General features: G+C 72.8%; 70 protein-coding genes, 1 tRNA gene and 2 pseudogenes (1 of these 73 only partly in view). 57 read left to right on the top strand and 16 right to left on the bottom strand.

The genetic code is table 11. The annotated features are described in order from the left end of the window. On the bottom strand, positions 1-81 hold the start of the coding sequence (locus tag ACN261_RS31730; RefSeq protein ID WP_204924671.1) for an ABC transporter ATP-binding protein. It extends 1011 nt beyond the left edge of the window; the window shows 81 of its 1092 coding nt (coding positions 1-81); the start codon lies at positions 79-81; its stop codon lies beyond the left edge, outside the window. A gap of 365 nt (positions 82-446) precedes the next feature. Here ACN261_RS31730 and ACN261_RS31725 point away from each other — a divergent pair. Then, a tRNA-Thr gene (locus ACN261_RS31725) sits at positions 447-523 on the top strand. Between the two features lie 173 nt (positions 524-696). Further along, complete coding sequence (locus tag ACN261_RS31720) at positions 697-1194, top strand: hypothetical protein (RefSeq protein WP_425853736.1); 498 nt, start codon at positions 697-699, stop codon at positions 1192-1194. Here the strand turns inward: ACN261_RS31720 and ACN261_RS31715 are convergent. Beyond that, the gene (locus ACN261_RS31715) at positions 1170-1427 is read right to left on the bottom strand and encodes a helix-turn-helix domain-containing protein (protein WP_425853735.1); all 258 of its coding nucleotides are present in this window, start codon (positions 1425-1427) and stop codon (positions 1170-1172) included. The two genes, ACN261_RS31720 and ACN261_RS31715, sit on opposite strands and share 25 nt — an antisense overlap. A 124-nt stretch (positions 1428-1551) precedes the next feature. On the opposite strand from ACN261_RS31715, the gene ACN261_RS31710 reads away from it, so the two are divergent. The 45 genes from ACN261_RS31710 (at position 1552) to ACN261_RS31490 (ending at position 34678) form a co-directional block, all read left to right on the top strand. Continuing rightward, entirely contained in the window at positions 1552-1806 is a 255-nt protein-coding gene (locus ACN261_RS31710) for a helix-turn-helix domain-containing protein (RefSeq protein WP_425853734.1), read from the top strand. A gap of 220 nt (positions 1807-2026) precedes the next feature. Beyond that, a complete protein-coding gene (locus ACN261_RS31705; RefSeq protein ID WP_425853732.1) occupies positions 2027-2773 on the top strand; it encodes a hypothetical protein in 747 nt (248 codons plus the stop codon). Continuing rightward, the gene (locus ACN261_RS31700; protein WP_425853731.1) at positions 2773-3486 is read left to right on the top strand and encodes a hypothetical protein; all 714 of its coding nucleotides are present in this window, start codon (positions 2773-2775) and stop codon (positions 3484-3486) included. Before ACN261_RS31705 ends, ACN261_RS31700 begins: the two co-directional genes overlap by 1 nt. Beyond that, positions 3483-3917, top strand: a complete 435-nt coding sequence (locus ACN261_RS31695; RefSeq protein WP_425853730.1) for a hypothetical protein — start codon at positions 3483-3485, stop codon at positions 3915-3917. The genes ACN261_RS31700 and ACN261_RS31695 overlap by 4 nt, the downstream gene beginning before the upstream one ends. Then, positions 3910-4119 carry a hypothetical protein gene (locus ACN261_RS31690; protein WP_425853729.1) on the top strand — a complete coding sequence of 70 codons (210 nt, stop codon included), beginning with the start codon at positions 3910-3912 and terminating at the stop codon, positions 4117-4119. Before ACN261_RS31695 ends, ACN261_RS31690 begins: the two co-directional genes overlap by 8 nt. Next, the gene (locus ACN261_RS31685) at positions 4116-4400 is read left to right on the top strand and encodes a hypothetical protein (protein WP_425853728.1); all 285 of its coding nucleotides are present in this window, start codon (positions 4116-4118) and stop codon (positions 4398-4400) included. Before ACN261_RS31690 ends, ACN261_RS31685 begins: the two co-directional genes overlap by 4 nt. Further along, on the top strand, positions 4397-4633 hold the full coding sequence (locus tag ACN261_RS31680) for a DUF6011 domain-containing protein (RefSeq protein WP_425853727.1): 237 nt from the start codon (positions 4397-4399) through the stop codon (positions 4631-4633). Before ACN261_RS31685 ends, ACN261_RS31680 begins: the two co-directional genes overlap by 4 nt. Further along, positions 4630-4869: a hypothetical protein gene (locus tag ACN261_RS31675; protein WP_425853726.1), complete on the top strand. Its 240-nt coding sequence runs from the start codon at positions 4630-4632 to the stop codon at positions 4867-4869. The genes ACN261_RS31680 and ACN261_RS31675 overlap by 4 nt, the downstream gene beginning before the upstream one ends. Before the next feature lie 4 nt (positions 4870-4873). Next, complete coding sequence (locus ACN261_RS31670) at positions 4874-5287, top strand: hypothetical protein (RefSeq protein ID WP_204958763.1); 414 nt, start codon at positions 4874-4876, stop codon at positions 5285-5287. After that, positions 5284-6651: a hypothetical protein gene (locus ACN261_RS31665; protein ID WP_425853725.1), complete on the top strand. Its 1368-nt coding sequence runs from the start codon at positions 5284-5286 to the stop codon at positions 6649-6651. Before ACN261_RS31670 ends, ACN261_RS31665 begins: the two co-directional genes overlap by 4 nt. Then, positions 6644-7555 (top strand): hypothetical protein, encoded by a 912-nt coding sequence (locus tag ACN261_RS31660; protein WP_425853724.1) that lies wholly within the window; start codon positions 6644-6646, stop codon positions 7553-7555. The genes ACN261_RS31665 and ACN261_RS31660 overlap by 8 nt, the downstream gene beginning before the upstream one ends. Continuing rightward, positions 7552-7836, top strand: coding sequence for a WhiB family transcriptional regulator (locus ACN261_RS31655; RefSeq protein ID WP_425853723.1), 285 nt, complete (start codon positions 7552-7554; stop codon positions 7834-7836). The genes ACN261_RS31660 and ACN261_RS31655 overlap by 4 nt, the downstream gene beginning before the upstream one ends. Continuing rightward, positions 7833-8054 carry a hypothetical protein gene (locus tag ACN261_RS31650; RefSeq protein ID WP_425853722.1) on the top strand — a complete coding sequence of 74 codons (222 nt, stop codon included), beginning with the start codon at positions 7833-7835 and terminating at the stop codon, positions 8052-8054. Before ACN261_RS31655 ends, ACN261_RS31650 begins: the two co-directional genes overlap by 4 nt. Before the next feature lie 97 nt (positions 8055-8151). After that, positions 8152-8535: a hypothetical protein gene (locus ACN261_RS31645; RefSeq protein WP_425853721.1), complete on the top strand. Its 384-nt coding sequence runs from the start codon at positions 8152-8154 to the stop codon at positions 8533-8535. Beyond that, positions 8535-8714: a hypothetical protein gene (locus tag ACN261_RS31640; RefSeq protein ID WP_425853720.1), complete on the top strand. Its 180-nt coding sequence runs from the start codon at positions 8535-8537 to the stop codon at positions 8712-8714. Before ACN261_RS31645 ends, ACN261_RS31640 begins: the two co-directional genes overlap by 1 nt. Before the next feature lie 146 nt (positions 8715-8860). Next, a complete protein-coding gene (locus ACN261_RS31635) occupies positions 8861-9949 on the top strand; it encodes an HNH endonuclease (RefSeq protein ID WP_425853719.1) in 1089 nt (362 codons plus the stop codon). Next, entirely contained in the window at positions 9946-10818 is an 873-nt protein-coding gene (locus ACN261_RS31630; RefSeq protein WP_425853718.1) for a hypothetical protein, read from the top strand. The genes ACN261_RS31635 and ACN261_RS31630 overlap by 4 nt, the downstream gene beginning before the upstream one ends. Continuing rightward, entirely contained in the window at positions 10815-11117 is a 303-nt protein-coding gene (locus ACN261_RS31625; RefSeq protein ID WP_425853717.1) for a hypothetical protein, read from the top strand. Before ACN261_RS31630 ends, ACN261_RS31625 begins: the two co-directional genes overlap by 4 nt. Positions 11118-11676: 559 nt before the next feature. Further along, positions 11677-12261 (top strand): helix-turn-helix domain-containing protein, encoded by a 585-nt coding sequence (locus tag ACN261_RS31620; protein ID WP_425853716.1) that lies wholly within the window; start codon positions 11677-11679, stop codon positions 12259-12261. Continuing rightward, positions 12245-13870, top strand: a complete 1626-nt coding sequence (locus ACN261_RS31615; RefSeq protein ID WP_425853715.1) for a hypothetical protein — start codon at positions 12245-12247, stop codon at positions 13868-13870. The genes ACN261_RS31620 and ACN261_RS31615 overlap by 17 nt, the downstream gene beginning before the upstream one ends. 9 nt (positions 13871-13879) lie before the next feature. Beyond that, positions 13880-14119 (top strand): hypothetical protein, encoded by a 240-nt coding sequence (locus ACN261_RS31610; RefSeq protein ID WP_425853714.1) that lies wholly within the window; start codon positions 13880-13882, stop codon positions 14117-14119. Then, positions 14116-16383, top strand: coding sequence for a hypothetical protein (locus ACN261_RS31605; protein ID WP_425853713.1), 2268 nt, complete (start codon positions 14116-14118; stop codon positions 16381-16383). The genes ACN261_RS31610 and ACN261_RS31605 overlap by 4 nt, the downstream gene beginning before the upstream one ends. Positions 16384-16388: 5 nt before the next feature. After that, positions 16389-16598 (top strand): hypothetical protein, encoded by a 210-nt coding sequence (locus tag ACN261_RS31600; RefSeq protein ID WP_425853712.1) that lies wholly within the window; start codon positions 16389-16391, stop codon positions 16596-16598. A gap of 108 nt (positions 16599-16706) precedes the next feature. Beyond that, entirely contained in the window at positions 16707-17153 is a 447-nt protein-coding gene (locus tag ACN261_RS31595; protein WP_425853711.1) for a hypothetical protein, read from the top strand. Then, positions 17153-19927, top strand: coding sequence for a 2'-5' RNA ligase family protein (locus tag ACN261_RS31590; RefSeq protein WP_425853710.1), 2775 nt, complete (start codon positions 17153-17155; stop codon positions 19925-19927). The genes ACN261_RS31595 and ACN261_RS31590 overlap by 1 nt, the downstream gene beginning before the upstream one ends. Positions 19928-19998: 71 nt before the next feature. Continuing rightward, positions 19999-20406, top strand: coding sequence for a hypothetical protein (locus ACN261_RS31585; RefSeq protein WP_425853709.1), 408 nt, complete (start codon positions 19999-20001; stop codon positions 20404-20406). Next, positions 20403-20684: a hypothetical protein gene (locus tag ACN261_RS31580; protein WP_425853708.1), complete on the top strand. Its 282-nt coding sequence runs from the start codon at positions 20403-20405 to the stop codon at positions 20682-20684. Before ACN261_RS31585 ends, ACN261_RS31580 begins: the two co-directional genes overlap by 4 nt. Continuing rightward, positions 20684-21679 (top strand): hypothetical protein, encoded by a 996-nt coding sequence (locus ACN261_RS31575; protein ID WP_425853707.1) that lies wholly within the window; start codon positions 20684-20686, stop codon positions 21677-21679. Before ACN261_RS31580 ends, ACN261_RS31575 begins: the two co-directional genes overlap by 1 nt. Continuing rightward, on the top strand, positions 21676-22125 hold the full coding sequence (locus ACN261_RS31570; RefSeq protein WP_425853706.1) for a hypothetical protein: 450 nt from the start codon (positions 21676-21678) through the stop codon (positions 22123-22125). Before ACN261_RS31575 ends, ACN261_RS31570 begins: the two co-directional genes overlap by 4 nt. A 13-nt stretch (positions 22126-22138) precedes the next feature. Beyond that, entirely contained in the window at positions 22139-22477 is a 339-nt protein-coding gene (locus tag ACN261_RS31565; RefSeq protein ID WP_425853705.1) for a hypothetical protein, read from the top strand. Continuing rightward, on the top strand, positions 22477-22887 hold the full coding sequence (locus ACN261_RS31560; protein ID WP_425853704.1) for a hypothetical protein: 411 nt from the start codon (positions 22477-22479) through the stop codon (positions 22885-22887). The genes ACN261_RS31565 and ACN261_RS31560 overlap by 1 nt, the downstream gene beginning before the upstream one ends. 4 nt (positions 22888-22891) lie before the next feature. Continuing rightward, positions 22892-23206 carry an HK97-gp10 family putative phage morphogenesis protein gene (locus tag ACN261_RS31555; protein ID WP_425853703.1) on the top strand — a complete coding sequence of 105 codons (315 nt, stop codon included), beginning with the start codon at positions 22892-22894 and terminating at the stop codon, positions 23204-23206. Positions 23207-23222: 16 nt separating this feature from the next. Beyond that, the gene (locus ACN261_RS31550) at positions 23223-23771 is read left to right on the top strand and encodes a hypothetical protein (RefSeq protein ID WP_425853702.1); all 549 of its coding nucleotides are present in this window, start codon (positions 23223-23225) and stop codon (positions 23769-23771) included. Then, the gene (locus tag ACN261_RS31545) at positions 23771-24433 is read left to right on the top strand and encodes a hypothetical protein (RefSeq protein ID WP_425853701.1); all 663 of its coding nucleotides are present in this window, start codon (positions 23771-23773) and stop codon (positions 24431-24433) included. Before ACN261_RS31550 ends, ACN261_RS31545 begins: the two co-directional genes overlap by 1 nt. After that, complete coding sequence (locus ACN261_RS31540) at positions 24430-24645, top strand: hypothetical protein (protein ID WP_425853700.1); 216 nt, start codon at positions 24430-24432, stop codon at positions 24643-24645. The genes ACN261_RS31545 and ACN261_RS31540 overlap by 4 nt, the downstream gene beginning before the upstream one ends. A gap of 17 nt (positions 24646-24662) precedes the next feature. After that, positions 24663-27542 (top strand): hypothetical protein, encoded by a 2880-nt coding sequence (locus ACN261_RS31535; protein ID WP_425853699.1) that lies wholly within the window; start codon positions 24663-24665, stop codon positions 27540-27542. Further along, positions 27542-28390 (top strand): hypothetical protein, encoded by an 849-nt coding sequence (locus ACN261_RS31530; RefSeq protein WP_425853698.1) that lies wholly within the window; start codon positions 27542-27544, stop codon positions 28388-28390. The genes ACN261_RS31535 and ACN261_RS31530 overlap by 1 nt, the downstream gene beginning before the upstream one ends. A 17-nt stretch (positions 28391-28407) precedes the next feature. Further along, positions 28408-29439 carry a hypothetical protein gene (locus tag ACN261_RS31525; protein ID WP_425853697.1) on the top strand — a complete coding sequence of 344 codons (1032 nt, stop codon included), beginning with the start codon at positions 28408-28410 and terminating at the stop codon, positions 29437-29439. 1 nt (position 29440) lies between these two features. Continuing rightward, positions 29441-30574 carry a hypothetical protein gene (locus ACN261_RS31520; protein ID WP_425853696.1) on the top strand — a complete coding sequence of 378 codons (1134 nt, stop codon included), beginning with the start codon at positions 29441-29443 and terminating at the stop codon, positions 30572-30574. After that, a complete protein-coding gene (locus tag ACN261_RS31515; protein ID WP_425853695.1) occupies positions 30571-31281 on the top strand; it encodes a hypothetical protein in 711 nt (236 codons plus the stop codon). Before ACN261_RS31520 ends, ACN261_RS31515 begins: the two co-directional genes overlap by 4 nt. Positions 31282-31895: 614 nt before the next feature. Beyond that, positions 31896-32888: a hypothetical protein gene (locus ACN261_RS31510; RefSeq protein ID WP_425853694.1), complete on the top strand. Its 993-nt coding sequence runs from the start codon at positions 31896-31898 to the stop codon at positions 32886-32888. Further along, positions 32888-33394: a hypothetical protein gene (locus tag ACN261_RS31505; RefSeq protein WP_425853693.1), complete on the top strand. Its 507-nt coding sequence runs from the start codon at positions 32888-32890 to the stop codon at positions 33392-33394. The genes ACN261_RS31510 and ACN261_RS31505 overlap by 1 nt, the downstream gene beginning before the upstream one ends. An 83-nt stretch (positions 33395-33477) precedes the next feature. Further along, positions 33478-33738 (top strand): hypothetical protein, encoded by a 261-nt coding sequence (locus ACN261_RS31500; RefSeq protein ID WP_425853692.1) that lies wholly within the window; start codon positions 33478-33480, stop codon positions 33736-33738. Between the two features lie 172 nt (positions 33739-33910). After that, the gene (locus ACN261_RS31495; RefSeq protein ID WP_363803220.1) at positions 33911-34111 is read left to right on the top strand and encodes a hypothetical protein; all 201 of its coding nucleotides are present in this window, start codon (positions 33911-33913) and stop codon (positions 34109-34111) included. Positions 34112-34192: 81 nt separating this feature from the next. After that, positions 34193-34678, top strand: coding sequence for a helix-turn-helix transcriptional regulator (locus tag ACN261_RS31490; RefSeq protein WP_425853691.1), 486 nt, complete (start codon positions 34193-34195; stop codon positions 34676-34678). Between the two features lie 186 nt (positions 34679-34864). On the opposite strand, the gene ACN261_RS31485 is transcribed toward ACN261_RS31490, so the two are convergent. Together ACN261_RS31485 and ACN261_RS31480 are read right to left on the bottom strand one after the other, a co-directional pair. Further along, positions 34865-35341: a hypothetical protein gene (locus ACN261_RS31485; RefSeq protein ID WP_425853690.1), complete on the bottom strand. Its 477-nt coding sequence runs from the start codon at positions 35339-35341 to the stop codon at positions 34865-34867. 131 nt (positions 35342-35472) lie between these two features. Continuing rightward, positions 35473-35727 carry a hypothetical protein gene (locus ACN261_RS31480; protein WP_425853689.1) on the bottom strand — a complete coding sequence of 85 codons (255 nt, stop codon included), beginning with the start codon at positions 35725-35727 and terminating at the stop codon, positions 35473-35475. A 58-nt stretch (positions 35728-35785) separates the two neighbouring features. On the opposite strand from ACN261_RS31480, the gene ACN261_RS31475 reads away from it, so the two are divergent. Then, complete coding sequence (locus ACN261_RS31475) at positions 35786-36088, top strand: hypothetical protein (protein ID WP_425853688.1); 303 nt, start codon at positions 35786-35788, stop codon at positions 36086-36088. A 162-nt stretch (positions 36089-36250) separates the two neighbouring features. Here ACN261_RS31475 and ACN261_RS31470 read toward each other — a convergent pair whose 3' ends face one another. The 6 genes from ACN261_RS31470 to ACN261_RS31445 all read right to left on the bottom strand — a co-directional run bounded on the left by ACN261_RS31470 (position 36251) and on the right by ACN261_RS31445 (position 39351). After that, positions 36251-36775, bottom strand: coding sequence for a hypothetical protein (locus tag ACN261_RS31470; protein WP_425853687.1), 525 nt, complete (start codon positions 36773-36775; stop codon positions 36251-36253). A 298-nt stretch (positions 36776-37073) separates the two neighbouring features. Next, complete coding sequence (locus ACN261_RS31465; protein WP_425853686.1) at positions 37074-37277, bottom strand: hypothetical protein; 204 nt, start codon at positions 37275-37277, stop codon at positions 37074-37076. Between the two features lie 28 nt (positions 37278-37305). Beyond that, positions 37306-37494 carry a DUF397 domain-containing protein gene (locus tag ACN261_RS31460; RefSeq protein WP_425853685.1) on the bottom strand — a complete coding sequence of 63 codons (189 nt, stop codon included), beginning with the start codon at positions 37492-37494 and terminating at the stop codon, positions 37306-37308. A 67-nt stretch (positions 37495-37561) separates the two neighbouring features. Further along, positions 37562-37777: a hypothetical protein gene (locus ACN261_RS31455; RefSeq protein ID WP_425853684.1), complete on the bottom strand. Its 216-nt coding sequence runs from the start codon at positions 37775-37777 to the stop codon at positions 37562-37564. A 32-nt stretch (positions 37778-37809) separates the two neighbouring features. Beyond that, the gene (locus ACN261_RS31450) at positions 37810-37992 is read right to left on the bottom strand and encodes a hypothetical protein (RefSeq protein WP_425853683.1); all 183 of its coding nucleotides are present in this window, start codon (positions 37990-37992) and stop codon (positions 37810-37812) included. Between the two features lie 147 nt (positions 37993-38139). After that, positions 38140-39351 (bottom strand): helix-turn-helix domain-containing protein, encoded by a 1212-nt coding sequence (locus ACN261_RS31445; RefSeq protein WP_425853682.1) that lies wholly within the window; start codon positions 39349-39351, stop codon positions 38140-38142. 136 nt (positions 39352-39487) lie between these two features. Here ACN261_RS31445 and ACN261_RS31440 point away from each other — a divergent pair, with 136 nt between their 5' ends. Continuing rightward, positions 39488-39913, top strand: coding sequence for a winged helix-turn-helix domain-containing protein (locus tag ACN261_RS31440; protein ID WP_425853681.1), 426 nt, complete (start codon positions 39488-39490; stop codon positions 39911-39913). 309 nt (positions 39914-40222) lie between these two features. On the opposite strand, the gene ACN261_RS31435 is transcribed toward ACN261_RS31440, so the two are convergent. The 3 genes from ACN261_RS31435 to ACN261_RS31425 all read right to left on the bottom strand — a co-directional run bounded on the left by ACN261_RS31435 (position 40223) and on the right by ACN261_RS31425 (position 43414). Then, entirely contained in the window at positions 40223-41206 is a 984-nt protein-coding gene (locus ACN261_RS31435) for a tyrosine-type recombinase/integrase (protein ID WP_425853680.1), read from the bottom strand. 227 nt (positions 41207-41433) lie between these two features. Then, positions 41434-42549, bottom strand: a complete 1116-nt coding sequence (locus ACN261_RS31430; RefSeq protein WP_421483427.1) for a terpene synthase family protein — start codon at positions 42547-42549, stop codon at positions 41434-41436. Positions 42550-42784: 235 nt separating this feature from the next. Next, positions 42785-43414 (bottom strand): TIGR03085 family metal-binding protein, encoded by a 630-nt coding sequence (locus tag ACN261_RS31425; protein ID WP_421483426.1) that lies wholly within the window; start codon positions 43412-43414, stop codon positions 42785-42787. A gap of 158 nt (positions 43415-43572) precedes the next feature. Between ACN261_RS31425 and ACN261_RS31420 the strand changes: the two genes are divergently transcribed. The 3 genes from ACN261_RS31420 to ACN261_RS31410 all read left to right on the top strand — a co-directional run bounded on the left by ACN261_RS31420 (position 43573) and on the right by ACN261_RS31410 (position 48169). Beyond that, positions 43573-45447 (top strand): ABC transporter ATP-binding protein, encoded by a 1875-nt coding sequence (locus tag ACN261_RS31420; protein WP_425847687.1) that lies wholly within the window; start codon positions 43573-43575, stop codon positions 45445-45447. A 56-nt stretch (positions 45448-45503) separates the two neighbouring features. Beyond that, complete coding sequence (locus ACN261_RS31415; RefSeq protein ID WP_421486876.1) at positions 45504-47294, top strand: ABC transporter ATP-binding protein; 1791 nt, start codon at positions 45504-45506, stop codon at positions 47292-47294. Positions 47295-47395: 101 nt separating this feature from the next. Beyond that, positions 47396-48169, top strand: a complete 774-nt coding sequence (locus tag ACN261_RS31410; protein WP_425853533.1) for a DUF2470 domain-containing protein — start codon at positions 47396-47398, stop codon at positions 48167-48169. A gap of 179 nt (positions 48170-48348) precedes the next feature. Here the strand turns inward: ACN261_RS31410 and ACN261_RS31405 are convergent, their stop codons facing one another. Genes ACN261_RS31405 through ACN261_RS31395 form a run of 3 tightly spaced genes read right to left on the bottom strand, consistent with a single transcriptional unit; the run spans position 48349 to position 50494 of the window. Beyond that, positions 48349-48996, bottom strand: a complete 648-nt coding sequence (locus ACN261_RS31405; RefSeq protein ID WP_425853532.1) for a TetR family transcriptional regulator — start codon at positions 48994-48996, stop codon at positions 48349-48351. 5 nt (positions 48997-49001) lie between these two features. Then, positions 49002-49757, bottom strand: coding sequence for an ABC transporter permease (locus tag ACN261_RS31400; RefSeq protein WP_088643074.1), 756 nt, complete (start codon positions 49755-49757; stop codon positions 49002-49004). Beyond that, positions 49754-50494, bottom strand: a complete 741-nt coding sequence (locus ACN261_RS31395) for an ABC transporter ATP-binding protein (RefSeq protein ID WP_421483422.1) — start codon at positions 50492-50494, stop codon at positions 49754-49756. Before ACN261_RS31395 ends, ACN261_RS31400 begins: the two co-directional genes overlap by 4 nt. Before the next feature lie 108 nt (positions 50495-50602). Between ACN261_RS31395 and ACN261_RS31390 the strand changes: the two genes are divergently transcribed. The 5 genes and pseudogenes from ACN261_RS31390 to ACN261_RS31370 form a co-directional block, all read left to right on the top strand. Beyond that, positions 50603-50989, top strand: a complete 387-nt coding sequence (locus ACN261_RS31390; RefSeq protein ID WP_421483421.1) for a MerR family transcriptional regulator — start codon at positions 50603-50605, stop codon at positions 50987-50989. Then, the gene (locus ACN261_RS31385) at positions 50986-51972 is read left to right on the top strand and encodes an aldo/keto reductase (RefSeq protein WP_421483420.1); all 987 of its coding nucleotides are present in this window, start codon (positions 50986-50988) and stop codon (positions 51970-51972) included. The genes ACN261_RS31390 and ACN261_RS31385 overlap by 4 nt, the downstream gene beginning before the upstream one ends. Positions 51973-52088: 116 nt before the next feature. After that, positions 52089-52979: pseudogene (locus ACN261_RS31380) on the top strand (hypothetical protein); the annotation flags it as partial. A gap of 126 nt (positions 52980-53105) precedes the next feature. Continuing rightward, positions 53106-53549 carry a phosphoribosyl-AMP cyclohydrolase gene (gene hisI, locus ACN261_RS31375; RefSeq protein WP_421486875.1) on the top strand — a complete coding sequence of 148 codons (444 nt, stop codon included), beginning with the start codon at positions 53106-53108 and terminating at the stop codon, positions 53547-53549. After that, positions 53546-54063, top strand: a pseudogene (locus tag ACN261_RS31370) (anthranilate synthase component I); the annotation flags it as partial. The gene hisI and the pseudogene ACN261_RS31370, both read left to right, overlap by 4 nt.

Genomic DNA, 54063 nt, shown 5'->3' with positions numbered 1-54063 from the left:
CTGGAGGTCGAGCTGGTTGACGGCGGGGCGTTCGGTGCCCGGGTAGATCCGGGACGCCTTCGCGTAGGTGACCGTAGCCATGGTGGTGCGCTTCCTTTCACCGGCAGGAACGTGCCGGACGATCCGAGTGAAGGAGCTGTCGGCACCCACGGTGCCGACCCGCGGACCCCGTCCGGGGTCAGCCTTCGCCGGCCCCGGGTGTCATCCGTGTCACTGCACGGTAAACGGGATTTCCAGCTGTGCCAAGACGGGATACACCGAGTGGGACGGACGGCATACGCATTTCGGTCAGGCGGGCACGGCCGGGCATCAATCCCCTCGCCTGACGGGGTCCCGGCGCGTCGATTCGTCGGTGGCGCGGGCACAAGATTGACGTTTTCCATGCTCGGGGACCCTGCCGGCCGGGATTTCCCGACGTCAGTCGCTATGCTGACGTCGCAACACGCGCCCCTGTAGCTCAGCTGGCCAGAGCACTCGCCTTGTAAGCGAGATGTCGCCGGTTCGATCCCGGCCGGGGGCTCCAATTCCACAGCACGGCCGCCACTGGCGTTGCCGCCTGTCGATCCGTCGATAGCGGCCGGGCGCACGCTCCGGTTGCCACCTCCGCGCTGCGTGACCGAATGGTCGCTTCCGGTGGATGCATCGAGCTGGTTGAGTGGGAGTACCCCCACCCCACCGGCTGAGACGGACTGCCTCATGATCCTTATCGCCCCGCGTCGGCTGCGCACCCTCCTCACCGCCGGTCTGCTGGCGGCGATGCTCGTCGCACCCGGCGTCGCGACGGCCGCGCCGAGGACTGACAGCGCCTCGGCCTGCATGATGCATCCGCTGCCCCTGCCGGCCGGCGCGAGCCTGGCCTGGGACGCGATGCTCGTCGACCCGGCCGGCCGGTTCATCGTCGGCACCGGCAGGCGGGCCACCGATCAGGGGCAGGAGTCGCTGCTGCTGCGGTGGGACGGCCCGCGCGTCACCGTGTTGACGAGGTCACCCGGACTGCTGGTGGCCGTCAACCGGCACGGCGTCCTGGTCGGCGACAGCTCCACCAGCACCGGCAACCGACCGTGGCGCTACCGGGACGGCCGGGTGGAATGGCTGCCCCTGCCGCCGAACGGGATCGGCGGCTATGTCACGGCCGTCAACAGCCGGGGGGACATCGTCGGCTACGGCGGTTACCTGGAGGTATTGGTGGTCTGAGCTGTCGGCAAGAGGTCGGCGACGGTGACGCCCAGGACGTCGGCGATGCGCTCCAGGTCGTCGAGGTCGAATGCGGTCTCCCCGGTCATGCGGCGACTGAGCGCCTGCTGGCGGATTCCGGTCTGCCTCGCCAGTTCGGCTGCGCTCATGCGGCGGCGGGCGAGCAGTACCCGGATCTCTTCGGCGGCCAGGTGCCGGAGGCGCATCCCAGTGCGCGCGTTGCTCTCGCTCATACGGAGATGATGACTCGCTTACCGGTATAAGGGCAAGCGTAGCCGTGTGACATTCCAACGAACTGTGTGGATGTACCGCTGAGCGTGTTGACAACCCTCGCGGCGGAGGCGTAAACATGTCCCCATGCAGGTAGACAACACGCTCAGCGGTACATCTACCGGCGGACTCCGCGACTCGGTGGTGGTCGCCGTGCGCGTCGAGATGGCGCGACAGCGAATGAGCCAGACCAAGCTCGCCGAGCTGACCGGATTCACCCAGGCATACATCAGCCGGCGGATGACCGGCGAGACGCCTTTCGACGTCGTCGACCTGGAGCGCATCGCCGGCGCGCTCAACGTTCCGCCATCCGCGTTCTTCCCGGCCCCGGTGGCCGCGTGAGCGCCGACTGGTTGAAGCCCGGCGGCGGATCGACGCGGCCCGCCGACACGCGGCCCCCGAACAGGTCGACGCCGCCGAAGCCCGCCCCCAAGCCGCCGAAGCCGCCCAAGGGCGGTGGGAAGCGGTGATCACGCGGGACAACGCGGGGCCACGGCTCGGACAAGCCGTGACCCCGGATTTCCCATCCGATCCAACCCCCAGCAGAGGAAGGACGGTCGAGATGACCAACGTACAGCAGCCCCCGTCGGAGGCGGCGCAGCAGCCGGCGACGCCCGGCACGCCGGCTGGGTTGCCGGTCCTGCCGGGCTGCGGTGGCGACGCTGCCGTCCGCTACGAGATCCAGCGTCCTACGGGTGGCGGTGCCTACGCCCTGGCGGGCGCGATCAACGTTTGCCAGGTGCACCGCGACGCCGCGCGGATCGCCGCCTCTGAGGCGGGTCTCCGCCTCTTCCCGCTCGACCAGGATGTGTCCTCCCGGCCCTGCGGCAGCGGGATGGACTTCACCGGTGTGCACCCCCGGGCGCTGTCCCGCCGCCAGGCCGGTCCCGCGCCGGCCCCGGTGGAGGGGCAGCCGGCGGGCCGGCGGATCGCCCGCGCGAACGTGCTGCGGGAGTTGTCGCGGCTCTGCTACGCCGTTGACCAGCCGGCGCTGCCGGCCCCGGCGCTGATCCGGTTCATGGACGAGGGGGCCGCCGATCGGGTGGTGATCGTGCGGTGTGACGCGATCGCGGAGGCCGAGGCATGGGCGGAGCGCTTCGACGTCCTTCGGGACGCGCAGGTCATGGACACGATCGCCGAGAACGGTCGCCGGGTGAGGGTGTTCACGGCGTGGACGCAGTGGCGGGGGCTGTCGCTGGTGATGTCGGCGGTGGTGGTGCCGCCGGACGGGTGCCCGGTCCCGGCCGGCCCGCGGCCGGCACCGGTGGACCTGTCGACGGGCGAGGCCCTGGCCGAGGTGTCGGTGTGATGGCCACGGTGATCGCGGGGCTGCGGGCTGCGGGCCCGGAGGTGGGGGGTCTGCTGCTGGCGGTGGTGCTGGTGGCGGGCGCGGTGTGGTGTGAGCGTTGGTGGGAGGCCCGCCGTGCCCGGGTGCAGCGGCAGCGGCGGGCGGAGCGGCTCGCGGCGTTCCGTGCCCGCCGGGAGGCGGCGGCCGCGCGTTCTGCTGCGGCCCGTGTGGGCGGGCCGGTGCGTCCTGTGGTGCCGGTCGGGCCGGTCCGGGCCCGGCCCGCGCCGGTGTTCGCCGCGGCCGCGGCTGCGGCGGTGCCGGTCGTCGAGTCGACGTTGCCTCGGGCCGGGGAGTCGGAGTTTCCGCGGGCGGTCGATCCGGCGTTGGTCGGCCGGCCCCCGCTGGCCGCCGAGCCTCCCGTGCGTCCGTCCCGGTCTCTGCCGCCGGCGGCCGGCCGGCGGTGGTCTCCGGCTGGCGGGTTGGCGGCCGCGCTGGGGGGTGTCGTGGTGGTCGTCGGGGTGGTGGTGGCGCTGCCCGGGTCGCCGGGCACGGGTGCGCTGGCGGGTGTCGCGGTGCTGGTCCTCGGCTGGCTCGGTGCGGTGGTGGTGGCGGTGGCGGTGGGGCAGCGGCGGGCCCGGGTGGCCCGGTACCGGGGTCTGCACTCGGCGTCGGTGCCGCTGCACGACCGGGGCCGGGGCAGCGACTACCTGACGATCCCGGAGGCCGGGCGATGAGCGGGCAGGGGTTGACGCCGCCGGGCACGGTGCTTCGGCTGGTGATTCCGGAGGCGGTGGTCGTCGCGCACGGCGATCTGCGGCTCCAGTTCACCATGCCGGGTCACCCGGGCGAGGTGATCCACCTGCCGCTCGTCGACGGCCACTACCGGCCGTTGGTGGAGGTGCACCCGTACGTGCCGCAGGTGCACGCCGGGCAGGTGTGGCGCACCGCCGGCGGTGTCCTGCTCTTCGGGGTCCTGTGGCGTGAGCAGCCCGACGACGTCGGGGTGGAGATGCTGATCGCCGCGGACGGCGGGGCCTATCACACGCCGGCGGCGGCGGTGGAGACGTACGGGCCGCTGGAGTTGGTCGTCGAGCACGCGCCGGTCGACAACTTCGCGGCCGGGACGGTGTACGGGCAGGCGCGGCCGGTGATCGCCGATGCGTGACCTGACGGTGCAAGACGTAATCACCCTGCTGCTCGGCCTCGCGGTGCTGGCGCTGGCCATCGCGGTGTGGCGTCTGACCGACTCCGGCCAGGCCGAGGCCCCGCCAGACGCCGTCGACGAGCTGTGGGTGGACTTCTACACCAGGCCGCCGCGTAGCCGCTGGCGCCGCTGGCGACACCTGGACCGCAGGGAGCTGCGGTGATCACGGCCGTCGTGGACATGCTGCTCGCGCACCCGGGGCTGACCGCCGTGGTGGTGCTCGCGGTGGCGTGCGCGGTGGTGCTGGCGTGGATCACGGTGCTGCTGGGTGCCGACCGGCACGACCGGGTGGTGCGGGTGGTCGGGGTCGCGCCCCGGCCCGCCCCGCCGCCGGCCCGGCCCACCCGGCCGGGGCCGCCGGTCAACCTGCTGCTCGCCGCGTACGTCGCCCAGCGGTCCGCCGAGTCGACGGCGGCCCTGCACGCCCGGGCCGGTCGACCGTGACGAGCACCAAGCCGCCGGTGCTGTGCCGGCTGTGTGACCGGCCGGTGCACACGCCCCTGTCCCGGGCCCGCCGGATCGGGGCCGGGTGCTGGCGCAAGCAGCGGGCCGAGCTGCGGGCCCAGTCGAAGCCGGTCGCCCTGCCCGGCATGTCCGGGCGGGGCGGCCCCGCCCAGACCGGCCCGGACCTGCTCGACGGCCAGGACCAGGGCCAGGACCAGGGGGTCACGCCGTGACCAACAAGCCTGGCCGGCGGATCTGCTCGCGGTGGGACCCGGACCCGGACATCGGCGTGGACCACCGCTTCCGGCAGACCTGCCGCACCTGCCTGCGTGTCGGCGAGGCCGGCGACCTCAACCACACCCCGCCCCCGCCGAACCCGCGCCGATCCCGTATCTCGCCCGCTCTCGCCGCCGCCGCCCAAGCGCGCGACGCCGCGATCCTCGGCGAGCGCGACCCTGATGAGGAGTAGGACGATGACCGACCAGACCGCCCCGCGTCTGCTCACCGACGAGCAGCTGCGCCGGGCCGCCGCCGGCCGGCCGGGCTACGCGACCTATCCGGAGTACGCGCCGGGCGGTCCGGAGCGCCTCGGCCAACTGCCCCGGATCACGGCCCGCCGCGCCGGCCGGCCGCCGGCCGCCGCCCCGTTCAGCGCGGTGACCGGCCCGGCCGAGCCGGTCCGGTCCGCCTGCCCGGAGCCGGCCCCCGCCGACGCCCGGGTGCTGTACGGCTTCCCGCCGTGCCTGATCGAGGACCGGCCGTGGTGGCGGCGGCGCTGGCACTGGGCCGTGATGGTCACGGGCGGCCGGCTGCGGCAGGGGTACGCGTGGACCCGGGCCGGTGCCCGCCGGCGGACCGCCCGGATGATGCGGCAGGCCCCCCGGTGAGCCCGGACGTCGTCGCCCTGACCGACCGGTCCACGGAGGAAGCTGCCCGGGCCCGCGCCGAACGGATCCGCCAGGGGCTGCGCGACTACCTGGAGACGGTGGCCGAGTTCGCGCTCGCCTTCGAGCGCGGCGACTGGCAGGTCCTCGGCTACCCGAGCTGGCAGGACTACCTGGACGGTGAGTACGGGGCGGACCGGCTCCGGGTACCGGAGGTGCACCGCACCCAGGCGGTGGCAACGCTGCGGCACGTCGGCATGTCCACCCGGGCGATCGGTGCCGCACTGAACATCAGTAAGGCCACGGCGGCCAGGGAGGTCGCGTCTGTCTCAGCTGAGGCAGACGACCTGCCGTCCACCGTCCGGTCGCTCGACGGCCGGCAGCGCCCCGCGACCCGACCAACCCCAACCTCGACCCCGGCCCCGGCTCCGGCTCCGGTGGTCATCGAGGAGCGCGGGCCGGCACCGGCCGAGCGGGTCTGGATCGCGACCGCCCGCAAGGGCATCGCCGCCCACGCGCTGCGGTCGGTGCTGCTCACGGTCTGCTCGCGGGCTACCCGCACCGGGCTGACGCTGACCGCCCAGCAGGCCGCCGACCGGTGGCAGGCGACCTGGTGTCGCACCTGCTGGCCGGATGAGGGGACCACCCGCGTCGCGGCGGGTGCGTCCGAGACCCACGACCCCCGGGCCTCGGACACGGCCGGGGCGGAGCTTCGCGGCTCCGCCCCGGCCAACGACACCGACACCGACCCGGCCCGCCGCATCGCCGCGGTGGCGCCGGAGTTCGTCCAGCCGGTCGCGGCCGGCACTCACACGGCCGCCGGGGCTGACACGGACCCGGCGGATGGAGCGGAAGGCCCCGACGCCGTGGACGCCGGTTCGCCGGTGGCGCTCGCGGCCGACCACGCCGCTCCAGCCCTTGCCCCGTCGGCGGCTTCCCCCGTCGACGGGGCAGGGGTAACCCCCGCCGCCCCCGGGCTGACCGTCGAGCAGGTGCGCCGACTGCGGGCCGCCCTCGCCCACCTCACGGCCTGCGGTGGCCGCCGGACCGAGGCCCGGGTGTACGAGGTGCCCTACTCGTCGACGTCCGCGGCGCTGAGCGGGTTGCAGCCGGTGACGCTGGCCACCGTTCAGTGGTGGGCCGATGACGACGGTGAGATCCACGTCCGGTTCCTCAAGGGCGGCGGGAACTACTGCCAGGCGTCGACGGAGTTCTACGCCGGCAGCGTCGACCAGGCCCTCGACATCCTGTGCGCGCTCGGCCTGCTGCCCGCGCACCTGTCCGGCCTGTACGCCGCCGGAGTCGCCGCCGGCCTGCGGGCCGGCGACGCGATCGACGGCGAAATCGTGGAGGTGCCGCGTGGCTGATCTGCCGGTGCACGAGGGCTGGCGGCGGGTGCCGAGCGGCTTGTACTCCCGGACGCAGCTGGCGGATCTGGACCTGCCCCGGCTGCCGGGCGGCCCGGTCCGCGCGTACGTCGACGCGCCGAACTGGCGCGGACGGCGGGAGGTCGTCGAGCTGTACTCCCTGGCCGAGGCGACGCCGTCGCCGGCGAGCATCTGGCACCTGGAGGCGGCCCGGGCGCGAGCCGGGGCGGGCCGGGTATGTGAGGGGTGCGGTGCCCGTCCGGACCGGCCGGTGCCGGTGCTGGGCCACGTGGCCGGGGCGGATCACCTGACCGATGGTGAGGCGGACGCGTCCCGTCACCTGTGCCTGGCGTGCGCCCGGGCGGTGCGCCTGCGCGCTGCGGTGGCCGCTGCTGCCGGGGCCCGGGCCGAGGCCGGCCGGTGGGCCGCCGAGGTGACCGGTGCCGGGCTGTCGGTGGTCCGCTGCACCGAGGTGCTCCGCCCGCCGGCACCGTCGGGCCGGCGGAACCTGGCCCCGGTGGCGCTGCGCGTCGACGCCGTCGACGCCGTCGGCACCGAGCTGCTCCGGGTGACCATCCGCCTCGCCGGTCCACGGGTGCGGGCGGTGCCCGCCGACGCGGTCGACCCGGCCACCGTCGACGAGCGGATCCGGTCCCTGCTGACCGCCCGTGCGGTGACGTGGCGGGCTGAGGAGCTGACGCCGCTGCTGTGCCGGTACTACCCCGACTGGCGCACCCGGCCCCGGGTGGTGCCGTACGCGCTGCGGGAGCGGGTCACCTGGTGGCGTGGCGAGGTCGACCCGGACAACCTGGCTGTCCGGACCGCGATCGACCCGGTGACCGCCGACCGGACGCTGCTGATCCTGCGCCGCATGGCCGCGGCCGCCACGGCAGGTGAGGCGTGACCGGCGGAATCATCACGGTCATCGCCGAAGTGGTGCCCGGCTTCCTGCGCGACCGGACCGTCCGTCCGGCGTGTGTCGACGCCGATCCGGGCGACTTCTTCCCCGAGCCGGAGTCCGTGGCCGCGGCGGCGGCCGTCCGGGTGCTGTACTGCCAGGGCTGCGCGGTCTACGGGCCGTGCCTCGACTGGGCGCTGAGCCAGCCGGTCGACAAGCTGCACGGCCTGTGGGCGGGCACCAACCAGGGCATGCGCCGCCGGATGCGTACGCAGAGGGCGCCGTGATCGCGCCGGCCGGCCGGTGGCTCGGCGCGAGCGTCGTGCTGGGCCGGCCGGTGCCGGTCGCCGCACCGTATCCGCACATCTGCCGAATGACGGTGACCGGCCTGATGACCGGCGTGGTCTACGTCGTCGAGCGCCGGCAGTGCGCCGCCTGCGCCCGACCCCTCCCGCTCCCGACGCCGCCGACGTCGGACCCCATCCACCCGATCGAGGAGACATGACCAGCAACACCGCCATGGGTGACGCCTGCTTCGCGCTGGCCCTCTACGACAAGATCATGACCGCTACCGCGGCGGACGCACCCGGGGCGCTGACCTGATGGGCGAGATCGTGTTGATCGCCACCCACGACCAGGCCGTGCACGCCATCCGGCAGCGTCTGGAGCGGCCAGGCACCGACCAGCTGCTGCGCGGTGTCGTGCTGCGCGTCCTCGACATTCACCAGCCGTACCATTCCAAGACCAACGCGCCGGACCCCGACTGCGGCGGCTGCGACGGTGGCGGATTCATCGACAGTGAACCCGAGGACGGTGGTCCGCCGGTCCGGCGTCACTGCCACTGCTCGTGCCCGTGGTGTACGGGATGCGAGGAGCCGCTGTGCCGGGGCGTCTGCCCAACCGTCGCGGCGATCGCCGAACGGCTCGACCTGACGTCCTCCGCCGCCGTGCCGAGCGAGGGCCGGCCGGCGGGCGGTGCCAGCTGATGCGGCCCGAGATCCTGCGCCTGGTCATCGGCCTGGCCGTGGCGGGCGCGCTGCTGCTGGCCTACGCGCGGATGGTCACCGGCCGGCTCTGGTCCGCTCTGGCCGGTTTCCTCGCTCTGCTCGTCGCGGTGGCCGCCGTGGCGGTCGTGGTCACGGAGGCGCTGGGGGTGCTCCCGTGACGGAGGACCCTCCCGAACCACCCCAGTGACGGCGCTTCCCGCCGCTCTGATCGTCCTGCTCAACCTTCGGCGCGGCCACCTTGGCAGGTGGCCGCGCTTTGCCGTATCAGGAGAACCATCGATGTTGATCTTTGGGGCGGTGGGTCGTGCCGTACTGGCTTGAGAGCGACACCTTCCACACCGAGCCGGTGTGGGAGGTGCTCGCCGGCGGGGTCGCGGACCTCGTCGACGCGTTGCAGTCAGCGCTGTGCCGCCTGAAATCGGTGGCGTCGTCAGTGCTGTCCGACGGCTACCTGACCGAGGGCATGGCGTTGCAGCAGTGCCGGGGACGGAAGAAGATCCTCGGTCTGCTGACCACCGGGGTACTCGACCAGCCGCCGCTGCTGCACCGCCAGGGCGACGAGTGCGAGTGCCTCGGCGACGGCTGGATCACCGGGTACGCCTACCGGATCCACGGCTTCTCCAAGCGGAACCCGTCCCGGCGGGAGTACAACCGCAACCGGGCGCAGAAGGCCGACCTGCGCGACGCCCGCCTCAAGGCCCTCGTCTACACCCGCGACGGCGGCTGCTGCCGGTACTGCGGCAGCGGGCCGCTGTCGCCGAAGTCCGGCCGGGCCAAGGACCCCCGCAAGCGGATCCACTACGACCACGTCGACCCCGACCAGCCCGCCGGCGCCAACGCCGAGAACTTCGTCTTGAGCTGCAAGCGCTGCAACGAGCACAAGGGCCACCGGCTGCCCCACGAGGCCGACATGGTGCTGCTGCCCATCCCCACCCCCGAGCAGGCCGCCCGGATGCGTGCCCGCGATCAGGTGCTCCACGACCTGCCCGCCGACGGAGATCACGCACCGATCACCGACGAGACGACGACCAATCACGATCACGAACAAAAACCGATCACCGAACGGACCGATGAACCCATCACCGACCACGAACGCGATCGAAACGCCGATCCGACACCACCAGTGCGCCTGAACCCCGACAACACCGCCACCACCACGACGACCAATCACCACCCCGAAGGGTCCGGGCTGGGTCGGGGCGGGAAACCCGAGGTGAAACCCCCACCACCCACCCCCTGGTCACACCAGCCAGCCCGCAGCCCCCAGCACCCCGACATCTACCACCGGCGCTCCCGACCAGCCCCCACCCAACCCGACCCGTACATCTGGCCCCCCGGCGCAGTCCCCGCACACCCCGCCCCGCCCGCACAGCCCGCACCGGAGGACCGATGACCACCATGTCCCCGCCGCCCCGGGTCGTCGACCTGCGCGACGCTGTCGAGCGACTTCGGGAGTCGTGCGCCTGGCTGTGGCTGCTGATGGCACCCGGCCGGGAGCGCCGGCCCGGCCGGCCCGTCGACGAGGACCAGGCCGAGATCCTCGAAGCGCGCGGGCACGCCGCCCGGACGTACCGGGAGTGGAACCTGCGGCACGGCATGGGCGCGCTGGCACCGTCGGCGGCGGCCGCGCGGCTCGACGTCGTCGACGCCCTCACCGTCGTCACCCGGATCCTGACCCGGCTGGCCCGCCTCGTCGCCGAGTACCGCGACTCGTCGTACGTCGGCGGCGGCCGGCCCGTCGACGTGCTGGACTGGTTGACCGCCGGCGGGCCCGGCCGGCGCTGGGTGGTCGACGCCGCCGGCGACGCGTGGCGGGCCGGCGTGCTCGACGACCTGCGCGACAACCGGGACGCGTACCTGGTGGGCAGGATCGCCGAGCACATCGCGTGGGCGGACGAGGTCGCCCGGGCGGCGGCCGGCGTGGTGGCCGAACCGGTGCGGCCGATCGAGCACCGCTGCCCGGCCTGCCGCCACCGATCCCTGCAACTGCGCCACGACGGCCACGACAAACGCCGCTGGACGGTGGAGTGCGTCCGCCGGACCTGCCTGTGCGCCGGGGCCGGCTGCGGCTGCCTCCGACGCGACCGACGGCCCGGCCTGCCCCACGTGTGGACACGGGGCGAGATGGAGGGACCGGGCGGGCTGGCCACCGCCGTGGCGATCGCCCGCCGCCTCGACGAGCAGGGCCGGCCCCGGCCCACCGTCCGCAGCACCACCACCGGACACGGCGGCTGGTCCGACCGGCGGACCGGTGCGGCGTGAGCGGCGTGGTCGTGGTCGATGGCGTGCAGTGGTGGACCACCGCGTACGCCGTGGCGCAGCTACGCGTCGACCGGAAGCTCATCAACCAGTGGGTGCTGCGGTCCCGCCGTGCTGGCCACGTCGCCGGTGCCAGCCCGCAGGACTGCCCACGCTGCCAGTCGAACCCTGAGAGCTTCCCCCATGTCGACCCACCGGTGCGACGATCCGGGATCTACGGCTACGTCGGCGAGCAGCTGCTCGCCGCCGAGGAGCGGACCTGGTCAGGATCGCGAGGTGGTGTGGTCCGGACAGACGTTTGACAAGATCATCACCGGCATATCACCATGGGCGCAGCGCCAGGAGTCTGTCCGGTGCCACGGTCTAACCTGCCAGCCACCCGGGATCGGCTCCGGGACGCAGCCCTCGCTCCGGCGGGGGCTGCGGCGTCTACAGCGCCAGGCAGCCAGGGCGTTGTGCCACGTCTGGGTGGGAGGCGGCAAGGTGGTCGCCCGGTCGGCGGGGCGTAAGGGCAGGCGGCACAGGGCGGCCAAGCGGGACCTGAGTAGCAAGAGCACCAGGTGCTGGCTGTGTGGCCATGAGGGTGCCTACGAGCTGGACCACGATCCGCCGCGCAAGGTGCTGCTGAGGCGGGGACTGGACCCCGACGATCGTCGCTGGCACAAGCCAGCGCACGGCACGTCGTGTCCTTGCCCGACTTGCGGTCAGCGGTGTAACCAGGTGCGTGGCGACCGGCCGGCGAGGCGACCGCGGATGATCCGCGAGTGGTGACCCCGGGGGTGAAGTCCGTGGGCGATGCGCGGGAGACCCCAGAAGTGCCAGCCCCCTTTTTCTCTCCCCGAAGGGGTGTGAGCTGCGGAAATGGTCAAGGCGACGCAAGATCAGACCCGGGTGATCGGGGCGGCGATCAGTGCCGTGATACGCGATCGGATCCGGGATCTGCGCGACCGGGCTGGCCTCGGTCGTAACGAACTCGCGGAGCGGGCACGGGAGTACGGGGCGCCCGAGTCGTTCACGGCGAACGTCGTTGGTTTCTTGGAGAGGGGACGCCGAGGGCTGACGCTGGAGGAGTTGCTGGCGCTGGCCGGTGCACTGGAGGTCACGCCGCTGGAGCTGCTCGGCGACCAGGCGGCGGTGCTCGTCGGCGGCGGCCAGGTCGACGCGCCGGTCTGCCCGAGCTGCGGCGGTGAGGCCGGCCAACTGGAGTCCACCGTCCGGGCCGACGTGGGCAAGCTCGGCGAGCTGGGCACGCTGGAGGAGACCCTCACTCGGACGGCGATCCGCGTGGCTGCCGAGATCGACGCACTCCACGGTGACGGCGTCAAGGAACTGCCGCGGTTGACGCGGGAGCTGCGCTCGACGGTGGAGCAGATCCTGACCGGCCGCCGCGCCGTGCCGGACCCGGACGACGAGGACGACCTTGACGACCTTGGCTCCCCCGATTGATCCGGAGTACGCGGAGCGCGTCCGGGAGGTCTACGGGCTGACGTGCCTGCCGAGGTGGGGGACCCGACGCAACTTCGACCGGCCGACCCTCGGCGGGAAAGCGGCGAAGGTCTCGAAGGCGCTCGGCTCGCCGTACATGCCGTGGCAGCGCTACACCGCGGACATCGGCCTGGAGATTGACCTCGACACCGGGCTGCTGGCGTACCGGGGTGTGGACCTGACGGTGCCCCGCCAGTCGGGCAAGACCACCACGGTCCTGTCGGTGGCAGTGCACCGGGCCAATGCGTGGCAGCGGCAGCGAATCCTCTACGGCGCGCAGACCGGCACCGCAGCCCGCGAGAAGTGGGAGGACGAGCACCTGCCGATCCTGGAGGCAGCCAAGGCGTTCCAGGGCAGGTACCGCGTCCGCAAGGCCAACGGCCGTGAGGCGATCCTTTGGACGCGCACCAGGTCGATCCACACGCTGACCACCAACAAGGAGCAGGCCGGCCACGGCAGGATCCTCGATCTGGCGTTGCTCGACGAGTACTTCGCCCAGGTCGACTACCGGTTGGACCAGGCCACCGGCCCGGCGATGATCACCCGGGCGAACGCGCAGAAGTGGCGGCTGTCGACGGCGGGGACCAGCCGGAGCGTGCCGTTCAACCAGATGCGCGCTCGTGGGCGCGCTGCCGTCGAGCAGGGTCGGCAGAGCAAGATCGCCTACCTCGATTGGTGCGCGCTGCCGGGCATGGACCGCACCGATCCGGCCGTGTGGCGGACCTGCATGCCGGCGTTGTGCCCGGCCCCGGTGCGCGGCGTGTGCCGCTGCTCGAAGGATTGGCGGCACACGGTCACCGATGACGCGATCTTCGGCGAGCTGGAGTCGATGGCCGACGATCTGAGCGACTTCGACCGTGCCTATCTCAACATCGCCCGCGAGGACGGCGAGGTCGACCGAGACCCGAACGTCCCCACCCCGGAGGAGTGGGGACTGCTCGCTGACCCGGAGAGTCTCGGCACCGGCGTCGTCGCGATCGCGATCGATATCACTCCCAAACGCGACCACGCAGTGATCGTGGGGGCTGGCTTCGATCCGCTCGGTCTGCCGCGGATCGTGGTGCTGGAGTACGGCGAGGGCACCGGCTGGCTGCGGGAGAGCATCGAGCGGTGGCACACCAAGCTGAAGCCGGTCGCCTGGGTGCTCGACGAGAAGTCGCCCGCGGCGACGATGGTCCTGCCGATGGACCGTGCGGGCATCCCTCGCATGAAGGAACGCAAGGAGGACTGGCACCGGGGCCACCTGTGGATCCCGACCGTCCCCCAGTTCGGCGCGGCCTGCGGCGACTTCACCGATGCTGTCCGGCAGGGCCAGCTGGTGCACCTCGACCAACCGGAACTCACTGTCGCGATCGACGGCGCGGCCAGCCGCCCGATCGGCGACGGACTGTGGGCGTGGGGTCGCAAGATCGCGTCGGTGGACATCTCCCCGCTGGTCGGCGCGTCGCTCGCCCTCGCCGCGCTGCTGCGCTTCCAGGACCTGGCGAACCCGCCGCAGGTGGCGGTGGCCGCCAGCACGCCGGCGACGACCGGTGACATGTACCGCCCTGCCGGGCGGCTGACGATCTGAGGAGGTTCGATGCGGATCACGGTGAGCGTCCCGAGCGTGCAGGCCCCGATGCTGGTGTCGAACCTGCTCGGGGTGGCCGGTCTGCTCGGCCTGGTCGTCGCGGTCGGTGCGCTGGCCGGCTCGTGGTGGTGGTCGGTGCTGGCCGGGTCGCTGATCGCGATCGCCCTGGCGTGGGTGGCCCACACCCACCACCAAGCGGCCGCTGCCCAGCGGGTTGGCGTTGACGTGCCGCGTGAGGCTTCGGCGTGAGGTCGTGGATCTTCCCCGCCACCGGTAGCCGGGTGGTGGAGGCGACGCCGCAGCAGGTGATCGCGACCGGTGCGGCCGGTGCCGCGTACAGCCAGGACCACGCCGACGGCGAGCGCGGATGGCGGCTGGCCGGGACCGGCGGCCATCGAGAGGTGCCGTGGTGGACCCTGGAGAAGGCCCGCATCTACTCGGTCGCCGCGTACCGGGTCAACCCCATGGCCCGGGCCATCATCGACACGTACACCAGTTTCTGCGTGGGCGACTCCGGGGTGTCCTACCAGGCGACCAACCCCCAGGTCGGCCAGATCGTCGACGAGTTCTGGCACGACCCGCGCGTGCAGCTGGGCACGCTGCAGGAACGGCTACTGCGCGACCACATGCTGATGGGCGAGACCGCGTTGCAGATGCTCGTCGGTGAGCTGTCCGGCGTCACCCGGATCTGCCCGACCCCGATCAGCCAGATCACCGATGTACGTCTCGCCGGCGGAAACCCGCTGTGGCCGGCCGAACTGGTGTTCGGCGACAGCACGGCCGGCGGGCTGGCGCTGCCGGTGGTCGCCGTCGACGACCTCACCAACCTGCGCACCGGCAAGGTCATGTGGTGGCGGTCCTGGATGGCGCTGATCGACGACCTGCGCGGCGAGCCGATGCTCGGACCGATCCTGGACCACCTCGACTCGTACGACCAGGTGATCTCCAACCTCATCGACCGAACGGCCCTGGCCCGATACCTCGTCTGGGACGTCACCGTCCAGGGTGAGCAGACCGACGTCGACAAGTTCGTCGCTGCACGGGGTGGCCTGCACACCCCGCCATCCGGGGCGGTCGAGGTCCACAACGAGAAGGTCACGTGGAAGCCGCAGAGCGCGCCGACCGGAGCGGAGGAAGACTCGATCGCCGGCCGGAACGTGCTGACCCTGATCGCTGGCGGCGCCGGTCTGTCCAAGACCTGGCTGGCCGAGCCGGACGGCGCGAACCGGGCTACCAGCCTCACGATGGCCGAGCCGGTGCGCCGCCGGGTCGGCGGAGTGCAGAAGATGTGGCTGGGCTACCAGACCGAGCTGCTGCGCTTCGTCGTCGACCAGGCGGTGCGTGCCCGGCGGCTCCCGCAGATGGTGACCGCCCAGGACCCCCGCACCGGCCGGCAGTGGGCGATCCCTGCCGCGCAGACCGTCACCGTCACCGGACCGTCCATCAGCGCCTCGGACGCGGAGTTCACGGCCAAGATCCTGCTCAACTTGAGCACGGGCCTGGAGAAGCTGGTCAGGGCCGGGGCGCTCTCCGCCGAGGCGGCGCGGATCGCCGCTCGCAAGGCGTGGGAGGACTACATGGGCGTGCCGTACACGGCCGACCTGGATTCCCCGACCGCGAACCCAGACGACGTCGCCCAGCTCGTCGACGACGCCCAGCGCGAGACGGCCGGCGGGAAGGGGCGTTTCAACCCGGGGCAGCCCCGTGACAAGCGCGGCCGGTGGAGCGACACCCCGGGCGGGGACATCGGGGGCCCGCACCCGCCGCTGCCACAACGACGGCAGCGCCCGGGTACCGGTGACCCGTTCGTCGCGCGTCCACCGGCGCGTCATCTGCTACGGACCGGCACCTCCGGCGATCGGGACCGGCTTGAGCGGGAGTGGGCGTCGGTGCTCGACGGCGAGTATGCCGGCCTGACCGTCCGGACCACCGGCGCGATGACCGACCAGTTTGACGACGGGCCCGGCGTAATGGCCGCCGCCGACATCTTCGACAGCACAGGGGAACGTGTGGGCGAGGTCGTCCGGGCCATCGTCGACGGCCCGGACGGCCCCTACGCCGTGCACGCGCTGATGGAGTTGGAGCCGCACGTGCAGGGCGGTGGGTTCGCCCGAGCCATGAACAGCGCCCTGGAGCGCTGGTACCGGCAGGCCGGGGTGACCCACATCGAGCTGAAGGCCAACATCCACATCGGCGGGTACGCCTGGGCGAAGGCCGGCTACGACTTCAAGGACCCCACGGACGCGGTCCGGATCATCGGCCGGCTGGAGGACTTCATCGCCCGCGCCGAGCGGGGCCTGCTGGCCATCCCGGCGGACCGGCTCGATGAGCAGATCGCGGCGGCCGAAGCACTCATCGAACGGGCCCGGACCGGCACGTTCGGCACGGCCGACTACCCCAGCGCGTACGAGGTCGCCATGCTCGGCTGGTGGCCCGGAGCCGGCCGCCGCGACGTGTGGATCGGCAAGGCTACCCTGTTGGGATCAGCATGGAACGGGGTGAAGCCACTGTGACCGCCATGGATCCCGAACGTCGCCGCCGCCTGGTCGCTCTCGGCGACTGGCACCGCGAGTGGGCCGACCGCACCGAGACCTCAACGCCGTTCACGCCGGACGACCAACCGGCCGGCAGCGACTACAACCAGCACCACGTCGACGTCGACGCCACCGCCGCGGCGCAGGGCGAGTTCGTTCGCCGCGCCGACCGCATCATGGGCATCGACAGGTAGCCCCAGCTACCCCCTCAACCTCCGAACGCCTCCCGGTACTACCGGGGGGCGTTCGCGCGTCCTGGCCCCGATCGGTGGCCGCTCCCCACCTCGTCCGTTGGAGGCACCATGTCCCTGAACCGCGACCAGGCCGCCCAGGCCCTGGGCATGAAGACCCGCGAGATCATCGCCGTCGACCGGGTCGACGGCGGATACACCGTCACCACCCACGACGGGCGGCGCACCCTCGTCAACGCGGCCGGCTCGGTGATCGCCACCGGCGACGTCCTCAACGCCACCGGCGCGACCCCCGCCCCGCCGGTCGACCCGGTCGGCTCCGTCCCGTCCCAGCCCGGCACGCCCGACCAGCCGCTGACGGAGTTGGAGGCGCAGGTGCCGGACAGGACCGTTCCCGACGTGCTGGCCTGGGTCGGCACCGAGCCGGACCGCGCCGCCGCCGCGGCCGCCGTGGAGCGGCGTCGCGACCGGCCGCGCACCGGACTGCTCGACGAACTCGACAAGCGCGCTGCGGCCACCCCGGGCACCGGCGGCGGCGGCGAGGGCACCGCCAGCTGATGACAGTCCAGCCCTCGCCGGTCGATCCGCTGCCCACCGTCGGGCCCGGACCCGGCGCGGCACGCAGCAGCGAGGTGACGACCTCGGACCGGGTGCGGGAGGTCGACGTCACGCCACCGACGCCGCAGCGGGTCACCGAGGCCACCGCGGACGTGCCGGCCGGATCGTGCATGGTGTGCCTGGACATCGCCGACGACATCGCCGCGGCGCTCGCGGTGCCCGGCGGTCTGCCGGCCGAGGAACTGCATGTCACCCTCGCCTACCTCGGCAAGACGCTGACCGGCGACCAGGTCGACCAGGTCGCCGAGATCACCGCGCAGGTCGCCGCCGCCCATCCTCCGCTGTCCGGGCAGATCGGCGGCCTCGGCCAGTTCCCACCCGGCGACGACGGGACACCGGTGTGGGCGCCGGTGGACGTGCCGGGGCTGGCGGAGCTGCGGCACGACCTGGCCGGCCGCCTAGCCGCCGCGGGCCTGCCGGTCGCCACCGAGCGGGGCTACACCCCGCACATGACCCTGACCTACCTGACCGACGGTGCATCACCACCGCCGCCGGTGCCAGCGACACCGGTGCGGTTCGAGTCGCTGACGTGGACCCGCGGCCCCGCCTGGACAGCGGTGCCGCTCGCCGCCGCGGCGGCGAACTCGAGGACGGAGACCGCAGCAGTGGAGAACACGCACCGGGACCGGGTCACCGGCCGGGTCATCGAGAGCCGGGGCACCGACGCCGCCGGCGGCCGGGTGTTCCGGGTCCGGATCATCCGCGCGGGGGAGTCCCGCAACCGGCGGCGCTACCCACAGCCGGTCCTGGCCGCTGCCGCCCGCCTCTACGAGGGCGCCAAGGCATACGACCACCACCGCACCGAGGACGAGCTGAGGACGTCGACGATCGCTGGCCTGGTCGGCTCCTACCGCAACGTCGCCGCCGAGGCCGACGGCCTGTACGCCGACCTGCACCTGCTGCCCGGCGCGACGCACGCCGCGCAGGCCCTCGACGCGGCGATCGCGGCGCAGGAAGCCGGCCTGGAGCCGCCGCTCGTGGGGATCTCCCACGACGTCATGGCCACCTGGAAGCCCGTTGCCGAGGGCGGGCAGCGGATGGAGGAGGCCACCGCCATCGTGAGCGTCTTCTCTGCCGATGTCGTCGCCGATCCCGCCGCCGGCGGGATGGCCACCCGCGCGGTGGCCGGTGGCCTCGACACCACCGATGAGACCGACCCGGCGGGCAACGCGCCCGACGGAGAGAGCAAGGAGTTGGACGTGACCGCACCACTGAACACGGACGCCGTGCTCGCCGCGCTCCAGACCGCAACCCCCGAGCAGCTCGCCGCGGTCGGTCTGAGCAAGGCGACCCCGGCCGACCCCGCGGCGGCCAGCGAGACGACGGCCGGCGGTGACACCGCCGCCGGCGCGGCCGCAGCGACGGAGAGCACGCAGCGCGCCACCGAGGCCGGCGCGGGGAAGAGCACGTTCCTCGGCCAGCTGATGATCCGCCACAAGATCGAGTCCGCCGGCCTGCCGATCGCCGTGGTGGAGTCGGTGACCGCCGCCCTGCCCGACCAGATCACGGAGAGCGTCGTCGACGGGCAGATCGCCGCGATCAAGGGCGGCCTGGCCATCGTCGAGCGTGCCGGCCTGGTCGGTGCCGCCCCGCTCGGCGGTGCCCAGGTCACCAAGGAGAGCGCCGAGAAGAAGGCCGCCGCGCTGGACCACTTCTTCGACGGGAACTACACCGAGGGGTACCGGTCGTTCCGCGAGGCGTGGGCCGATATCACCGGCTACCGCCCGCAGGCGTGGGGCGAGGACGTCAACCGGCGCATCCTGCGGGAGTGCTTCGGGGCCGGCTTCGACAGCGCGGTGCGCGGCTCCGAGTCGATGACCGCGGCGAGCTGGGCCCAGGTCCTCGGCGACTCGATCCACCGCAAGATGATCAAGCTCTACCAGCAGCCGTCGCTGCAGACCTGGCGCAAGATCGTCTCCGACGTCGTGCCCGTCGCCGACTTCCGCGACCAGAAGCGGACCCGCATCGGCGGGTACGGCACCCTGCCGGTCGTGGCCGAGGGTGCCCCCTACCAGCCGCTGCAGTCGCCCAACGACGAGGAGGCCGTGTACCGGATCATCAAGCGGGGTGGGACGGACGACCTCACCATGGAGATGATCGCCAACGACGACATGGGCGCGATCCGCAACATCCCGCGCCTGCTCGGCCTGGCCGCCGCGATCACCCTGCACCGGTTCGTGTGGGACCTGCTGATCAGCAACGCCGTGTGCACGTACGACTCGACGGCGCTGTTCCACGCCTCGCACAACAACACCGACAACCCGGCCGTGCTCAACTCCACCGGCCTGGGCGTCGGCCGCCGCCGGATGCGCAAGCAGGCCGCCTACGGGGACGCGACGAACATCCTGTCCCTGGCCCCGAAGCTGCTGATCGTGCCCAGCGAGCTGGAGGAGGTCGCCTTCCAGCTGACCACCTCGGCCGTGGCGGTCACGTCCAACGCGGACGCGACGATCCCGAACCTGCACCGCGGCATGGACTTCGAGGTCCTGGACCACTGGTCGGACGCCAACGACTGGTTCCTGGCCGCCGATCCGAACATGTGCCCGACCATCGAGGTCGGCTTCTACCAGGGGCGGCAGGAGCCGGAGGTGTTCACCCAGGCCGAGGCCAACACCGGCACGATGTTCAACGCGGACAAGTACACGTACAAGATCCGCCACGTCTACTCGGCGACGCCGCTGGAGCACCGCGGGTTCTACCGCGGAGCCAACTGATCGGGTGCCGGGCCGCCCGCCGGCCCGGCACCACCATCCCCGCACCCGACACCGTCGAGGAGACACACGCGATGAGCATCAAGTTCGACGAGTTGCGCGGCGATCTGACCTACGCCGCACAGATCCCGCCGACCGCCGCCGGCACGGCGGTGGAGGTCCCGATCGTGCGGCTGCCGTTCGCCGCGCAGATCACCGAGATCCTCTGGGTGCCGGGCGCGGCGATGACCGCCAACGGCTCCAACTACGTCACCCTGACCGCCCGCAACCGGCAGGCCGGCGCGGGCACGGTGGTCATGGCCACCCGGGCGTACAGCTCGGTCAACGGCGTGGCCACCACCGCCGAGGTCCTGACCCTGTCGGGCACGGCGGCGGACTTGCAGCCCGCCGCCTGGGACACCCTCACCGCCCACTTCACGCACACCGGCACCGGCCTGGCCATCCCGGCCGGGCTCGTCCAGGTGAAGCTGCGCATCCGGTGAGCGTCGCCGCCACCGCGGTGCCGCTCACCGGGGCCGGCCAGGTCGTGCAGGTCGGTCCGGCCACCTACCGCGGATACAGCGTCCGGGCCACCACCGCGGCGGTGGTCCGGATCTGGGACAACCCGGCGTCGGCCGCCGGGACGATGCTGGACACCATCGCGCTGGCCGCCAACGCCAGCGCATCGGCCTGGTACGACGGCGGAGGGATCCGCGCGGGCACCGGCGTGTACGTCGAGGTCGTGTCCGGCACCGTCGAGGGATCGGTGCGGATCGGCTGATGGGCACCCTGACCCGGGTCGCCGCGACCACCGCGGCGACCCTGACGCACGCCTTCGGCGGCGGCGAGATCCCCGCCGTCGTCGACGCACCGGTGACGGTCATCGGCACCGACGTCGACGGCGACCTGCTGTTCACCGGCACCGCCACCGCCGGGACCGGCGGCGAGTGGACGTACACGATGCCCGCACAGACGCAGCTCTCCCTGATCGGCGTCACCTGGTCGGGGACGGTCGCCGGCGTGCCCGTCGTGGAGTACGACCAGGTCGAGGTGGTGGGCGGGTTCCTGTTCGGCCTCCGCCAGGCCCGGGACTCGGACTCCACGCTGCGGGACACGGCGCGGTACCCGACGGCGGACCTGGTGCGGGTCCGCACCGAGGTCGAGCAGGAATGCGAGTGGATCTGCGACCAGGCGTGGGTGCCCCGGTACCGCCGGGTCGTCCTGGACGGCACCGGCACCCCGGACCTGGTCCTGCCCACCGGGGGCGACCAGTGGCGGGCCGGGACGCTGATGCGCGGCATCCGGGCGGTCCGGGCGGTGGCGGTGGCACCCCGGGTCGGACAGCCGGCCGTGCCGCTGTCCGCCGGGCAGTTGGCCGCGCTGGCCGTCCGCGCCGACGGCACCCTGCGCCGTACCGACGACGCGGTGTGGACCGCCGGGGACGGCAACGTCGTCGTCGAGTACGAGTACGGCGCGGATGGCGCTCCCGCCGACCTGGTCCGGGCGGCGCTGACCCGCTTCCGCGACCGGATCAACTTCGACAAGAAGCAGGTCCCCGACCGGGCGGTCAGCTTCACGATCCAGGACATGGGCACGTACCGCCTGTCGCTGCCCGACGCGTACCGCACCGGCATCCCCGAGGTCGACGCCGCCTACGGCCGCTACTCCCGGAGGGTGTCCGAGGGGGCCGGCCCGGACGGCCGGGCGGCGCCGGCATCGCGGACGATCGACTACGACCCGCAGTACGGGTCGCTGTTCCACGGCGGCCGCCGGTGAGCACCGTGACGGAGGCGCTGCGGTGTAAGGCGGCGCTGTTCGACCGCCTGCAGGGTCAGGTCGCACCCGGACTGCCGCTGGCCGGGCTGCAGGTGGCCTACGCCTGGCCCGGCCGAACCGCCGAGCGGGAGTGCGTCTACGGCGGAGGGGTCCGCTTCACCCGTGCGTCAGCCGGCCACGACGGCAGCGGAGAGCTGTGGCTGGAGACCGCGACGGTGGGCCTCTACGTCCGGGTGGCCATCCCCGGCGCGGAGGTCCTCGACACCGACATGCGGTGCACCGAGATCGGGGGCGTGATCGAGACGCTGCTCGCCGATCAGCCCGAGTTGACCGGCGGCTACACCTACGTGCAGATGTCCGGCGGCACGGCCGACTACGCCGCCGACGACGACGGGCCGACCAGCGTCCTGGTCTACCAGGTGACGTGTCAGTACTACCTCGACTGATCAGGAGGATCCTGTGGCGACTGTAGGCGTGGGGCGTATCACCCGCGCGGCGAACACCACCGACCTGAGTCCGACCGCGGCCGCGGCCGGTGGGGACAAGTTCACCGGTGGCAGCGACGTGTGGGTGTTCTGGGAGAACGTGTCCGGCGCTCCGATCACCGTGACCGTGGAGACCCCGGGCACCGTGGCGGGCCTGGCGGTGGCGGACCTGACCATCAGCGTCCCGGCCGGCGGATACGCCGCGCGGGGACCGTTCCCCGCGAGCGTGTTCGGCGACCCGGCCGGGCTGGTGGCGATGACCTACTCCACCCACACCGGCCTGTCCTTCGGGGCGTGGAAGGTCGGTGCCTGATGGCGCGACAGCGAGCCACCCCGGCCGCGGCCGTGTCGGCCGTCGACGAGCTGCCGGAAGGGCCGGTGCCCACCGAGCCGGGCTGCACGCACCCGGGCTGCGTGCTGGAGCACCCGCACGACGGCCCGGCCGTCCTGACCACCCCGCCCCCGCCAGCCCCCGGCCAGGCCGGGGACGTCGACGGGCACGACCAGGCGGCGCAGCGGGTCGTCGACGCGCAGGCCGCCCTGGACGCGGCCCGCGAGGACGCGGCGGCGCGGCTACCCGGAGCCGGGTACGTCATCGCCACCCAGGCGCTGCACGTTGCCGGCGGTGCCCGCGCCCACCTCGCCGGCGACCGGGTGCCGGTCGGCAACGTCGTGCGCAACGGGTGGGAGCACCTGGTCCGCTCACCCGTCGACGACGAGTAGCCCCGTGCCCGTCGACGTCGACCGGGTGCGGATGCACCAGCACGAGATCGCGCTGCTCGACGACACCACGCAGACAGCCGAACTGCTGCTGCAGATCGGGTGGGGTATCGCGCTGGACGCCCGGGCGGACGCGCCGCACCGCACCGGCCGCGGCGCGGCGTCCATCCAGCCCTGGCCCGGCCGGGACGGCCTCGGCCTACACGTCGACGTCTCCTGGGACCGCGACCACTTCTACATGGGCTTCCACGAAGGCGGCACCCGATACCACCACGCGCAGCCGTTCTTGGGCCCGGCGCTGGACCGCTACATCCACCTGTGAGGAGGACAGAGGACACATGGCAGGTAAGAACAAGGGCCAGCTCGCGCTGGGCCCGGGGATCCTGCGCGAAGCGCCGCTGGGATCCCTGGAGCCGGTCGACCTGACCACGCCGTGGGACGCGGCATGGAACACGATGGGCTACACCAAGGAAGGGTCGAAGCTCAGCTACGAGCTCGACACCGGCACCGTGGAGGTGGCCGAGGAGATCGACCCGATCCACATCGCGATCAACTCCCGGTCGCTCAAGGTGGCGTTCGCGCTGATGCAGCTCACCGCCAACAACCTGCGTATCGCCTGGAACGGCGGCACCATCACCACGGGCACCGGGATCGTCGTCTACGAACCCCACCAGCCCGGCGAGGAGGTCCGACGGATGCTCGGCTTCGAGTCCTCGGACGGCACCGAGCGGTGGGTGTTCCGCGAGGCGCTGCAGGGCGGCAACGTGGAGCTGGAGCGCAAGCGCGGTGCCGACGCGGCGGTCATCGCCAACGAGTTCCAGCTCGCGAAGCCGTCGCCCGTGCTCCTGCCGTTCGCGGCGATCCTGGCATCCCCGGCGAGGGCGTGATGGCGCGCAACTACACCAGCGCCGCCCGGCGCGCCGCGGCGACGCCACCGCCGGCCGGGGACCTGGACACCGTGATGGCCTGGATCGACGGCAACACCACCCGGGCCCGGCAGGTCCTGGCCGCCCTGGACAAGCAGCCGGTCGACCCGACCGACACGGCGGCCCGGCTCGCCCGCAAGCTGCTGCGTGAGAAGGTGCTGGACGTCTTCCCCAGCTTCACCCTCGACGACGTGGCGTTCCGGGTGCTGGGCGAGATGCAGCTGCTGGACCTGTGCGAGCTGATGCGCCTCAACAAGCGCAACATCAAGACGGTCGACCCGGCGGCGGTCGCCGCCCTGGCTGACTTCTTCCAGGGCGCCCTGGGCGCGGACGAGTACGAGCGGTTCCGGGAGTACTGCCGGACCAACTGCGTCGACCAGGACGTCCTCAACGACGTCATGGAAGGGATCGTGGAGGACCTGTCCGAGGTCCCTACGTCACGGCCCTCTCACTCTGTGGGTGGGCCGTCGAGTGCTGGCCCTACATCGACGGACGCCTCGCCGCCGCCGATGTCACCGGAGGCGTTCGAGGACTTCCTGGCGAGCCGTACCGAGCCTCAGCCGGGCCCTCTGGGTCTGCCGGAGACGACGAACCCGACCCGGGAGTTCGTCTACTTCGGATGACCGCACGCCGGGCGCTGCCGGTGCTGTACGGGCTGTGCGACGAGTGGACCGCCCGCCGGCAGATGCTCGCCGCGCTCGGCGGTGAGCCGGATCAGCTCACCGACACCCTCACCCCGTCCGCGCCGCCGGCCGACGCCGGGCCGGCGGGGGAGCCGACGGTCGCTGAAAACCGGGCGGCAGAGATCGCCGCTCTGGCGGCCGCATTCCGATAACCGAGGGGAGGTGTTCCGTGGCGCGCACCATCGGTGAGGGCATCGTCCGGGTCCGCCCGGACGTCTCGGGGTTCGGGCCGGAGGCGGAGCGGGGCCTGACCTCGGCGATGCAGCGGACGGTCGCCCGTCTGGAGGGCGTCCTCAACCGGCTGGAGCCGATCGCGGCCCGCGCCGGGCAGACCGCCGGTCGCCGGTTCGCCGGCGGGATGGAGCGGGAGACCTCACGACTGCGGCCCCTGCTGGCCGGGCTGTTCCGGGTGAGTGGGGCCGCGGTGCTCGGCGGCGGCATGGCCTACGTCACCGCGCAGGCCATCGCGCTCGTCGCGGCGGTCTCGCAATCGGTCGGCGCGGTGCTGCTGCTGCCCGCTGCGGCGGTCACCGCCGCCGCCGGGCTCGGTGTCCTGGCGATCGCCACACGGGGACTCGGTGACGCCCTGGCCGAGTCCACCGGTGGCGGTGGCGGTGGCGGAGCACGGGCCGCCGCCACCGCGTACGAGGCCGCGCAGCGGCGCATCGCGTCGGCCCAACGGGACCTGACCCGGGCCACCCGGGACCTCATCGACGCCCGCCGCGAGGAGCAGGAACGGGTCCAGCAGCTCGCCATGGACGTCGAGGGTGCCGCGCTGGCCGAAGAGCGCGCCGCAGCCAGCGCGAAGACGGCCGCCGCCGAGCTGGAGGAAGCCAACAAGAGCAAGAACGCCGACAAGATCCGGGAGGCCGACCTCGCCTACCGGGAGTCCCTGCACACCCTGAAGGAGGCCGAGGCCCGGCACCAGCAGTTGGCGGCCGAGCAGGCCGAGTCGGCCCGGGTCGGGGTCGAGGGCAGCCAGGCGGTCAAGGACGCGACGGAGCGGCAGCGCGTCGCCGAAGAGGAACTCGCGGCCGCGAAGAAGGAGAGCACCACCGCCGGCACCCAGGCGGCCGGTGCGGTGTCGAAGCAGGCCGAGGCCTACGCGAAGCTCGCCCCGTCCGCGCAGGCCTTGGTGCGCACGATCCGGGCGCTGCAGCCGGCGTGGGACCGGCTCGGCCGCAGCGTGCAGCAACGGTTCTGGGCCGGCACCGCCGGTGACGTGCGGGGCCTCTCCGACCGGTACCTGCCGGTGCTCGACCGGCGGCTCGGCGACGTCGCCGGCGGATTCAACCGGGCGATGCGGGAGTCCGCCCGGCTGGCCATGTCGAAGGCCTTCGTCCGCGACGTCGACGGGGCGCTGGGCAACGCGGCCCGTACGACCGACCGGCTGGGCCGAGCGGTCGCCCCGATCGTGTCCGGGCTGCGGCACATCGGTGTGGTTGCCTCGGCGTACCTGCCGGGACTCGCCGGCGGCACCCTGACCCTGGCTGAGCGGTTCGAGCGGTGGGCGGCGGCCGGCCGGCAGTCCGGGCAGCTCGATCGGTGGCTCGGCAGCGGCCTCCGTGTGCTGCGCCAGGTGGCGGCGATCGGCGCCAACGTCGTGGGCATCATCGTGGGCATCCTGCGTGCCGGCGGCGCGGAGGCCGGCGGGGACATGCTCTCCGGCCTGGAGTCCGGCACCGCCCGCCTCCGCGCGTTTCTCAACTCGGCCGAGGGGCAGGATCGGATCGCGCAGGTCCTCGGCACGGTCCGGTCCGTCGTCGAGGGCGTCGTGGCGACCCTGCCGGGGCTGATCGACAACGCGGCGAGGCTGGCCCCGGCTCTGTCGGCGGCCGCCAGTGAGGGTGGCAGCTTCCGCGACACCCTCTCGGTGACCGGGGTCATCGTCGGGTTCGCCGCGGACCACCTGGACACCCTCATCCAGCTGCTGCCGTGGCTGGCCGCCGGGTACGTGGTGGTCAAGGGTGCGCAGACCGCGGCCAACCTGGCGTCGGTCGCGATGCTGCCGATCAAGATCGCGGAGGTGGCGGCTAACTGGGGCCTGCGCGCCAGCATGACCGCACACACGGCAGCCCTGACCGCGAACACCGCCGTCACCCGGGCCGCGACCGGCGCGCAGATCGCGGAGACGGCCGCCACCAACGGCGGCATCCTCGCCAAGGGCCGCAACCTCGCGGCGACCGTCGCGCAGCGCGCTGCGGCGATCGGCGCGAACATCGCTACGAAAGCGTGGGCGGTCGGTCAGGTCGTCCTCAACGCGGCGATGTCCGCGAGCCCTCTCGGCGCGGTCATCCTCCTGGTGGTGGCCCTGATCGCGGGCATCGTCCTGCTGTGGCGCAACTCGGAGACCTTCCGCAAGATCGTCACCGGCGCGTTCAATGCCGTCTGGTCGGCGATCAAGTTCGTCTGGGAGTGGGCGCAGCAGAACTGGCCGCTGCTGCTGGCGATCCTGACCGGCCCGATCGGCCTCGCGGTCCTGTGGATCGTCCGCCACTGGGACCAGATCAAGGACAGCGCCGCGGCGGTCTGGAAGTCGGTCCGTGACGGCGTGAACGCGGCGAAGGACTACATCATCGGGCGCTTCGACCAGGTCGTCGGGTTCGCCAACAGCCTGCCCGGCAAGATCAGCAAGGCCGCGCACGGGCTCTTCGACGGGCCGGTCTCCGCCGTGAAGGGCGGCATCAACAAGATCATCGATCTGTGGAATCTGCTGGACTTCGGCCTGTCGATCCGAGTCCCGGACTGGGTTCCCGGTGTCGGTGGCAAGGGGTTCGTCATCCCTGACCTGTTCCCCGACGTGCCACGCCTGGCTGAGGGCGGTGTGGCGCGGGCCCGCCCGGGCGGCATGCTCGCGCAGATCGCCGAGGGCGGCGAGGACGAGGCGGTGGCCCCGCTGTCGGCGCTCGCCGAGATGATCAGCGCAGCGGTGCGGGAGGCCGGCGGCGGCCGCGGCATCACCGTCGAGCAGCTGATCATCAAGGCGTTCACCGACCGGTTCTCGCTGCGCCAGGTGCAGGAGGAACTCGCCATGCACGGAGTCAGCTGATGGCCCTCGACGAGGGGCAGGTGCAAATACGCGACCTGGTCATCGGGCCGGGCACCCCGTACCGGTTCGTGCGGGGCAGCCACTTCAACCCGCTGGCCCGGTCGGTGCGCGCCGACCAGGGCGGCGCGCGGGCCTGGGGGCACGGGTCCTGGTCCGGTGCGGAATGGGCTGAGCAGGCCGCGATCCCGATGCGGTTGGTCGTGATGGGCAAGGGCACCGGCGGATGGCTCGCGCTGCACCAGCAGCTGCTCGCCGCGTTCGCGCCGAGCAGCGTCGACCTGGACCTGCGCTTCGCGCTGGCCGGCACCGAGTACCTGATGCGCGGGCGGCCCCGCCTGGTGGAGCCGGAGTCCCGGCACGTCGACGGGCACACCTACGTCAACGCGGCGTTCGTGGCTCTCGACCCGGCGATCTACAGCGGGACCGAGCACAGCGTGACGTTGGGGCTGCCGTCCACCGTGGGCGGGCTGACGCTGCCGACGACAGCGCCGCTCACGGTCGCGGCGACCGTCACGTCCGGCCGGACCACGATCGTCAACGCCGGCACGCAGGCGTCCGGGCTGCGACTGCGCGTTGACGGCCCGGTGTCCGAGCCGCGCGTCAGCACGCTGGTGGCCGGAGTGGCCACCACCCTGCGGCTGTGGCTGACGCTCGGGGTCGGGCAGTGGCTCGACATCGACACCGCCGCCCGCACGGTCTACCTCAACGGCACCGCGTCCCGCCGCGGGCAAGCATCCGGAGGGTGGCCGACCCTGCCGCCCACCACCCCCGTCGAGATCGCCTTCGACGCGGCGGCCTACGACCCGACCGCCCTGCTGACCGCCACGTGGCGCGATGCCTGGCACTGAGAGAAGGGAAGCCCTACGTGGCTGATCCGCTGTGGATCAACGCGTCCGCTGGTACGCCGGCGTACAACGCCGCCGAGCTGCGGCAGGGGATGGCGCTGCCGCTGATGTACGACGGCCGGGTCTCCGGTGCCCGGCAGGGAGTGCGCCCCGGGGGCCCCGCGCTGCAGGTGACCCTGGCGGTCTCCACGATCACCGTGGCCACCGGCTGCGCGTGCGTCGACCCGGGGCTCAGCACCGCGCAGGGACCGTACTGGGTTGCGCTGCCGGCGGCCGAGACGCACACCCTGGCCGCCGCGAACGCGACCAACCCGCGCAAGGACATCGTGATCCTGCGGGTGTACGACAACGACGAGGACTCGTCCGGGCTGCGTACCGCCCGCTCTGAGTACCTGGTCGGGGTGGCGGGGGCCTCACCGTCCGAGCCGGCCGTGCCTGCCGGCGCGGTGCGGCTCGCCACGATCGACGTGCCCCAGTCCGGCGGTGGTGCGGCGGTGGTCACGGACCGCCGGCCGTGGACGGTCGCGGCCGGCGGGATCCTGCCGGTCGCCAACCAGGCCGCCCGCGACGCCCTGTCCCCGTACGACGGCCAGTACGTGCACCGTCTGGACACCGGTGCCCTGGAGGGCCGCTCGGGTGGGCAGTGGCAGGTCCGGGCTATCGCCCCGATCAGCCTGGAGGCGACAGCGACAGCCAGCCCGCAGGCGATCTCGGCGTCGACGGTCACCGCGATCACCTGGCAGGCCGCCAGCGAGAACGTCGGCGGGTTCACCAAGCCGAGCGGGTTCGAGTTCACCGTCCCGGCGGCGGGTCTCTACGTGGCCACCGTGCAGGGCCTGGTCAGTAACGGCCAGTCGGGCCGAGCCTTCGTGAACATGGTGATGGACGGCCGTGCGTACCGGGCGTCGTTCGGTGGTGTGTCCGAGAGCGGATGGGCGTCGACCGGGCAGCGGCGGATGGCCGCCAGCACCATCGTCAAGGCGGAGATTTTCTGCGCGACCGCCACCACGATCGCGTCGGGCACCCTGTCGGTCTACCGGGTCGGGGCCTGACGTGACCGTGGTGACGTGGCTGGGCTGCGACCTGGTGACCGGCCGCATCGTCGAGGAACTCCCCGACCTGGCCCCGTCGGGGACGATCGGGGCGCTGCTGGGCGCCTACACCTCTGCCAACCTCCGCCTCCCGATTCCCCGGGGCGGGCACGGCGCGGCTCCCCGTGACTGGGTTGCGGCCACCGAGCCGGGCCGGTCGATGATCGTCGCGGTGCTGGCCGGGCGGCCGGTCTGGGCGGGCATCGTCCTGGTCCGCGAGGGCGGTACCGAGGCCACCCTGTCCCTGGGCTGCGTCACGCTGGAGGGCTACCTCGACCGGCGGTACGTCGGCGACCACACCTGGACCGGCCAGGACGAAGCCTCGGTGATCGCCGCAGGACTCGCCGGCGACGCGACCTCCATCGAGGGCATCGGCCTGGCCGTCGACGCCCCCGCCACCGGCACGCTGCGCGATCGCACCTACCTCGACACCGACGACAAGACGGTCTACTCCGCCCTGCGGGAGCTGATGGGCGTCCAGGGCGGCCCGGAGTGGACCATCGCCCTGGGCTGGACCGACGCGACCCAGACGGCCGTGTCCAAGACGCTGCGGGTGCGATCCCGGATCGGCTACCCGTCGACCACGCCCACCGCGGTGTTCACCACCGGCACCGCGTCCGCGGTCTTGTCCGCGGTCGGCTCGTCGGAAGCCCGCTACACCTACCGCGAGGACTACTCCTCCGGCTCCGGTGCCAACCACGTCATGGCCACCAGCAGCGGCGAGGGAGAGACGCGTCCCCAGTCCATCCCAGCCCGCGCCGACGGCCTCTTCGCCGCGGGCTGGCCCCGATACGAACACCGATACTCACCGAGCAGCTCGATCACCGTGCAAGCGACCCTCGACGCGCACGCCGCCGCCGCACTGGGCATCCTGGCCTTCGGTGCCCGAATCCTCACCATCGCCAGCCGCGCCGACGCGTACCCGATCCTTGGCACCGATTGGGGCATCGGCGATGACATCGGCTACGACCTGGTCGGCCACCGGCACCTCGACGGGCTCACCGGCGTAGCCCGCGCGATCGGATGGGACCTCGACCCAGTCGCCGGCACCGTCGCTCCCATCCTCCTCACCCCCGGACAGGACGTGATCTCGTGACCGTCATCTCCGACCAGGCACCGCCCGGCCAGGACTGGCTGGTGCGGCAGATCCGCGATCTGCAACGCCAGGTGCGCGAACTCGCGGCGGCGCGGACGCTGGAGGCCGCAGCGATCGGCTCGGGCGGTATCACCATCCGCGATGGCGCAGTCCGGGTACTCGACAGCGGCGGAGCCCCGGTCGCCCAGCTCGGCCGCCTGCCCGATGGCGGGTACGGCCTGGCGGCGATCGCACCCTCCGGCCAGCTGGTCACCCTCTCATCTCTGGCGTTCGGTCCCGTTGCCGCCAGCGACCCCGCCGGCGGCACCCGCACGTCCTCCGCGTTCGGCGATCTCACCGGCGCGGCGGTAGGACCCTCGGTCACGGTCACCATCGGCAGCACCGGCCGCGCACTGGCCTTCTGGTCCGCCGGATGGGGCATCACCGGCACGTGGGAGGCCCTCAGCACCGGCGGCATCTCCGTCGAACTGTCCGGGGCCAACGTAATTCCCCCCAGCAGTGACTACTCGCTCGGTCACTACCTCGAACACCCGGTCGCGCCGGCAACAGGGAACTCGCTGGTCAGCGCATCATTCCAAGCGGGAATGATGCACTTCTTCAAGAACCTGACACCTGGCCCGACGACGTTCACCCTGAAGTATCGCAACCGGCGAAACGCTGGAAACGTCCTATTCGATACCCGGGAAATCGCCGTCTTTCCGTTCTAGTTTGGATTTGGCCATACATTGAGGGTGCAATCGCCTATCCCGTAATTTGCGGCTCGCATGACGGGGGCGGGCCCAGCCCCCGGACACTCTTCGTGCTGAGCGTGGCCGAGCAGGTGGCCCAGCTCGTGCAGGACAACCCACGCTCGCTGATCAGCGAGAGTCCCGCCCACCGCGCGAAACCGCGGTCCGAGCGTCGTCCACGCGTCGGCGGTCACGATAGCGAGACGCTCATCCGGCCACGCCCGACCGATGAGGCCCCCCAGGCCGCCGGCTCCCCGGGTGCCGGGCCACACGATCCGCAACCTGTAGCTGTCCAAATCGACTCGCCAGCCGCGCGGGTCGTTGACGATATCCGCGATCACCTTCGCGGCCTCCGCCTGGTCGATGTCGAGGCCAGGATCGACGGCGACTGCCGGCGAAGCGAAACGGTGCCCTGAAACCCACTCAGCCTCTGCGGTGGGCGGATCCCCACCGGCAAGGAACACCGCTGCCCACAAGGCAACAGCTAATCCGGCAGAAACTGCCGCAAGACGGCGAATCATTGGCGCTCCCTGATGTGCACGCTGCCTGAACGTACTCACATCACGCCACCTGGAATCCACGATGGAGGAGCGATGACCAGCGCGCCCGCTTGCCTACTCGCCGCCCGCCGCGTCCTGCTCGACTACCTCGGCCCGGACGCCAAGCCCCGCCCCGGGGTGACGATCCTGGACCCGCTCGGCGACCCGGCCTGGGAGATCGGCATCGTCGGCGACACCGGCCACATCGGCGGCTACCACACCGGGTCGGACCGGATCCGGCGCGTCGACGGGGCGATCCGGGACTACTCGGTGACCGAGTCACCCCGCGACCGCGCAGGGCTGACCCTCGACGCCTCCGCCTTGGACGTCGGCCGCTTCCGGGTGCGCACCCCGCTGGGCACCTTCGACCTGCCGCACTACTCGCGGTGGCTCGTCGCCCAGTGCAAGGCCAACACGGCCGACACCAGACACCTGCGCGAGGTGATCTACAGCCCGGACGGGCGGACCGTGCGCCGGTGGGACCGGCTCGGCAAGCGCAGCACCGGCGACGACTCCCACCTCGGCCACACGCACGAGAGTTGTTTCCGCGACGCGACCAAGGCCGGGGCCGACATGGCCGCGGTCAAGCGCCGTTACCTGACCGAGATCGGCGTCATCAACAAGGAGGTACCCGACATGACCCCCGAAGAGCACAAGTGGCTGGAAACCGTCCACAAGAACCTGACCGTCCTCGACGGCCGCAATCCGGTCGGCCAGGCATACACCAGGGCGGCGCTGGGCGTCGACCACAAGGATCCGAAGTACGTGGTGCCGCACCCGTCGCTGAAGAGCCTCGGGGCGCAGCTGGTCACCATGCAGGCCGCGCTGCTCGGCGCGGTGCAGGGCCTCGACGCCGAGGCCATCATGGCCCGGATCGACGCCGTTGCCGCCGAAGAGCGGCAGCGCGACGCCCAGATGCTGGCTGAGCTGCTCGGGCGGCTGGACGCGATCGTCGACCTGATCCGGCGGCAGGAGAACGGTGAGCTGACCGCCGAGCAGGTGCTCGTCCAGCTGCGTAACCTGCTGCCCACGGGCACGGCGGGCTGATGGACGCGACCGTCCTGACCGCGCTGATCGGCGCCGGCGGCGCGATCGCTGGCGGGGCGGTCGTCGGCCCGGTCGTCGGGCACCTGCTCGGCCGTCGGATGCGCAGTGCCCAGGCCGCGCTGGCCGACGCGCAGGTCGACCAGCTGCGTGCGGATGCGGTCCGGATCGGGCAGGACGTCTACCAGCAGATCACCGCGGACCTCAGAGCCGAGCTGGAGCGGGTCCGTGCCGCGCTCCAGGACGCGCAGACGTCGCTGGCGAGGACATCAGCCGAGGCGGAGCGGCTCCGTCAGCGGGTGGTGGACCTGGAGTCGCGAACGGCGCAGCTGGAGCGCACCGAGCAGCACCTGTCCGCCGAGCTGCGTGCCGTCCAGGGCGAGCGGGATCAGCTGCGCATCCGACTGGCCAGCAGGGAGGCGACCATCACCGCGCTCACCGGCCAGGTGGCTGACCTGAAGATCCAGCTTGCGTCGCTCCAGCCGGCCCCGCACGCGCCGGCCGGCTGACCGTCTGACCCCGACTGGGGCAGGAAAGCGCATTCTCGGCCCGGGCCAGGGTGGTCCGGGCTTCGTCGTACCTGGAGGTGTCCATGCAGCAGCAGCCCATCGATCCCGCGCCCACCCAGACCCGCCATCCCTGGCGGGCCACCGCCCGCACGGTCGTCGCCGGCGCGGTGGGAGCGCTGAGTCTGCTGCCGGAGGTGGCGCTCACCGCCGGCGTCGACACGGTGCCGGCGGTCGCCCAGGCCGTGGCGGTCGCCGGCGCGGTAACGCGGGTGCTGGCGCTGCCGGCCGTTGACGCCTGGATGCGTCAGTACGTGCCGTGGCTGGCGACTGCCCCGGCCGCCTGAGCGGTCTCCGCACGCGCCCCAGCCCCGCTCGCGTCGCAAGGTGTTCGCCCCCGCTCGGCTTCGGCCGGCGGGGGCGCTGCGTCGTGTTCGGGCGTCTCTCGCTGCCGCACAAACCCTTTCGGATGCGAAAGGGTTTGTGCTATGCTTTAGGCACACCGAAGGGAGGTGAGAGATGGAAATCGGAGAGGCGATGCAGCTGATTGCCGAGGAAGCCGAACGCCAGGGCTTCCTCGTCAAGCAGACCCGCAGCAGCATGTGGCACTTCCGCAAGGGCAACGACAACTGGCTCGTGGCCCCCAAGGACGCCGGTGACGTGCTGGAGGTCCTGCGGGTGCTGATCAGCGCCGGCCTCGACTGGTCCTTCAAGGACTAGCGAGGTGCCGGGGTCGGCAACCAGCCGGCCCCGGCCACTCCGAAACCTCATCTCGCCTCCCCGAGCAGAAGGGGAAACACCGTGAGTGGTTGGTACGTCGGACTGGAGTTCGTCGGCGACCTGAACGACATGGAGCACCTCAACGAGGCCGCCGAGGGTGCGTTCATCGCGAACTACAACAGCAAGAGCAGGGTGCTGAGCCTCAGCCACCGCCTGGACGCGGTGGAGTACGACGACGCCCTCCAGGAGGCCAGGGAGTGGGCGTCCAAGCTGCCCGGCGTGGCGAAGCTCGTCAGCGAGGGTGTGCTGTTCGGTCCCGACCGGATGGTCGTCGAGACGTTGGCGGCGCGGGCGCGGGGCTGGGACCTGCTCGGTTCGGCCGAGGTCGCCGATGTGCTTGGGGTCTCCACGGCCCGGGTTCGGCAGCTGGAGCAGCGGCCGGACTTCCCGCAGCCGGCCGTGACGATCGCTGGTGGCCGCATCTACCGGCGTGACGAGATCGAGGAGTACGCCGAGCGCCGGTCGCGGACCCCGGGCCGGCCGGCGAAGGCTCAGCCCGAGGCGTAGCTTTGGGCTGAAGCCCCGCAGCTACTGGCGTTCTGCGGGGCTTCGCCCACGACGATGCGGCCCCGCTCTCCCTGGTGGGAGGGCGGGGCCGCATCGTCGTGTCAGGCAGGTCAGGGAAAGCGCATTCCGGGCGGTGGGGTCCGGCGCACCGGCGGGGGCCGGCCGGGGTGGCCGGCCCCCACTGGATCACTCCACACAGACCAGGTGCTTGTCCTGGCCGCCGATCCGGATCGCCGCGGCCAGTTCGTCGGCGGTGGCGCACCACTGGGCGGACTCGGGGGCGATGACGACCCGGCTGGCACGCTCAAGTCGGCGGAGCACGTCGTCGAGGCCTGCACGGGGGACCTGCGGGAGCGCGGTGCGCAGCCGGACCATGTGCACCCAGTCGCCCGCCCCGGCGGCCAGCCGGCCGACGGTTGCGACGACCAGGTCGTCCACGGTGGCCGGCTCGGGCTCGGCGTCCCAGCCCTGGGCGGCGGCCTCGATCTCGGCGGCGGGGAGGTCCCCCTCGTGGGCGACCTCGATCAGGTGGGCGAGGGCCTGGCGGGTGGTGGCGATCCGGATCTCGACCAGCCGGGTGGGGCGGCCGGCCAGCCGGCGGGCGGCGAGGTCGGTCTCCATGTCGGCGATCTGGCGGGCGGTGGTGGCGATGGCCTGGATCATCTTGGTCTCCCTGCTCGTTCCTGCCTGTACCTAAATTCTACACCACCCTAGAATTTCATGCAACATAGTGGTGTGGAATTTCCCCACCACGCCCAGCCGACCCCGTCAGGCGGCGGGGCCGGCGCGGCCGGTCAGTAGTAGTCGACCCAGTCGCGGGCGGCGCGGGTCGGCGAGCAGGCCGCGTGGATCACCTCGCCGTTCTGGTCGCAGCTCCGGTGAGCGGGGCCGCTGACGTGCTGGCCGCAGTCGGCGCAGGAGCCGAGGTTCTCGCAGGCGGCGCAGGTGGCCTCGGTGCGGTGGACCTCGGCGTCGCAGAACCGCTTGCCGGGGGTCCAGGTGTAGGTGGTGCTGTTCGTCATCTTGGCCCCCTGCTCGTTCCTGCTCATGCCTAAATTCTACACTGCACTAGAATTCTGCGCAACATAGTGGTGTAGAATTTTGGGCATGGACCTGACCGACCTCGCCGCCCGCCTCACTGCCGCCCCCCACCTGCCACCACTGGAGCGCTACCAGGCGCTGCGCGACCTCGCCCCGGAGGTCAAGGCGGCGGTGGCGGCCCTGCAGGACGCCGCGATCGCCGAAGCTCGCACCGAGCTGCCCGAGGCTGAAGTGGCCACCCGGGCCGGGGTGAGCGTGTCCGAGGTGCGTCGACGGGTCACGGCTCACGGCAAGAGGGCCGGAGTTGGCCGCGGCCCGGGTCGACCTTCGCGGGCGGCTGCCAACCCGTCCGGGAATGCCCTTTCCTGATCCTGGTGGACCGGATGGCATGAAGCTGCCCCCGACCTGGTCGGTCGAGGGCAGCTTCGGGGCGATCAGATGATCATCACACTGTCGGTTGGCCGGAGCCGGGGCAGGTGCCCCGGCTCCCTTCGGCCTGGTGTGGCGGGCAGGATGCGCCCGGGGGTGGCCCTACGCGGGCCCCGCAGACGGAGCAACTGCTTTGAGGTGCCATTGGCGGACTCCTTGGGGGATTTGGTAGTCCGGGTACGGGTCGGTTTCTGGCTCGCGTCGGTCTCCGGATGCCGACGTGGCCCGTAGGTAGAGCACCGTCCGGTCGCGGCAGGTGATCCGCAGCGCGGACGGCGTCGGCTGGCCGTTCTCGGTCCATCCGACACCTGGGATGGCGCACAGTTCCCAGCGCTCGAACGGCTCGGGCCGGGCTGCGTCGAGGAGTTGGTGGGTGAACACGAGCAGCCGCCAGAAGCGCAGCCGCGGGGGCGGCATCTCGCCAAGCGGCACGGGCTGGGCGTCCCGGGAGGGCGCTGCTGCCCACAGCATGGAGCTGGACCCGGTCTGGTGCCACAGTCGCACTCCGGGCGGCGACTGGCCGCCTGGCTCGGTGTCCTGGCCGTACCGCCGGATCGAGGTGATGTCCGGGTGCTCGGCGGCCCGGTAGAGGGCTTCCATGATGTCCAGGGCCTGGGTTACCTGCACGGGCACTCTCCTGATCAGCGCGGATTGTGGCAGCTCACGGGGCTGGGTCAGTCTATCGGCGGGGCGGCGGGGCTCTGCTCCAGCGCACCGAGTCACCTCCGGTCGTGGGGCGGGATCCACCTGCTTCGGCCTACGGCCTGCAGGTACGCGTATGCGTCCCGGGTCGGTTGGCACATCCATGGGCATCGGCACACCGGGCAGATGTCCCGGGTGCCGCTGGTTGGCCAATGGTCGGTGATGATGACCTTCGCGTCGAGGAGCATCCGGGCGCGGACCTGCACCACCGACATGTTCCCGGTCACTGCTGGATGCGCCCTGCCGCCCAGTACTGCGCCAGCACCCCTGCGGCCCAGTCCATCTGTGGGCAGCCGGCGGGGGTGCACTGGCGGCACGTCCCCGGCGCCCACGAGGTCGCCGCAGGAGCGGGACGGTGCTGCCGTTCGATCAGCCCGGCGATCGTCACCACGGCCGCCGGGCTGATCTCGTTGTAGCTGGTAGTCACCACCGCCCCCGAACCCATGCAGTGGTCGTCAGTAGGTCTGTCCGGCCCGGATCGAGTCCAGGAACGCGACCCACTCGGCCTCGTCGAAGATGACCTGCGTCTCCGGCCGAGCCGAGTTGCGGATGATCCGGCGGCCGGAGACGTCGATGGCCACCTCAACGCAGGTCGGGCCGCTGTCGCCGCAGCGGTTGGGCCGCTTGAAGTCGAGCTGGGGCATGTCGATCCTCTCGGGTACTGCCGGCCGCCCGATGGGGCCGGACCGTAAGTGGAGATGGGGACGCCGGTCACCGGGCTGCGGCGTCGAGAAGACGGTCGGCGTCGACCAGCAGTTCCTGGCACCAGGGGCCGGTGCAGTCGGCGGAAGGCGTGCTGCACTCGACGAGGTGGGCGTACACCCACACCATCCCCGCGTTCCACGATCCGTAGACGTGGACGACGTCGATGATGATCTGGTTCTGTCCGAGGACGCCGGGGCTGGACTGCCACTCGTGCGGCTCCAAGCGGATGCGTGAGCCTTCCCCGGCCGGGGTGCTCATCGGGCCGGCCGGGGGTAGCGGTACTCGACGATGTCGGGACGGCGGGCGGCCGCGAGCAGCCGGTCCCGTGCGGCGGCCTGCTCTTGTGCCTGGATGGCGCGGCCGGTGCCAGGTGGTACGGGGGGATAGGCGGGGCTGCCGCCGATGAGCCGGTTCCACGCCCGGGTGATCAGGTGCACGGGGTCGCCTCCCTCGCATGAGCGGGGGTGGCAGGGCGAACAGCGTCGTCGTACGCCGCGCGACTCCCTGCCGCCACCGTGCGATCACGCTAAGCAGTCGCCGGAGCGGTGGGGGGTACGCGGCGTACCCGGTGACGTGACGTACCTCTACTGCTGCGGTGCGCTGATCCGCTGGGCCAGGTCGATTGCCTCAGCGCGAACCGCCGCCGGTGCCTCGCGCGCCAGTCGGCCCGCCATGTCCTGCGCAGCCGGCGAGTACCGCACAGTCTCCGGCGACGTCGCCTCGGCCCGGGTCAGCAGGTGCAGAGTCGCCTCTCGCGCGCCTTCCAGGTCGGCGGATCGGGCGAGCTCGACCAGGTGCCGACCGCGTCGCTCCGTGGACGGAATCGACGCCGGGTCCAGGGCGTGTGCTCGGCGCTGCGCCTCGTCTGGGTCGCCCAGGTCGACCGCGCACATCACCGCGTACACGTCGACGAGGGGGCGGGACACTCGGGTCCGCAGGCCGACGTACCCGGTCGGCAGTGCCCGCTCGACGACCTGCCGGGCCGTGTCCCAGTCCGCCCACGCGCCTTGGTCGCCGCTCCGTGCCCGGGTCAGTGCCATGCACAGGTGCAGATCCGCCAGCATCTCGGCGTACTCGGTGCCGCCGTCGGCGACCCGGGGTTCGATCAGCACCCGAGCCTCACCGAGGCGGGCCAGTGCCTCGTCACTACGGCCGACCGCGCGTAGGACGTGCGCGGCGTACCAGATGGCCTGGGCGATGGCGAGCGGGTTGTCGGCGTCCAGGGCGGCGCTCATGCCCCGGTCGACGGTGAGCCAGCACAGCTCCCGGTCGCCGTGCCAGGCCAGGTACGCCTGGGCGAGGTGGTACGCCTGGGCGAGTTGGGCGAGGGCGGCCCGCCGCTCGTCGCCGGTGTGCAGCCGGGCCGCCCGCTGGGTGGCGTCGAGGAGACCCGGCAGCACGAGACCGGCCTCGGTCCGCTGATGCCGGCTGGTGTGCCAGGTCTGCCAGGCGGCATCGACCGCACCGCGCAGGTAGTCGGTGCTGTCCGGCTGGCCGTCGACGGTGATGTGCCAGGCGGTGAGGGCGCGGCGGACGTCGTCGACTGCGGGGTGGCTGGGCCGCCCGTCGAGCGAGAGCGCGACGGTGGGCCCGTAGAGGTCGCCCAGGTCGTGCACGCCAAGGTGCGGGGCGATCTGCTGCGCGGCCCGTAGCGTGAGCGAGCGGCGGCCGTTCTCGATGAATTTCACCGTGGTCGGGGACAGCCCAGCGAGGCCGGCGAGACGCTCGCGGGAGAGGCCGGCGGCACGACGTAGCCGTTCGACGCGCTGGCCTGGGGTGAGGGACTGGTCGGCCATTGGGTCACCTCCGGGGCGGGTACAACGCGTACCCCTCACCGTACGCTGGCTGATGCGCCCAAGGCGATGGTCGTTCCCTTCTGAGCTAGTCAGCTAGTTGTCTTGGCGGTCTCAAATTCACTCCTACCCTGCGGCGGTGATCTACCCCGGACAGGAGCCGGTCGGCTACCAAGAGGTCGCCGAGATCCTGCGTGCCCGGATCGTGTCCGGCCAGCTCAAGCCCGGTGACCGCCTGCCGTCGGAGCGGAACCTGTCGCAGACATACGGCGTGGCACCGATGACCGCGAGGGCGGCGGTGCGGCTGCTGCGCGACGAGGGCCTTGTGGAAGTCGTCCGGGGTCGAGGTGCGGTGGTGCGAGTGCCGGCGGAGCCGGAGGTTGTGTACGTGGGGCCGGGTGTGTGGGTTGGGGCCAGGAATCCGTCGCCCGACGAGCGGCGGTTGTATCGAGTGCCGGAGGGGGTGCCTCTGGTGGTGGTGACTCACCCGGACGGGTTGCAGGACCTGTATCCGGCGGACCGGTGTCGGGTGGTCTATCGGCCCACGGAGGGGCCCGCTGCTTAACATTTCGTTAACCAGCGGGCTCTCACGTTTCATCATTTGCAAGATGCGGCCTGTAATCGCTAGCTAACTGGACGTGTCATCGGTGAGAATCCATCCGTATGAACGCCACGTGGGGAAGCAGCAGAACCGACCGCACCAACAGCCCACCGGGTACCGGCCTCCGTGCCGTCATCTGGACCGCCGCTGACGCAGAGTGGGAAAGGCATGCTGGCCGCTGCGGCGACTACTGCACCCGGATGGGCTACGAGATCGTCGCCGTCATCTCTGAGTCGACCGGAGGTCGGTGGGCAGACGTCGTCACGATCCTGATCACGGACGGACGCGCCGATGTAGTCGTCGTCGCTGACCGCGACCAGCTCCCGCGCGACCGGACGCCTCGGATCGAGGCAGTGGCGGACGAGCGTCGACGCCTGGAGCCGACGACCAAGGATGTGGTCCGACCGCGGCCCCGGCCCCAGTTCTTGCGTCGTCGCTGAACGGCAACATGGCCACCGCCTCCCTCATCCGCTCCGACGTCACCTGCGTGTAGCCGCCGGTGGTGATGGGGGAGGCGTGGCCCATCAGTTCTTGTGTGACCCGCAGGTCCCGGTACCGCTCCTGAATCATGGTCCCGAACCAGTGCCGCAACGGGTACAGGGTGCCGCCGAGGCCGGCGCGGCGCAGCTGGTAAGCGCCACCCTTGCTGATGTACTCGGCGGTGGCTGGCCGGCCGTCCGGCCGCTGAAACAGGGGGCCGGACGGCCGGGACCAGACGGTCTGCCAGATCAGCGGGTGAGTGGGGATCGCCCGCGTCCGGCCGCCCTTCCCCTTGATCGTGATGACCTCTCGGGTGACGTCCTCTCGGCGGACCTTCGCGACCTCATGAGGGCGCAGCCCGGCGAGGGCGACGAACCGGCAGCAGAGCCGCCACGGCTCTGGCAGGTCGAAGATCGCGGTGCGGACGAAGTCGTGCCCGGCCGGCCGGGGAAGGCCGTTGTGGGCGACGGGCCGCCGCAGCTCGACGGAGGGATCGAAGCTGAGCCACGGGTCGTGGCCGGAGGCGGCCCACCGGTAGAACCTCACGATGTGCTTGTAGTAGGTGCTGACGGTCTGTTCGGACCATCGGCGGTTCGCCTGGCCGGCGGCGAGCCAGGCGGCGATCTCGTCGCCTGTGGAGCCGTGGAGTCCCTCGGGGAGTTCGCGGTGGAGCCGATGGAGGAGTTTGTCGGCGTGCCGGACGGTGGTGTCGGGGGCGAACGCGCCGGCCCTCATCCAGGCGAGGTGGGCGTCGATCATGTCCAGAGGAGTGGCCATACGGGACTGTGGCATCGGGCGGGTCCTGTGCGTGATCGGCCGGTCAGGCGGGGAGGGGCCGGGGGATCATGGCCGGTCGGCGGGTATCTGCGCGTGGGGTGGCCCGGGCGGGGCGCGCGGGGGGCCGAGTGGCGGTGCGCGTCGTCCGATGGGGGGATACGGGCGCTGACCTCGTCTTTTTGGCTGACCCGCGATTCCGAAGGGTATTGCCTGCACCCGGGCATCGGCTAGCCCTCGAACCTGTGAGGCGGCTGAGTCCCGCCGGGCGCGCCGGCCGGCCCGGCGTACCGGTCCGCCCGCCTCGACCAGTCGTAGGTGGCGCGCAGCCAGGCGCGGCGGGCTGCCAGGTAGGGCGTCACCGTCGGCCCGGCGTGCGCGACCAGGGCCGCCTCCCGCACCAGGTAGCCGGCCAGCCCGTCGTTGAACCATCCGGCGGCCAGTTGGAAAGCCGCCGCCTCGTCCCGCCCGTGCTGCACGGCGAGGACGGTCACCAGGTTGTGCGGGTCGGCCACCGCGTCCCGTTCCTTGCGGTAGGAGAACAGGTCGTTGCACCAGCAGACCAGGTCGACGGCGAGGTCGTCCAGGGCGAGCAGCGCCGGATCGGCCCGCCGCGCCGGGCCGGGCGGGCGGCCGTACGCCAGGTCGGTGAGGGTGAGGCTGGGGCGTACGCCGCCGGTGTGCCGGCGCATCTGGCGGTATTCGGCCAGCCCGGGGACCCGGCGGCGCTCCCGGTTGGCGGCCTCCCACAACAGTGCCAGCAGGTACTCCCGCAACTGGCTCACCAGGCGTAGCAGCAGCGTGGGCCGGCGCTGGTCGACCACCCGTCGACACAGGTCCGCCAGCGCGACGCCGAGCGCCCCGGCCGGCGTGTCCCGGTCGCCCGGGGGGACACCGTCGCCGACCGGCCGGCTCGGCCCGCCCCAGGCCCCGGTCGTTCCGCTCCGGCCGGTCCTTGCGCCGGCTGGTCCGCTCCGGCCGGTCCCCGCGCCGGCGTCGGTCGGCCCGCCGGGCCGGTCGAGCACGTCCAGCAGTGCGGCGACCGTCGGCGCGAGGGTGGCCGGCGCGCTGCCCAGGCCGTCGTCGTCGCAGACGTCGTCCATCACGAACAGCCAGGAGAGCAGGTCGGTGAGCAGTCGTAGCCGGGTCACCGGGGCCTGCGGGCAGGCGCGTCCGGCCAGTTCGGCCGCGCCGGCCCGGTGCAGCCGGGAGGTCGCCGGTCCGACCCCGACCAGACCCTGCCCCCGGGCCCACTCCAGGCTCTCCGCCGCCACCCGGTCGGTGGCGACGTGCCGGCGGCTGACGAACGGTGGCTCGTACAGTGCCGAGACGTCGAAGCTTCGCATGGCGTCCCCAGTCGGCCGCCCCCCACGAGCGGCGTCGCCGGAGAGTACGGCAAGGAGATCGACATCAGTCGTTGCGGAGGAGTCGGGGTGACCGAATCCACCCCTGTCGCGAACAGTGACGTCCTTCACTGCGCCAGGTGATCATCCGGCCGCGCAGGGTGTCCGCCGCAGCGGGGAGCCCGCCGACACCCCGGCCCGCGCGGCGGCGTCGCGGGGGCGGTGCCGGCGACCGGGCTCACAACCCCAGCGCTGCCGTCCGCAGCCGTTCGGTCAGCGCCGGTGGGCCGTCGAGCTGGACCCGGGCCACCCGCTGCCGGCCGGACAGGAAGAGCACCAGCTCACCGGGGGGCCCGACCAGCCGTACCCGGTCACCGCCCCGGCCGGCGGTCAACTCGCCGTGGCCGGGGGCCTGCACCAGCAGGTGCGCCGGGAAGCGTCGGGCCCGGGTCCGGGTCAGCAGGGACACCGGCTTCCACAGCCGGGCGGCCAGCCCCGCCGGGACGTCCCGGGGGTGCCAACCCGGGCGGGCCCGCCGGACGTCCTCGTGGTGGATGAAGAACTCCATCGTGTTGGCCAGCTCGTCGGTCAGCGGATTGCTGACCGGGCTCCATACCGGGGGCCGGCGCACCTGGTCGACCAGTTCCGGCCAGGGGCGGGCGGCGACCCGCAGCCGCACCCGCTCGGCGTACCCGTGAAGGGGCGGCAGCATGATGCCGCCGGCGGCGTCGGGGCGGCGCTCCCGCACCACCAGGTGGGCGGCGAGGTCCCGGGCGGTCCACCCCTCATTCAGCGTGGGGGCGTCCGGGCCCACTTCCAGCATCAGGTCGGCGAGCGCCTCGCGCTCCGCTCGGGCGTACCGCGGCATGCAGCGATCGTAGGTCGGCGGGGCGCCATCGGCGCGGCGGAGACCCGCCGCGACGGGCGCGGGCGGGACGTGACGGTGGACATACGTCGCCGGGCGGCGGCGGTGGCCGGGACCGGTAAGGATAAGGGAGATAATTGCGGCTTACGGCGGGGGAGAGCGTGGCGAGCGGGACGAGTCGGGACGTGATCCGCCGGGGGTTGTGGGTCCTCGGCCGGGCGATCCGGGAACAACCGCGCATCTTCGCGGTGGCGGTCGCCGGCAGCGTGCTCTTCGGCGGGTTGGTGATCGCCAGCGCGTACGTGGTCGGCGCGGTCGTCGGCGACGTGGTGGTGCCGGCGGTCGAGGCCGGTGAGGTCGGCACCGGCACGGTGGCCCTGGCCGCCGTGGCCCTGTTCGGGATCAGCGTGCTGCGGGTGGTCGGCATCTTCGGCCGGCGGCTCGGGGCCGGCTACATGCAGTTCCGCCTCCAGGCCGCCTACCGTCGCCGGGTCACCCGCCGCTACCTCGACCTGCCGCTGGCCTGGCACCACCGCAACGCCACCGGCACGCTGCTGTCCAACGCCAACTCCGACGTCGAGGCGGCCTGGTACCCGATCGCGCCGCTGCCGTTCGCGGTCGGCACGCTGGTGATGCTGGTCGGCGCGGTCGGCTCGCTGTTCGTCACGGACTGGGCGCTCGCCCTGGTCGGGCTGGCCGTGTTCCCCGCCCTGTTCGCACTCAACGTGGTCTACTCCCGCCGGATGGCCCCCCGCCAGGCCCGCGCCCAGCGGCTGCGGGCCGAGGTCAGCGGCATCGCCCACGAGAGCTTCGACGGCGCGCTGGTGGTCAAGACCATGGGCCGCGAGGCCCAGGAGACCGCCCGGTTCGCCGGCCGGGCCCGGGAGCTGCGGGACTCGCTGATCGCGGTCGGCCGGCTACGCGGCGTCTTCGACCCGCTGCTGGAGACGCTGCCCAGCCTCGGCACCCTGGCCGTGCTGGTGGTCGGCACGGTCCGGCTGCGGCAGGGCGCGATCACCGTCACCGAACTGGTCAGCGTCGCCTTCCTGTTCACCGTGCTGGCGTTCCCGGTGCGGGCGATCGGCTGGGTGCTCGCCGAGCTGCCGCGCAGCGTGGCCGGGTGGGACCGGGTCAGCCGGGTGCTCGACGCCACCGGCGAGATGCCCTACGGCGAGGTCACCCTCGACGAGGACGCCGGCCCGGCGACCCTCGCCTTCGACGGCGTCCACTTCGGCTACGAGCCCGCCGAGGCGCACCTGCCCGGGGCCCAGGTGCTCGGCGAGGTCGCCTTCACCGTGCCCGCCGGGCGGACGGTGGCGCTGGTCGGGCCGACCGGTGCCGGCAAGTCCACCATCGCCTCGCTGGCGGTCCGGCTGGTCGACCCGGACGCCGGCACGGTCACCCTCGACGGGGTGGACGTGCGCCGGCTCACCGCCGCGTCGCTCGCCTCGACCGCCGCGCTGGTCGCCCAGGTGCCGTTCGTCTTCGACGACACCGTCCGGGCCAACATCAGCCTGGACCGGCCGGGCATCGACGACGAGGACGTCTGGGCGGCGCTGCGGCTGGCCGAGGCGGACGGTTTCGTCGCCGCCCTCCCCGACGGGCTGGACACCATGGTCGGTGAGCGGGGCACCTCGCTCTCCGGGGGGCAGCGGCAGCGGCTCACCCTGGCCCGCGCCCTGGCCGGCCGGCCCCGGCTGCTGGTGCTCGACGACGCCACCAGCGCGGTCGACCCCCGGGTCGAGGCCGCCATCCTGGCCGGGCTGCGCGCCCCGGCCCCCGGGCAGCCGGCCGCCGCGTCGATCCTGGTGGTGGCGTACCGGCGGGCCACCATCGCGCTCGCCGACGAGGTGATCTACCTGGAGCAGGGCCGGGTGCTGGCCCGGGGCACCCACGCCGAGCTGCTGGCCACCGTGCCCGGCTACGTCGACCTGGTCACCGCCTACGAGCAGGCCGAGCAGGAACGCGCGGAGAACCGGACGTACGACGAGGTCGCCCCGCTGCCGACGGGCCTGGAGATCGAGGTGGACCGGTGAGCGCGAGGAGTGCAGCGCAGCGGAGCCCCGCAGCCGCGAGCGAGAGGTCGGCACCGGTGGGCGAGGGTGGCGGGGACGAGCCGGTCGAGCGGACCGAGGGGACCTGGCAGACGTTGCGGCGGGGGTTGGCGCTCTCGCCGGAGCTGCGTACCGGGCTGGCCGGCACGTTGGCGTTGGCACTGGTCTACATGGTCGGCCGGGTGGCCGTGCCGGTGGCGGTGCAGCGCGGCATCGACCAGGGGATCGCCGTCCCCGGCGGCCCGGATCTCGGGGTGATTCTCACGGTGGTCACCGCCACGGCGGCGGTGCTGGTGCTCACCACCGTCTGCGGTTACCTGATGATGCGGCGGCTGTTCACCGTCAGCGAGACCGCGCTGGCCAACGTCCGGACGAGGGCGTTCCGGCACGTGCACGACCTGTCGATGCTGCACCAGCAGTCGGAGCGGCGCGGGTCGCTGGTCTCCCGGGTGACCAGCGACGTCGACCAGATCACCCAGTTCCTCCAGTGGGGCGGGGTCATCCTCGTCGTCAACCTGGGTCAGCTCGCGGTCACCACGGCGGTGATGCTGGCGTACTCCTGGCAGTTGACGCTGGTGGTGCTGGTCGCCTTCGCGCCGGCGGTGCTGATCATCCGGTTGTTGCAGCGCCGGTTGGCCGGGGCGTACGGGGTGGTCCGGCAGCGGACGGGCACGCTGCTCGGCACGGTCGCCGAGAGCGTGGTGGGCGCGCCGGTGATCCGGGCGTACGGCGTCTCGGGGCGCACGGCCCGGCGGTTGGACGCGGCGATCGAGGGGCAGCGGTTGGCCCAGCAGCGGGCCATCCGGATCAGCATCATGGGCAGCTCGGTGGGGGAGCTGGCGGCCGGGGTGGCGTTGGCCGGGGTGGTGGTGGTCGGGGTGTCGCTGGGGGTGGACCGGACGCTGTCGGTCGGCCAGCTCACCGCGTTCCTGTTCCTGGTCACCCTGTTCATCCAGCCGGTGCAGATCGCCACCGAGGTGCTCAACGAGGCGCAGAACGCCATCGCCGGCTGGCGGCGGGTGCTCGACGTGCTGGACATCGCGCCGGACGTCGCCGATCCGGGGGAGCAGGGCCGGGACCTGCCGGCCGGCCCGCTGGACATCCGCTTCGCCGACGTGACGTTCGCCTATCCGGGTGGGCCGCCGGTGCTGCACGGCGTCACCCTGGACATCGCGGCGAAGAGCCGGGTGGCGGTGGTCGGTGAGACCGGCAGCGGCAAGACCACCTTCGCCAAGCTGCTCACCCGGCTGATGGACCCGACGCAGGGGCGGGTGCTGCTGTCCGGGGTGCCGCTTGATGAGGTGCGGTTCGACTCGCTGCGGTCCCGGGTGGTGATGGTGCCGCAGGACGGGTTCCTGTTCGACGCCACGGTCGGGGAGAACGTCCGCTTCGCCCGTCCCGAGCTGACCGATGCGGAGTTGACGGCCGCCTTCACCGAGCTGGGTCTGGCCGACTGGCTGGACGGCCTGCCGGCCGGACTGGCCACCCCGGTGGGGGAGCGGGGGGAGGCGTTGAGTGTCGGGGAGCGGCAGCTGGTGGCGCTGGCCCGGGCGTACGTGGCCGATCCGGACCTGCTGGTGCTGGACGAGGCGACCAGCGCGGTCGATCCGGCCACCGAGGTTCGTCTGCAGCGCACCCTGGACGCGGTGACCCGGGGGCGGACGACGCTGGCCATCGCGCACCGGTTGTCCACCGCGCAGGCCGCCGACGAGGTGGTGGTGGTGGACCGGGGTCGGATCGTCCAGCGGGGTCCGCACGAGGAACTGCTGCGTGATCCGGACTCGGTGTACGCCCTGCTCTACGCGTCGTGGTTGGAGCAGACCCGCTGATCCACGGGCTGCCCAACCGTGGGAATGGCGTCCGGTGGACGTGGTCGCCGCGGTGCTCTACTCTGCGGGTTAGGTAAGGCTAACCTTTTTCGGAGGTGCCCGTGGCTCCGACCCCTGCTGAGCTGATCCGTACCCTGGTGGCCGGTCGGTTACCCGGCCTGGTGCACCTCGCCCACCGCCCCGGTCCGTTCCACGTCCGGCACGCCACCGACGAGGAGGGACGGGTGCTGCTGCTCGTCCCGGTCTTCAGCGACCTCGCCGCCGAGTTGGACCCGGCCGCCGCGCGGGAGGTGGCCGTGGTGCTCGACGTGCTCGACCTGCCCCCGGCCGCCGGTGCGCCGTCGACCGGCCGGGCCTGGGTGTCCGGCTGGGCGGTGCCGCTGACCGGCGATCCGGCCCGCCGGGCGGCCGTCGAATTCGCCGCCGTGGACCCGACCGGCGACCTGCTCGACGTCGGGAGCCGGTTCCGGCTGCACCGCTTCGAGGTGGTCGAGGCCCGGCTGGAGACCGCCGGCGCGGTGCACCGGGTCGATCCGGGCGACTACGCCGCCGCCGAACCGGACCCGCTGCACGCCGCCGAGGCCGCCCTGCTGGCCGACCTCGCCGACCACCACGGGCCGCAGGTGACGGCGTACCTGCGCCGTCGGCTCGGCCTGACCGGCGGCGAGCCCCGGGTGGTCCGACTCGACCGGTACGGACTGGTCGTGGCGCTCGGCGGTCCCGGTGACAGGCGTCGCGCCCGCCTGCCGTTCCCGCAACCGGTGACCGACCTGTCGGAGCTGTCCCGGGCGCTGCACCCGCTGCTCTGCACCCGTTCCGCCGCCCACCCCCGCACCCCCCGCCACCCCGCCAACACCCGAACCGACCGCGACTAGCCCCGCCGCAACCCGTGGCCCCCCCAGCCACGGGCTGTCGCGCGCCCCACCCCGCGCACCCCACCCGTCCCGTCCCGGTCCCACCTTGCCCCGGTCCCGTCTCGCCCCGGTCCCGTCTCGCCTCGGTGATCAAGAGGTTCGCGTCAGGGCAGGCGATCGGCATGACGCGAACCTCTTGATCACCGAGCCGGAGCAGCGGGGGGTGGAGCGGCGGGCGGTGGGGTGGCGGGGGAGTGGGGGAGGGGGGCGGTGAGGTAGCGGTGGATGGTGGGGCCGAGGGTGGCGGCCAGGGTGTCGGCGGTGGCGGAGGCGACCGGCTCCAGCCGGATGACGTAGCGCGTCATGGCCAGCCCGATCATCTGGGTGGCGACCAGCCCGCCGCGCAGCGGCAGCTCCGCCGGGTCCAGGTCGAGGTGGTCGAGCACCCGGCGCAGCACCTGGGTGGTCAGGAACTCGCGCATCAGCCGGGCCCTCCACTCGCTGTTGGTCGCCGAGCGCAGCAGCGCCACCGCCGCCCCACCGGCCGGCGAGTCCCACACCCCGAGGAACGTGCGCACGAGCCGCTCCCCGATCCCGTCCGGGTCGCCGGCCAGCACGGCGGGCAGCAGCACGGCCGGGTCGATCGGGATGTCGACGGTGGCCCGGAACAGCTCCTCCTTGCTGCCGAAGTAGTGGTGCACCAGGGCCGGATCGACCCCGGCGGCGGTGGCGATCTGCCGGATCGAGGCCGTGTCGAAGCCCCGTTCGGCGAACGCCGACCGGGCGGCGGCGAGGATCGCCTCCCGGGTGTCCTGGTTGCCGGGGCGGCGGCCGGTGCGTCGGGCCACCGGGCTCACCCGCTGCGCCGGCGCAGGGTCGCCGCCGCCAGCACCAGGGCCAGCACCGCCGCGCCGGCCACGATCGACACGTCCCGCCACATCAGGCCGGTCGGTGCGGAATGCGCGCCGACCTCCTGCAGGGCCTCCACCGCGTACGACAGGGGCAGCGCGTCGCTGACCGCCTGGAGCCAGCCGGCCATCTGGTCGCGGGGTACGAACAGCCCGCACAGCAGCAGTTGCGGGGCGACCACGACCGGCATGAACTGCACCGCCTGGAACTCGGTGCGGGCGAAGGCGCTGCAGAACAGCCCCAGCGCGACGGCCAGCACCGCGTTGACCGCGGCGATCAGCACGACCAGCCCGGCGGACCCGGCGGTGGTCAACCCGAGCAGCCGGTACGCCGCCGCGGCGGCGACTGTCGACTGCACCACCCCGGCCAGCCCGAACGCGATGCCGTAGCCGAACAGCAGGTCGAGCTTGCCCAGCGGGGTGGTGAGCAGCCGCTCCAGCGTTCCGCTGGTGCGTTCCCGCAGCATCGCGATGCTCGTCACCAGGAACATGATGATGAACGGGAAGAAGCCCAGCATCACCAGGGCCACCCGGTCGAAGGGGGACGGCGCACCGGGCGGGGCCGGCTGGTCGGCGTACATGAAGTAGACCAGGGTGAGCAGCACCGTCGGCACCACCACCAGCAGCGCCACCGTACGCCGGTCGTGCCGTAGCTGACGCAGGATGCGCCCGGTGGTGGCGGCCAGGATCGTCGGGTTCACGCCGCCTCCCCGGTGCCCGTCGGCTCCGCCCCGGCGGCCCGGATCAGCCGTAGGAACGCCTCCTCCAGGTCGTCCACCCCGGTGTCGGCGCGGACCGCGTCCGGGGTGTCGTCGGCGATCAGCCGGCCGTGGCGGATCAGCAGCAGCCGGTCGCAGCGGGCCGCCTCGTCCATCACGTGGCTGGACACCAGCAGGGTGGTGCCGGCGGCGGCCAGGGCGTGGAACCGGGCCCACAGGTCGGCCCGCAGCACCGGGTCCTGCCCGACGGTGGGCTCGTCGAGGACGACCAGTTCCGGCTCGCCGACCAGCGCGCAGGCCAGCGATGCCCGGCTGCGTTGCCCGCCGGAGAGGGTGCCGACCAGTTGGCCGGCGGCGGCGGCCAGGCCGACGTCGGTGACCGCCGCGTCGGCGTCGGCGGCGCTGCGCCCCTGCAGGGTGGCGAAGTAGCGGGCGTTCTCCCGGACGGTCAGGTCGGCGTAGACGCTGGGCGCCTGGGTCAGGTAGCCGACCCGGTGGCGCAGTTCGGCAGTGCCGGCCGGGTGGCCGAGCACGGTGACCGTGCCGGAGCTGATCGTCTGCACCCCGACGACGGCCCGCATCAGGGTGGTCTTGCCGCTGCCGCTCGGGCCGAGCAGCCCGGTGACCGTGCCGCGCGGCACCGTGCAACCGATGCCGTCCAGCACCCGTCGTCGACCCCGGTCGACGACGAGGTCGCGGACGGCGATGGCGTCGTCCATCGCACCTCCCCCAAAAACTCATCACTTGTTGAAATCAACGCTAGATGAATTACCCGTCGGCGCGCAACGGTTGACTTCGAGCGCGCTCGAACTGAGAACCTGGGGCGCGTGGACATCAGCACGCGGGAGAGAGTCCTGTCGGTCGGCGAGGCGGCGGCCCGGGTCGGCCTGACCACCTACACACTGCGCTGGTACGAGCAGGAGGGGCTGGTCGCTCCGGTCGGCCGCGACTCGGCCGGCCGCCGCCGCTACACCGAGGACGACCTGAACTGGCTGGTGCTGCTCACCCGGCTGCGCCGCACCGGGATGCCGGTGCGCGACATGCGCCGGTACGCCGAACTGGCCCGCCAGGGCGACCGGACGCGGGCCGCCCGACGGGCGCTGTTCGAGGCCCACCGGGTCCGGGTACTGGCCCGGATGGCCGAACTGGAGGAGGACCTCAAGGTGCTCAACTACAAGATCGAAACCTACCGCTGCACGGAGGAGGAACGATGATCCGTCGACGGATCGGGGCCGGCGGTCCGGAGGTCTCCGCCATCGGACTGGGCTGCATGGGCATGAGCTTCGCCTACGGCGGGCAGGACGACGCCGAGTCGACGCGTACCCTGCACCGCGCCCTCGACCTGGGCGTGAACCATCTCGACACCGCCGACATGTACGGCTTCGGCGCCAACGAGCGGCTGCTCGCCCCGGTGGTGCGGGCCCGCCGCGACGAGGTCTTCCTGGCCACCAAGTTCGGCAACCGGCCCCACGCCGACGGCTCCGGAGCGTACGTCGACAGCAGCGCCGCCTGGGCCCGCGAGGCCTGCGACGCCTCCCTCGGCCGGCTCGGCGTGGACACCGTCGACCTGTACTACCTGCACCGGCGCGACCCGGGCACCCCGATCGAGGAGACCGTCACGGCGATGGCCGAACTGGTCGGGGCGGGCAAGGTGCGCCTGCTCGGCCTGTCCGAGGTCAGCCCGGCGACGCTGCGTACGGCCCACGCGGTGCACCCGATCGCGGCCGTGCAGATGGAGTACTCCCTGTTCACCCGGGACGTCGAGGGGGAGATGCTGGACACCTGCCGGGAACTGGGGGTGGCGCTGGTGGCGTACTCGCCGGTCGGGCGGGGACTGCTCACCGGGGCGATCACCGGCCGGGACCAGCTCACCGAGGGTGACTGGCGGGCGGCGGCACCCCGCTTCGCGGCGGACAGCCTCGACGCCAACCTGCGGCTGGTGGCCGCCGTGCGGGCGGTGGCCGAGGAGATCGGCTGCACGCCGGCCCAGGCCGCCCTGGCCTGGCTGCTCGCCCAGGGCGAGGACGTGCTGCCGATCCCCGGCACCAAGCGGGTCCGCTACCTGGAGGAGAACGCCGCCGCCGCCGACCTGCGGCTCACCGCCGACCAGCAGGCACGGCTGCGGGAGGCGGTCCCCGTCGACGCGGTGGCCGGCGACCGGTATCCGGCAGCCGGGATGCGGACGGTCGGGCACTAGCCGATCGATCGACATCTTCGGACACTTGGCTTCGGACCGGGCGTCAGCCTTCGGACCGGACAGGAAGTCCGCCTTCGGGCATTGCGCCCCGATCGGACCTACGGCACGATGGCGCGGTGGATCACGCTCCGTTGCCGGAGGCCGCCTTCCTGGCCGACTGGACCGACCGGCTGCGCGCGTCCGCCGAGCACCCGGTGGTCGGGATCCTGCTGCGTGGCAGCCACGCCCGGCGGGCCGCCACCGCGTACAGCGACGTCGACCTCGACGTCCTGGTGAGCACGACCGGGCCCATCCCGGCGACACCGCCGGACGGGCCCGGTCCGGGCCGCGCGTCGACCGCGCCCGTCGCACCCGGGCAGCCCCGTGCGGCGGGCCGGTCCGCGCCGGTGGGACCGCCGGGCCGGGCGGGCGGCACACGGCGCGGCGCGGCGACCGACCCGGTGGACCCACCGGGCGGGTCCGCGCGTGGCCGGTGGCCGACCGGCACGCCGTACGACGCCCGCCGGGCCTACCTCGCCGAGGTCGACGGGCGGATCGTGCACGTGTCGGTGGCCGCCCGGGACGTCCGCACCTGGGTCGACCGGCTCGGTGAACCCGCCGACTGGGCGTTCGGGCTGCCGGTGACCACCCCCACCCGGCTGCTCTGGGCCGACCCGACCTGGCGTCGCCGCATCGACCTGCCGGTGCTCTGCCAGCCCGCCGACCAGCCCCGCCTGGAGGAGCTGGTGGCCACCCTCGGCAAGGTGGCCGGGGCGCTGGCTGCCGACGACCCGCCCGGCGTCCGGCTGGCCGCCGCCGACCTGGCCCGGCTCTGCCCGTCCGTGCTGCGCCCGGCCAACCCGGGGGTACGGGTGGCGTCCCGCCGGGCCGCCTTCGCCGCCGCCCTGGACCTGCCGGTCGCACCGCCCGGCTACCGCGACGACATGCTGCTCTGCCTGGGGGCACGCCCCGGCGGCACCGTCGAGGTCGGTGTCGCCGCCGCCCGCCTGGTCAGCGGGGTGCTCCCGCTGGTGCGCCCGTACGCCGAACGGGTCGCCGAGACCGCCGGCCCGGACCTCGCCCGTGCCCTGTGCGACGGCCGGCTGGAGCGGTACGTCGCCCAGCTGTCCCGGGTGGTCGGGGACGGCCCGCAGGTGCCCGCGCCGCGTGCGGGACAATCGGTAACTGTGCCCGTACCTGACTCTTCCCCCCGCGACGGCGGACCCGGTGGCGCGGTCCGCCCCTCCCGTCTCGACCCGGCCGTCGCCGCCCGGCTGCGCCGCACCCCGGACGGCCTGGTCGCCGCGGTCGTGCGCCAGCACGACACCGGCGAGGTGCTGATGGTCGCCTGGATGGACGACGAGGCGCTGCACCGCACCCTCACCACCGGCCGGGCCACCTACTGGTCGCGCAGCCGGCAGGAGTACTGGGTCAAGGGCGCCACCTCCGGCCACCACCAGTACGTCCGCTCGGTGGCGCTGGACTGCGACGGCGACGCGCTGCTGGTCGGCGTGGACCAGGTCGGCGCGGCCTGCCACACCGGCGAGCGCACCTGCTTCTTCACCGAACTCCCGGTGGTGCAGGGGGTCCGACCGTGACCGACGGAGCGCTCAGCCCGGACCTGGCGGGCTTCGTCGAGGCGGCGGCCCGGTGGCGGGTGGTGCCGGTGACCCGGCGGTTGCTGGCCGACGCGGAGACCCCGGTGGGGGTCTACCGCAAGCTGGCCGGTGGGCCGGGCACCTTCCTGCTGGAGTCCGCCGAGCAGGGCGTCGGCTCGGCCGGCATGGCCTGGTCGCGCTACTCGTTCATCGGGGTGCGCAGCAGCGCCACTTTGGTCGAACGGGACGGCGTCGCGCAGTGGACCGGCACCCCGCCGGCCGGCGTACCGGTCTCCGGCGACCCGGTGCACGTGCTGCGGGAGACCGTCGCGGCGCTCGCCGGTGGGACGCCCGACCCGGCCGCCGGCCTGCCGCCGCTGACCGGCGGCATGGTGGGCTACCTGGGGTACGACCTGATCCGCCGGTTCGAGCGGCTGCCCGAGCTGACCGAGGACGACCTCGGCCTGCCGGAGCTGGGCATGATGCTCGCCACCGACCTGGTGGTGCTGGACCA

Origin of the sequence: Micromonospora sp. WMMD723 (assembly GCF_049863385.1) — a bacterium.
GTDB lineage: Bacteria > Actinomycetota > Actinomycetes > Mycobacteriales > Micromonosporaceae > Micromonospora > Micromonospora wenchangensis.
This window is presented reverse-complemented; position numbering and strand designations above follow the sequence as displayed.

Coding starts and splice junctions, on each gene's coding strand:
- ACN261_RS31720 (WP_425853736.1), top strand. CDS start 697: ATGATCCTTATCGCCCCGCGTCGGCTGCGCACCCTCCTCACCGCCGGT.
- ACN261_RS31715 (WP_425853735.1), bottom strand. CDS start 1,427: ATGAGCGAGAGCAACGCGCGCACTGGGATGCGCCTCCGGCACCTGGCC.
- ACN261_RS31710 (WP_425853734.1), top strand. CDS start 1,552: ATGCAGGTAGACAACACGCTCAGCGGTACATCTACCGGCGGACTCCGC.
- ACN261_RS31705 (WP_425853732.1), top strand. CDS start 2,027: ATGACCAACGTACAGCAGCCCCCGTCGGAGGCGGCGCAGCAGCCGGCG.
- ACN261_RS31700 (WP_425853731.1), top strand. CDS start 2,773: ATGGCCACGGTGATCGCGGGGCTGCGGGCTGCGGGCCCGGAGGTGGGG.
- ACN261_RS31695 (WP_425853730.1), top strand. CDS start 3,483: ATGAGCGGGCAGGGGTTGACGCCGCCGGGCACGGTGCTTCGGCTGGTG.
- ACN261_RS31690 (WP_425853729.1), top strand. CDS start 3,910: ATGCGTGACCTGACGGTGCAAGACGTAATCACCCTGCTGCTCGGCCTC.
- ACN261_RS31670 (WP_204958763.1), top strand. CDS start 4,874: ATGACCGACCAGACCGCCCCGCGTCTGCTCACCGACGAGCAGCTGCGC.
- ACN261_RS31645 (WP_425853721.1), top strand. CDS start 8,152: ATGGGCGAGATCGTGTTGATCGCCACCCACGACCAGGCCGTGCACGCC.
- ACN261_RS31640 (WP_425853720.1), top strand. CDS start 8,535: ATGCGGCCCGAGATCCTGCGCCTGGTCATCGGCCTGGCCGTGGCGGGC.
- ACN261_RS31630 (WP_425853718.1), top strand. CDS start 9,946: ATGACCACCATGTCCCCGCCGCCCCGGGTCGTCGACCTGCGCGACGCT.
- ACN261_RS31620 (WP_425853716.1), top strand. CDS start 11,677: ATGGTCAAGGCGACGCAAGATCAGACCCGGGTGATCGGGGCGGCGATC.
- ACN261_RS31610 (WP_425853714.1), top strand. CDS start 13,880: ATGCGGATCACGGTGAGCGTCCCGAGCGTGCAGGCCCCGATGCTGGTG.
- ACN261_RS31600 (WP_425853712.1), top strand. CDS start 16,389: ATGGATCCCGAACGTCGCCGCCGCCTGGTCGCTCTCGGCGACTGGCAC.
- ACN261_RS31595 (WP_425853711.1), top strand. CDS start 16,707: ATGTCCCTGAACCGCGACCAGGCCGCCCAGGCCCTGGGCATGAAGACC.
- ACN261_RS31590 (WP_425853710.1), top strand. CDS start 17,153: ATGACAGTCCAGCCCTCGCCGGTCGATCCGCTGCCCACCGTCGGGCCC.
- ACN261_RS31585 (WP_425853709.1), top strand. CDS start 19,999: ATGAGCATCAAGTTCGACGAGTTGCGCGGCGATCTGACCTACGCCGCA.
- ACN261_RS31575 (WP_425853707.1), top strand. CDS start 20,684: ATGGGCACCCTGACCCGGGTCGCCGCGACCACCGCGGCGACCCTGACG.
- ACN261_RS31560 (WP_425853704.1), top strand. CDS start 22,477: ATGGCGCGACAGCGAGCCACCCCGGCCGCGGCCGTGTCGGCCGTCGAC.
- ACN261_RS31550 (WP_425853702.1), top strand. CDS start 23,223: ATGGCAGGTAAGAACAAGGGCCAGCTCGCGCTGGGCCCGGGGATCCTG.
- ACN261_RS31545 (WP_425853701.1), top strand. CDS start 23,771: ATGGCGCGCAACTACACCAGCGCCGCCCGGCGCGCCGCGGCGACGCCA.
- ACN261_RS31540 (WP_425853700.1), top strand. CDS start 24,430: ATGACCGCACGCCGGGCGCTGCCGGTGCTGTACGGGCTGTGCGACGAG.
- ACN261_RS31530 (WP_425853698.1), top strand. CDS start 27,542: ATGGCCCTCGACGAGGGGCAGGTGCAAATACGCGACCTGGTCATCGGG.
- ACN261_RS31510 (WP_425853694.1), top strand. CDS start 31,896: ATGACCAGCGCGCCCGCTTGCCTACTCGCCGCCCGCCGCGTCCTGCTC.
- ACN261_RS31505 (WP_425853693.1), top strand. CDS start 32,888: ATGGACGCGACCGTCCTGACCGCGCTGATCGGCGCCGGCGGCGCGATC.
- ACN261_RS31500 (WP_425853692.1), top strand. CDS start 33,478: ATGCAGCAGCAGCCCATCGATCCCGCGCCCACCCAGACCCGCCATCCC.
- ACN261_RS31495 (WP_363803220.1), top strand. CDS start 33,911: ATGGAAATCGGAGAGGCGATGCAGCTGATTGCCGAGGAAGCCGAACGC.
- ACN261_RS31485 (WP_425853690.1), bottom strand. CDS start 35,341: ATGATCCAGGCCATCGCCACCACCGCCCGCCAGATCGCCGACATGGAG.
- ACN261_RS31480 (WP_425853689.1), bottom strand. CDS start 35,727: ATGAGCAGGAACGAGCAGGGGGCCAAGATGACGAACAGCACCACCTAC.
- ACN261_RS31475 (WP_425853688.1), top strand. CDS start 35,786: ATGGACCTGACCGACCTCGCCGCCCGCCTCACTGCCGCCCCCCACCTG.
- ACN261_RS31460 (WP_425853685.1), bottom strand. CDS start 37,494: ATGCCCCAGCTCGACTTCAAGCGGCCCAACCGCTGCGGCGACAGCGGC.
- ACN261_RS31445 (WP_425853682.1), bottom strand. CDS start 39,351: ATGGCCGACCAGTCCCTCACCCCAGGCCAGCGCGTCGAACGGCTACGT.
- ACN261_RS31435 (WP_425853680.1), bottom strand. CDS start 41,206: ATGGCCACTCCTCTGGACATGATCGACGCCCACCTCGCCTGGATGAGG.
- ACN261_RS31430 (WP_421483427.1), bottom strand. CDS start 42,549: ATGCGAAGCTTCGACGTCTCGGCACTGTACGAGCCACCGTTCGTCAGC.
- ACN261_RS31425 (WP_421483426.1), bottom strand. CDS start 43,414: ATGCCGCGGTACGCCCGAGCGGAGCGCGAGGCGCTCGCCGACCTGATG.
- ACN261_RS31395 (WP_421483422.1), bottom strand. CDS start 50,494: ATGGACGACGCCATCGCCGTCCGCGACCTCGTCGTCGACCGGGGTCGA.
- ACN261_RS31385 (WP_421483420.1), top strand. CDS start 50,986: ATGATCCGTCGACGGATCGGGGCCGGCGGTCCGGAGGTCTCCGCCATC.